General features: G+C 69.7%; 55 protein-coding genes (2 of these 55 running past the window's edge). 16 read left to right on the forward strand and 39 right to left on the reverse strand.

Annotated features, from left to right (window positions below; all coding sequences use genetic code 11):
* The 7 genes in view from rpe to RCP80_RS13770 are tightly spaced (at most 29 nt apart) and all read right to left on the reverse strand, a layout consistent with a single transcriptional unit that may run on beyond the window.
* Nucleotides 1-589 carry the 5' portion of a ribulose-phosphate 3-epimerase gene (gene rpe / locus RCP80_RS13740; RefSeq protein ID WP_308478198.1) on the reverse strand. The gene continues 101 nt to the left of window position 1, outside the view, so only the first 589 of its 690 coding nucleotides appear in the window; its start codon is at nucleotides 587-589; its stop codon lies off the left edge, out of view.
* A gap of 4 nt (nucleotides 590-593) precedes the next feature.
* Nucleotides 594-1,985, reverse strand: a complete 1,392-nt coding sequence (locus RCP80_RS13745; RefSeq protein WP_308478199.1) for an RsmB/NOP family class I SAM-dependent RNA methyltransferase — start codon at nucleotides 1,983-1,985, stop codon at nucleotides 594-596.
* Nucleotides 1,982-2,911 carry a methionyl-tRNA formyltransferase gene (gene fmt / locus RCP80_RS13750; RefSeq protein WP_308478200.1) on the reverse strand — a complete coding sequence of 310 codons (930 nt, stop codon included), beginning with the start codon at nucleotides 2,909-2,911 and terminating at the stop codon, nucleotides 1,982-1,984. Before fmt ends, RCP80_RS13745 begins: the two co-directional genes overlap by 4 nt.
* 13 nt (nucleotides 2,912-2,924) lie before the next feature.
* Complete coding sequence (locus RCP80_RS13755; RefSeq protein ID WP_308482838.1) at nucleotides 2,925-3,461, reverse strand: LemA family protein; 537 nt, start codon at nucleotides 3,459-3,461, stop codon at nucleotides 2,925-2,927.
* Nucleotides 3,455-5,263, reverse strand: a complete 1,809-nt coding sequence (locus tag RCP80_RS13760) for a DUF2207 domain-containing protein (RefSeq protein WP_308478201.1) — start codon at nucleotides 5,261-5,263, stop codon at nucleotides 3,455-3,457. Before RCP80_RS13760 ends, RCP80_RS13755 begins: the two co-directional genes overlap by 7 nt.
* 29 nt (nucleotides 5,264-5,292) lie before the next feature.
* Nucleotides 5,293-7,302, reverse strand: a complete 2,010-nt coding sequence (locus RCP80_RS13765; protein WP_373693344.1) for a primosomal protein N' — start codon at nucleotides 7,300-7,302, stop codon at nucleotides 5,293-5,295.
* Nucleotides 7,299-8,033, reverse strand: coding sequence for a lysoplasmalogenase (locus tag RCP80_RS13770; RefSeq protein ID WP_373693345.1), 735 nt, complete (start codon nucleotides 8,031-8,033; stop codon nucleotides 7,299-7,301). The genes RCP80_RS13765 and RCP80_RS13770 overlap by 4 nt, the downstream gene beginning before the upstream one ends.
* 39 nt (nucleotides 8,034-8,072) lie before the next feature.
* Here RCP80_RS13770 and RCP80_RS13775 point away from each other — a divergent pair, with 39 nt between their 5' ends.
* Together RCP80_RS13775 and RCP80_RS13780 are read left to right on the forward strand one after the other, a co-directional pair.
* Entirely contained in the window at nucleotides 8,073-9,008 is a 936-nt protein-coding gene (locus RCP80_RS13775) for an alpha/beta hydrolase (protein ID WP_308478202.1), read from the forward strand.
* A gap of 10 nt (nucleotides 9,009-9,018) precedes the next feature.
* Nucleotides 9,019-10,503, forward strand: a complete 1,485-nt coding sequence (locus tag RCP80_RS13780; protein ID WP_308478203.1) for a flavin-containing monooxygenase — start codon at nucleotides 9,019-9,021, stop codon at nucleotides 10,501-10,503.
* Here the strand turns inward: RCP80_RS13780 and metK are convergent.
* The 12 genes from metK to pyrR form a co-directional block, all read right to left on the reverse strand.
* Nucleotides 10,500-11,711: a methionine adenosyltransferase gene (gene metK, locus RCP80_RS13785; RefSeq protein WP_308478204.1), complete on the reverse strand. Its 1,212-nt coding sequence runs from the start codon at nucleotides 11,709-11,711 to the stop codon at nucleotides 10,500-10,502. The genes RCP80_RS13780 and metK overlap by 4 nt on opposite strands.
* A gap of 127 nt (nucleotides 11,712-11,838) precedes the next feature.
* Nucleotides 11,839-13,074, reverse strand: coding sequence for a bifunctional phosphopantothenoylcysteine decarboxylase/phosphopantothenate--cysteine ligase CoaBC (gene coaBC, locus RCP80_RS13790; protein WP_308478205.1), 1,236 nt, complete (start codon nucleotides 13,072-13,074; stop codon nucleotides 11,839-11,841).
* Nucleotides 13,075-13,121: 47 nt separating this feature from the next.
* Nucleotides 13,122-13,436, reverse strand: coding sequence for a DNA-directed RNA polymerase subunit omega (gene rpoZ / locus RCP80_RS13795; RefSeq protein ID WP_308478206.1), 315 nt, complete (start codon nucleotides 13,434-13,436; stop codon nucleotides 13,122-13,124).
* 72 nt (nucleotides 13,437-13,508) lie between these two features.
* Nucleotides 13,509-14,123: a guanylate kinase gene (gene gmk / locus RCP80_RS13800; RefSeq protein WP_308478207.1), complete on the reverse strand. Its 615-nt coding sequence runs from the start codon at nucleotides 14,121-14,123 to the stop codon at nucleotides 13,509-13,511.
* Nucleotides 14,124-14,131: 8 nt separating this feature from the next.
* Nucleotides 14,132-14,449, reverse strand: coding sequence for an integration host factor, actinobacterial type (gene mihF, locus RCP80_RS13805; RefSeq protein WP_308478208.1), 318 nt, complete (start codon nucleotides 14,447-14,449; stop codon nucleotides 14,132-14,134).
* Nucleotides 14,450-14,886: 437 nt separating this feature from the next.
* Nucleotides 14,887-15,699: an orotidine-5'-phosphate decarboxylase gene (pyrF, locus tag RCP80_RS13810; protein WP_308478209.1), complete on the reverse strand. Its 813-nt coding sequence runs from the start codon at nucleotides 15,697-15,699 to the stop codon at nucleotides 14,887-14,889.
* A gap of 2 nt (nucleotides 15,700-15,701) precedes the next feature.
* On the reverse strand, nucleotides 15,702-19,040 hold the full coding sequence (carB, locus tag RCP80_RS13815) for a carbamoyl-phosphate synthase large subunit (protein WP_308478210.1): 3,339 nt from the start codon (nucleotides 19,038-19,040) through the stop codon (nucleotides 15,702-15,704).
* Between the two features lie 79 nt (nucleotides 19,041-19,119).
* Complete coding sequence (gene carA / locus RCP80_RS13820; protein WP_308482841.1) at nucleotides 19,120-20,253, reverse strand: glutamine-hydrolyzing carbamoyl-phosphate synthase small subunit; 1,134 nt, start codon at nucleotides 20,251-20,253, stop codon at nucleotides 19,120-19,122.
* Nucleotides 20,254-20,261: 8 nt separating this feature from the next.
* Complete coding sequence (locus RCP80_RS13825) at nucleotides 20,262-20,792, reverse strand: PH-like domain-containing protein (RefSeq protein ID WP_308478211.1); 531 nt, start codon at nucleotides 20,790-20,792, stop codon at nucleotides 20,262-20,264.
* The gene (locus RCP80_RS13830) at nucleotides 20,789-22,099 is read right to left on the reverse strand and encodes a dihydroorotase (protein ID WP_308478213.1); all 1,311 of its coding nucleotides are present in this window, start codon (nucleotides 22,097-22,099) and stop codon (nucleotides 20,789-20,791) included. Before RCP80_RS13830 ends, RCP80_RS13825 begins: the two co-directional genes overlap by 4 nt.
* A gap of 1 nt (nucleotide 22,100) precedes the next feature.
* Nucleotides 22,101-23,075: an aspartate carbamoyltransferase catalytic subunit gene (locus tag RCP80_RS13835; RefSeq protein WP_308478214.1), complete on the reverse strand. Its 975-nt coding sequence runs from the start codon at nucleotides 23,073-23,075 to the stop codon at nucleotides 22,101-22,103.
* Nucleotides 23,072-23,656 carry a bifunctional pyr operon transcriptional regulator/uracil phosphoribosyltransferase PyrR gene (pyrR, locus tag RCP80_RS13840; RefSeq protein ID WP_308478215.1) on the reverse strand — a complete coding sequence of 195 codons (585 nt, stop codon included), beginning with the start codon at nucleotides 23,654-23,656 and terminating at the stop codon, nucleotides 23,072-23,074. Before pyrR ends, RCP80_RS13835 begins: the two co-directional genes overlap by 4 nt.
* A 120-nt stretch (nucleotides 23,657-23,776) precedes the next feature.
* Here pyrR and RCP80_RS13845 point away from each other — a divergent pair, with 120 nt between their 5' ends.
* Entirely contained in the window at nucleotides 23,777-24,397 is a 621-nt protein-coding gene (locus RCP80_RS13845) for a class I SAM-dependent methyltransferase (RefSeq protein ID WP_308478216.1), read from the forward strand.
* 6 nt (nucleotides 24,398-24,403) lie between these two features.
* Entirely contained in the window at nucleotides 24,404-25,609 is a 1,206-nt protein-coding gene (locus tag RCP80_RS13850) for a serine hydrolase domain-containing protein (protein ID WP_308478217.1), read from the forward strand.
* 8 nt (nucleotides 25,610-25,617) lie between these two features.
* On the opposite strand, the gene RCP80_RS13855 is transcribed toward RCP80_RS13850, so the two are convergent.
* The 5 genes from RCP80_RS13855 to RCP80_RS13875 all read right to left on the reverse strand — a co-directional run bounded on the left by RCP80_RS13855 (nucleotide 25,618) and on the right by RCP80_RS13875 (nucleotide 29,246).
* On the reverse strand, nucleotides 25,618-26,763 hold the full coding sequence (locus RCP80_RS13855; protein WP_308478218.1) for an acyl-CoA dehydrogenase family protein: 1,146 nt from the start codon (nucleotides 26,761-26,763) through the stop codon (nucleotides 25,618-25,620).
* Between the two features lie 50 nt (nucleotides 26,764-26,813).
* Complete coding sequence (locus RCP80_RS13860) at nucleotides 26,814-27,020, reverse strand: Rv1893 family protein (protein WP_308478219.1); 207 nt, start codon at nucleotides 27,018-27,020, stop codon at nucleotides 26,814-26,816.
* Between the two features lie 70 nt (nucleotides 27,021-27,090).
* Nucleotides 27,091-27,588 carry a transcription antitermination factor NusB gene (nusB, locus tag RCP80_RS13865; protein ID WP_308478221.1) on the reverse strand — a complete coding sequence of 166 codons (498 nt, stop codon included), beginning with the start codon at nucleotides 27,586-27,588 and terminating at the stop codon, nucleotides 27,091-27,093.
* Nucleotides 27,581-28,144, reverse strand: a complete 564-nt coding sequence (efp, locus tag RCP80_RS13870) for an elongation factor P (protein WP_308478222.1) — start codon at nucleotides 28,142-28,144, stop codon at nucleotides 27,581-27,583. Before efp ends, nusB begins: the two co-directional genes overlap by 8 nt.
* 13 nt (nucleotides 28,145-28,157) lie before the next feature.
* Nucleotides 28,158-29,246 (reverse strand): M24 family metallopeptidase, encoded by a 1,089-nt coding sequence (locus RCP80_RS13875; RefSeq protein WP_308478223.1) that lies wholly within the window; start codon nucleotides 29,244-29,246, stop codon nucleotides 28,158-28,160.
* A 33-nt stretch (nucleotides 29,247-29,279) separates the two neighbouring features.
* On the opposite strand from RCP80_RS13875, the gene RCP80_RS13880 reads away from it, so the two are divergent.
* Nucleotides 29,280-29,885, forward strand: a complete 606-nt coding sequence (locus RCP80_RS13880) for a B-4DMT family transporter (protein WP_308478224.1) — start codon at nucleotides 29,280-29,282, stop codon at nucleotides 29,883-29,885.
* Nucleotides 29,886-29,898: 13 nt separating this feature from the next.
* Here RCP80_RS13880 and aroB read toward each other — a convergent pair whose 3' ends face one another.
* The 9 genes from aroB to RCP80_RS13925 form a co-directional block, all read right to left on the reverse strand.
* Nucleotides 29,899-30,990 carry a 3-dehydroquinate synthase gene (gene aroB, locus RCP80_RS13885; RefSeq protein ID WP_308478225.1) on the reverse strand — a complete coding sequence of 364 codons (1,092 nt, stop codon included), beginning with the start codon at nucleotides 30,988-30,990 and terminating at the stop codon, nucleotides 29,899-29,901.
* The gene (locus tag RCP80_RS13890; RefSeq protein ID WP_308478226.1) at nucleotides 30,987-31,727 is read right to left on the reverse strand and encodes a shikimate kinase; all 741 of its coding nucleotides are present in this window, start codon (nucleotides 31,725-31,727) and stop codon (nucleotides 30,987-30,989) included. The genes aroB and RCP80_RS13890 overlap by 4 nt, the downstream gene beginning before the upstream one ends.
* A gap of 11 nt (nucleotides 31,728-31,738) precedes the next feature.
* The gene (gene aroC / locus RCP80_RS13895; protein WP_308478227.1) at nucleotides 31,739-32,947 is read right to left on the reverse strand and encodes a chorismate synthase; all 1,209 of its coding nucleotides are present in this window, start codon (nucleotides 32,945-32,947) and stop codon (nucleotides 31,739-31,741) included.
* A 42-nt stretch (nucleotides 32,948-32,989) separates the two neighbouring features.
* Nucleotides 32,990-33,412, reverse strand: coding sequence for a prepilin peptidase (locus RCP80_RS13900; RefSeq protein ID WP_308478228.1), 423 nt, complete (start codon nucleotides 33,410-33,412; stop codon nucleotides 32,990-32,992).
* Between the two features lie 69 nt (nucleotides 33,413-33,481).
* Nucleotides 33,482-34,294, reverse strand: coding sequence for a shikimate dehydrogenase (locus RCP80_RS13905; protein ID WP_308478229.1), 813 nt, complete (start codon nucleotides 34,292-34,294; stop codon nucleotides 33,482-33,484).
* A gap of 15 nt (nucleotides 34,295-34,309) precedes the next feature.
* A complete protein-coding gene (locus RCP80_RS13910; RefSeq protein ID WP_308478230.1) occupies nucleotides 34,310-35,554 on the reverse strand; it encodes an endolytic transglycosylase MltG in 1,245 nt (414 codons plus the stop codon).
* Entirely contained in the window at nucleotides 35,547-36,062 is a 516-nt protein-coding gene (ruvX, locus tag RCP80_RS13915; RefSeq protein ID WP_308478231.1) for a Holliday junction resolvase RuvX, read from the reverse strand. The genes RCP80_RS13910 and ruvX overlap by 8 nt, the downstream gene beginning before the upstream one ends.
* 4 nt (nucleotides 36,063-36,066) lie before the next feature.
* The gene (gene alaS / locus RCP80_RS13920; RefSeq protein ID WP_308478232.1) at nucleotides 36,067-38,769 is read right to left on the reverse strand and encodes an alanine--tRNA ligase; all 2,703 of its coding nucleotides are present in this window, start codon (nucleotides 38,767-38,769) and stop codon (nucleotides 36,067-36,069) included.
* Nucleotides 38,770-38,859: 90 nt separating this feature from the next.
* Nucleotides 38,860-39,261, reverse strand: coding sequence for a secondary thiamine-phosphate synthase enzyme YjbQ (locus tag RCP80_RS13925; RefSeq protein ID WP_308478233.1), 402 nt, complete (start codon nucleotides 39,259-39,261; stop codon nucleotides 38,860-38,862).
* Nucleotides 39,262-39,354: 93 nt separating this feature from the next.
* Here RCP80_RS13925 and RCP80_RS13930 point away from each other — a divergent pair, with 93 nt between their 5' ends.
* Nucleotides 39,355-39,645, forward strand: coding sequence for a GlsB/YeaQ/YmgE family stress response membrane protein (locus RCP80_RS13930; RefSeq protein ID WP_308478234.1), 291 nt, complete (start codon nucleotides 39,355-39,357; stop codon nucleotides 39,643-39,645).
* Here RCP80_RS13930 and RCP80_RS13935 read toward each other — a convergent pair.
* Nucleotides 39,642-41,003, reverse strand: coding sequence for a replication-associated recombination protein A (locus tag RCP80_RS13935; protein WP_308478235.1), 1,362 nt, complete (start codon nucleotides 41,001-41,003; stop codon nucleotides 39,642-39,644). The two genes, RCP80_RS13930 and RCP80_RS13935, sit on opposite strands and share 4 nt — an antisense overlap.
* Before the next feature lie 118 nt (nucleotides 41,004-41,121).
* On the opposite strand from RCP80_RS13935, the gene RCP80_RS13940 reads away from it, so the two are divergent.
* Nucleotides 41,122-41,709 (forward strand): hypothetical protein, encoded by a 588-nt coding sequence (locus RCP80_RS13940; protein WP_308478236.1) that lies wholly within the window; start codon nucleotides 41,122-41,124, stop codon nucleotides 41,707-41,709.
* A 15-nt stretch (nucleotides 41,710-41,724) separates the two neighbouring features.
* Here the strand turns inward: RCP80_RS13940 and RCP80_RS13945 are convergent, their stop codons facing one another.
* From RCP80_RS13945 to RCP80_RS13965, 5 genes are read right to left on the reverse strand one after another with little or no spacing between them, the layout of a single operon-like run.
* Nucleotides 41,725-42,564, reverse strand: a complete 840-nt coding sequence (locus RCP80_RS13945; protein WP_308478237.1) for a DUF3097 domain-containing protein — start codon at nucleotides 42,562-42,564, stop codon at nucleotides 41,725-41,727.
* Between the two features lie 60 nt (nucleotides 42,565-42,624).
* The gene (locus RCP80_RS13950) at nucleotides 42,625-43,689 is read right to left on the reverse strand and encodes a zinc-binding metallopeptidase family protein (RefSeq protein WP_308478238.1); all 1,065 of its coding nucleotides are present in this window, start codon (nucleotides 43,687-43,689) and stop codon (nucleotides 42,625-42,627) included.
* Complete coding sequence (locus tag RCP80_RS13955) at nucleotides 43,682-44,578, reverse strand: transglutaminase family protein (RefSeq protein WP_308478239.1); 897 nt, start codon at nucleotides 44,576-44,578, stop codon at nucleotides 43,682-43,684. Before RCP80_RS13955 ends, RCP80_RS13950 begins: the two co-directional genes overlap by 8 nt.
* Entirely contained in the window at nucleotides 44,575-47,196 is a 2,622-nt protein-coding gene (locus RCP80_RS13960) for a circularly permuted type 2 ATP-grasp protein (protein ID WP_373693346.1), read from the reverse strand. The genes RCP80_RS13955 and RCP80_RS13960 overlap by 4 nt, the downstream gene beginning before the upstream one ends.
* A 26-nt stretch (nucleotides 47,197-47,222) precedes the next feature.
* Nucleotides 47,223-47,687: a winged helix-turn-helix transcriptional regulator gene (locus RCP80_RS13965; protein ID WP_308478241.1), complete on the reverse strand. Its 465-nt coding sequence runs from the start codon at nucleotides 47,685-47,687 to the stop codon at nucleotides 47,223-47,225.
* A 94-nt stretch (nucleotides 47,688-47,781) separates the two neighbouring features.
* Between RCP80_RS13965 and RCP80_RS13970 the strand changes: the two genes are divergently transcribed.
* From RCP80_RS13970 to RCP80_RS14010, 9 genes are all read left to right on the forward strand, one after another.
* Nucleotides 47,782-48,966 (forward strand): thiolase family protein, encoded by a 1,185-nt coding sequence (locus tag RCP80_RS13970; protein ID WP_308478242.1) that lies wholly within the window; start codon nucleotides 47,782-47,784, stop codon nucleotides 48,964-48,966.
* 130 nt (nucleotides 48,967-49,096) lie between these two features.
* Nucleotides 49,097-50,281, forward strand: coding sequence for a thiolase family protein (locus RCP80_RS13975; RefSeq protein WP_308478243.1), 1,185 nt, complete (start codon nucleotides 49,097-49,099; stop codon nucleotides 50,279-50,281).
* Between the two features lie 102 nt (nucleotides 50,282-50,383).
* A complete protein-coding gene (locus RCP80_RS13980; RefSeq protein WP_308478244.1) occupies nucleotides 50,384-51,145 on the forward strand; it encodes an SDR family NAD(P)-dependent oxidoreductase in 762 nt (253 codons plus the stop codon).
* Between the two features lie 37 nt (nucleotides 51,146-51,182).
* A complete protein-coding gene (locus tag RCP80_RS13985) occupies nucleotides 51,183-52,316 on the forward strand; it encodes an acyl-CoA dehydrogenase family protein (protein ID WP_308478245.1) in 1,134 nt (377 codons plus the stop codon).
* Complete coding sequence (locus RCP80_RS13990) at nucleotides 52,313-54,121, forward strand: enoyl-CoA hydratase (RefSeq protein ID WP_308478246.1); 1,809 nt, start codon at nucleotides 52,313-52,315, stop codon at nucleotides 54,119-54,121. Before RCP80_RS13985 ends, RCP80_RS13990 begins: the two co-directional genes overlap by 4 nt.
* A gap of 21 nt (nucleotides 54,122-54,142) precedes the next feature.
* Nucleotides 54,143-54,952 carry an enoyl-CoA hydratase/isomerase family protein gene (locus RCP80_RS13995; RefSeq protein WP_308478247.1) on the forward strand — a complete coding sequence of 270 codons (810 nt, stop codon included), beginning with the start codon at nucleotides 54,143-54,145 and terminating at the stop codon, nucleotides 54,950-54,952.
* Nucleotides 54,953-54,954: 2 nt separating this feature from the next.
* A complete protein-coding gene (locus RCP80_RS14000; protein ID WP_308478248.1) occupies nucleotides 54,955-55,716 on the forward strand; it encodes an SDR family NAD(P)-dependent oxidoreductase in 762 nt (253 codons plus the stop codon).
* A 72-nt stretch (nucleotides 55,717-55,788) separates the two neighbouring features.
* Nucleotides 55,789-56,376, forward strand: coding sequence for a TetR/AcrR family transcriptional regulator (locus RCP80_RS14005; protein WP_308478249.1), 588 nt, complete (start codon nucleotides 55,789-55,791; stop codon nucleotides 56,374-56,376).
* 168 nt (nucleotides 56,377-56,544) lie between these two features.
* Nucleotides 56,545-57,671, forward strand: partial view of a class I adenylate-forming enzyme family protein gene (locus tag RCP80_RS14010; RefSeq protein ID WP_308482842.1) — the 5' portion only. Its footprint extends 385 nt past the window's final position; only the first 1,127 of its 1,512 coding nucleotides appear in the window; its start codon is at nucleotides 56,545-56,547; its stop codon lies beyond the right edge, outside the window.

Below are 57,671 nucleotides of genomic sequence, written 5' to 3' on the forward strand. Positions count from 1 at the left end.
AACAGTCGACGCCGGCCTCGGCCGCCTGTTCGATGGTGTCGGCGTTGATCCCGCCGTCGATCTCGATCAGGATCCGCAGTTCACCGGAGTCGACCAACCGGCGCGCGGTGCCCACCTTCGCCAGCACCTCGGGGATGAACTTCTGCCCGCCGAAGCCCGGTTCGACCGACATGATCAGCAGCGTGTCGAACTCGCGCAGCAACTCCAGATAGGGCTCGAGCGGCGTGCCCGGCTTGATCGCGAACCCGGCCTTGGCGCCGGCGGCGCGGATGTCCCGGGCCACCGCAACGGGGTTGGCGGTGGCCTCGGCGTGGAACGTGACGTTGTAGGCGCCGGCCTCGGCGTACGGCGGGGCCCAGCGCTCGGGTTCGGTGATCATCAGGTGACAATCCATCGGGATCTCGGTCACCCTCAACAGGCTCTCCACGATCGGCAAACCGAGCGTGAGATTCGGGACGAAGTGGTTGTCCATCACGTCGACGTGCAGCCATTCGGCGCCCTCGACGGCGGCGGCCTCCTCGGCCAGCCGGGCGAAATCTGCGGCCAGAATCGACGGCGCGATCATCGGGGTCACGGGCAAATCGGACATGCGATCACCCTACTGTGAGCGCCGCGGCGAACATCGCATCCGTACCGTGCCGATGCGGCCACAGCTGCACGTAGGGACCCGCACCCAGCCGATCGGCGGGGCTGAACAGGTCCCGGGCGTCGAGCACCGTGACCGGGTGCCGTCGCACCGCGTCGGCCACCACCCCCGCGGTCTCGACCAGATGCGGGGAGCAGGTCGCATACAGCACCACGCCGCCGGGGCGGGTCACCGCGATCGCCGAGGCGAGCAGTTCCCGTTGCAGCTTGGCCAGCGCCGGCACGTCGGCCGGTGACCGCCGCCACCGCGCCTCGGGCCGGCGCCGCAGCGCCCCCAACCCGGTGCACGGCGCATCGACGAGCACCCGGTCGAACTTGGCGGCCCCACCCGTCAGCAACCGGGCGGCGTCGCGGCCGTCGACCTCGAGCACCTCGACGTCGAGTCCGCGGGCGTTCTCCCGCACCATCTCGGCGCGCCGCGCGGCGGGTTCCACCGCGGTGACCCGGGCCCCGGTGGCGGCGCCGATCGCCGCGACCAGCGCGGTCTTGCCGCCTGGACCCGCGCACAGGTCCAACCAGCGGCCGCCGTCGTCGCCCGAGACCGGCGCCCGGGTCAAGGCCTGGGCCACCAGTTGGCTGCCCTCGTCCTGGACCAGGGCGGTGCCGGCCTGAACGGCCGCCAATCCGCCCGGGTCGCCGCCCGGCAGGTACACCGCGTACGGCGAATAGCGGCCGACGGTTCCGTCGACCTGGTCGGCCAGCTCCGCGGCGCTCAGCACCCCGGGGCGGGCCGCCAGATGCACCAGCGGGCGATCGTCGTCGGCGGCCAGCAGCGCCGTCAACTCGCCCGCGTCGGCGCCCAGCGCGTCGGCGAAGCTCTGGGCCACCCACCGCGGATGCGCATGCGTGAACGCGGCGTGGCCGATGGGGTCGGCCTGCCGGTCCGGGGCCAGCTCCGCCACCCAGGACTGCTCACCGCGCGCGGCGATCTTGCGCAACACCGCGTTGACGAAACCGCCTCGGGCCGCATCGAATTCGACCTTCGCCTGGTCCACCGTGGTGGCGACGGCGGCATGCTGTTCGACGCGCGTACGCAGCAGTTGGTAGGCGCCGAGGCGCAGCAGATCCAGCAGCACCGGATCGATCCGTTCGACGGGCCGGTCGGCCACGTGGGCGATGATCGCGTCGAGCAGACCGCGCGCGCGGCAGGTGCCGTAGGTCAGCTCGCTGGCGAAGGCCGCGTCGCGACCGGTGATGTCGCGTTCGCGCAGCAGCGCCGGCAACGCCAGGTTGGCATACGCGTCGCGCTCCGAGACCGCGCGCAGCACGTCGAACGCCGCGCGCCGCGCGGGATCGAGTTCGCGGCGGGGCTGCCGACGCGGGTCGCGCCGCTGGCTCACAGCGCCCGCGCTTCCGCGTCGAGGCGGGCACCGCGCGCCCAGTCGGCGGCCACCATCGGCTTCTTGCCCGGCGGTTGGATCTCACCGAGACGCACCGCCTCGGTGCCGGTGCCGATCCACACGTCGCGGCGACCCGCCTCGATCCCGCCGGCCGGCAGCGGCGGGGCCGCGGCGTCGATCTCGACGGGCCCGAGTTTGAGGCGCACGTCGCCGACCACGGTCCAGGCCCCCGGGGCCGGGGTGAAGGCCCGGATCCGCCGCTCCACGATGTGGGCGGGCAACTCCCAGTTGACCCGGGCCTGCTCGACGGTGACCTTGGGCGCCAGCGAAATGCCGTCGCCCGGCTGCGGGATAGGTTGCAGCGCGTCGTCGGCGATGCCGTCCAGGGTCGCGGCCAGCAGTCCGGCCCCCGATTCGGCCAGCCGCGCCAGCAACGTGCCCGCGGTGTCAGAGGCCTCGATGGTCTCGGTGACGGTGCCGTAGATCGGGCCGCTGTCGAGGTCCGGCTCGATCAGGAACGTGGTGGCGCCGGTGACCGCGTCGCCGGCGGCGATCGCCGCCTGCACCGGGGCCGCACCCCGCCAGGCCGGCAGCAGCGAGAAGTGCAGATTGATCCAGCCGCGTGGGGGCACCGCGAGCAGCGGCGGCTTGAGCAGTGCGCCATAGGCGACGACGGCGCAGCAGTCCGGGGCGATCGCGGTCAGTTCGGCGACGAACTCCGGATCGTTCGGTCGCTGCGGTCGCAATACCGAAATACCCTCTTCGAGAGCCAGTTTCGCGACCGGGGACGGTGCCGGCCGACCGCGACGACCGGCGGCGGCGTCGGGGCGGGTCACGACCGCGACCACCTCATGCCGCGCGGAGTCGATCAGTCGGCGCAAGGCCGGCAGGGCCGGTTCTGGGGTGCCAGCGAAGACAAGACGCACCGCGACAGTCTAGTCACCGCGGTGCCTGGTAGTACTCCCGCTCCGTGACCCCCGTCGGACCGGCGACGAACATCCACGGGATGGTGCCGATCGCGGTGTTCAGGGCGGCCACCGCGTCGTTGTAGTACTGCCGGGCAAAGGCGAGTTTGTCCTCGGTGTCGGCGAGGTGCTGTTGCAGGTTCAAGAAATTGTTCGACGAGTTCAGCTCCGGGTAGGTCTGGCCCAACGCCAACACCTGCCCCACGGCATGGTCGAACTCGCGCTCGGCGGCGCTGCGCCGAGCGACCGACTTGCCGTCGGTCGCGGCGGTCAGTGCGGTGCGGGCGGTGCTGACATCGGCGAGCACCGCCTGTTCATGCGCCGCGTACGACGCCACGATGCTGACCAGACCGGGGATCAGCGCGGCGCGGCGGGTCAACTGCACGTCGATGCCGCCGAGCGCCTCGTCGACGCGGATGTCGGCCGCTCGAATCTTGTTGTAGCCCACCACGATGACCCCCAGCACCGCCACCGCGATCAGCAGCACGACCACCAACAGGAACGTCACCAGGAACCTCCGCCTCCCCCGCCCCCGCCACCGCCGCCGCCACCCCCGCCACCCCCGCCGCCGCTCGAGGACGACGACGACTGCGAGGCGGTGTAGGCACCGATCGATGAGGACAACGCGGATTCGAAACTGTCGAAATCGGGTGCGCCGGAACCCGAGGTGAAGGACACCCCGGCCCCGGTGGACTGATACCAGTCCGGCTGTGGGGCGTCGGTGCCCATCGCGTCCCGATACTTCTTGGCCCACAGTGCGGCGGCGCCGGCGGCCACCGCGAACGGCAGGTAGGCGGTGTAGAGATCCTTGCGCGCCGCGAAGTCGAACCGGGACTCGGCAGCGTCGGTCGCCAGGATGCGGTGGAATCCCCCTGCACGCGACCACAATTCGCGACCGGCCTCGGTGCGTCGGGTGCCGACACCGGGCCGCCAGGCCGGCGCGGAGCACAGCGCGAACGCGGCGCAGGGCAATACCCACAGCGTGACCGGGAACAGCAGCCGCATCGCGGCCAGCACCAGAGCTGCCCACCCGAGCGCGTTGGCCACCCGCACCCACCATTCGGAGCGGCGCTTGACCAGCAGGCCCTCGGTCAAAGCCCAGTCCCGCGCGGCGGTGGCGACATCGGATTTCGCGGTCGAGAGCTTCTTGCCCGCCGACACCGAGCCGTTGGCCCGGAAGCGACCGTCGGCACGCTGCAGCTTGAGCGCGGTCGCCACCGATCTGCTGACCGGGTCCAGGGCCGCCCAGGACGCCGCGCGGCCGGTGTTCTCCAGCACCCACTCGTCCTTGCCGGACTGCCGGATGGTGATCAGCCCCAGTGCCGCGAGATGGAACAGCGTGGCGGTCAGGGCGTTCGAGCTCACCGACTCGGTGCGGATGTACTCGCTCTGCACCGGTCCGAGCCCGTCCGGGGGCGCGTACTGCAACGGGAAACCCGGTGGCGTCTCGACCGTGCGGCGATACATCCAGGTGCCGAGCACGCCCGCGACGACCGTCAGCGCCGCGATCAGCAGCACCCCCGACAGCGTGCGGCCCAACACCGGATCCCACTGCTGGGACCAGGGCACCTCGAGCTGCGGCGGGGGCGCGATGTCCGTCCCGATGCGCACGGTGACCGGCGTGTGCGGGGCGAGGTTGTCCGCGCTGAGGTGCACAACAGAGTCGGTGACGCGCAGCTCGGTGCACGGCCCGCCGGTGCCGTGGCCCACCGTGCACTGCGCGCCCGTCACCGCCGCGGGTAGGTGCACCGTGATGTCGGCTCGTTCGATCACGTTGTTCCACGCGGGCGCGACGACGTTCCAGAAGAAGACCGCGGGCGCCGTCGGGTCGCCGGTCTGGCGGGCGAAGGTCTTGTTGGCGCCGGTCTCACCCGGATCCAGCACGCCGGCAATGCGGTAGCGGATCTCGAAGACATGTTCGCCGTAGCTCAGATACCGGTCGGGGTCGCCGATCTTGGCGACCAGGAACCGGTCACCGTCGTCGTATTGCTCGGCGTAGGGGATCGGCTGCCCGTCCATCAGGATCGAGTCGATGCTCGGGTGCTGCCGCAGGCCCGGGTTGTTCGGGTTGGCCACATCCCAATACCGGAAGATGCCGTGTCGATTGCCCGGGAACACGCCCGTGATCCATTCGGTGGCCTCGAGGTTGCCGTCGGCGTCGACCCGGAACTCGGCGCGGTAGTCGGCGATGGTGACCGGGTCCGACCCGGCGTCGCCGCCCGAGCCGCCGTTGAAGAGTACTGGCCACAACACACCAAAGGCGATGATCAGCAACGGAATCAGCCACCTGACCCAGCGGCCGAATCCGCCCATGTGTCCCCGCCCTCTCGCCCGGTGGACCCTCAGCCTATGTGCAGCGGGTCGATCTGCACGCGAACCGGATCGTGGTCGCGTCGCGCGCTGAGCACACCGGTGGCCCGCCGCAGCGCCGACGCCAGCGCCAAACCGTGGCCCCGGCCCACCCGGGCCAGCATCCGGATCACCTCGGCGTCGGCGGCCACGCCCGCCGGCCGCCGGGCCCCCGTCGGCAGTTCCACCGGGCCCAGCACCGCCACCCCGGGGGGCAGTTCGGCCGCCGCCAGCAGCGCGGCCACCCCGTCGTGGGTGCCGTCCAGCGCCGCGATGTGCACGCTCGGCGGCAGCCCCACCTCGGTGCGCGAGTCCAGTTCGGACTCGGCGGCGCCCACCGGGTCCCAGCGCACCAGCGACTGCACGGTCGGAATGGCCGCGTCGGCGACCACCGCCACGATGCCCCCCTCCGAGTGCGGCCGGACCATGGCGGACGCGGCCAGCCAGCGCCGCAGGGTGTCCTCGGCGGCGCGCAGATCCTGGCGCCCCAGCAGCGCCCAGGCGTCCAGCAACAGCGCCGCGCCGTAGCCGTTCGGGGCGATCGGTTCGGCGCCCGGGGTCGCGACCACGACGGCCGGACCCGGACCCACCGTGCTCGCCATCGACTCCCCCGACGATGTCACGACCGCGGTGCCCGGAAAGGCGCGCCCCAGTTCCTCGGCGGTGCGGCGCGCCCCGATGACCACCGCCCGCACCGCGTCCGAACCGCAGCGCGTGCACCGCAGCGCCGGATCCGACCGTCCGCACCACCGACACTGGGCCGCGCCGGCGCGGTCCGGCAGCGCCAGCGGTCCCGTGCAGTGCCGGCACCGCGCCACGGTTCGGCATTTCCCACACGCCAGCGACGGAACGTAGCCGCGGCGCGGCACCTGCACCAGCACCGGCAGCTCGGCCTGCAGCGCCGTGCGGGCCGCGCGCAGCGCCACCGAGGGCAGCCGGGCGGTGTGCGCGGCGGGGTCTCGTTCCAGCGTGAAGCCGTCGTCGTCGAGGGCGATCACCCGCGGTGCGCAGGTGCGCAGCACCTGCCGGGTGGCCACCAGGTCATGGGCCCAGCCGCTGCGCACCAGCGCGTGCGCCTCGGCGGTGCGCGCGAACCCGCCGATGACCGCCGCGCAGCGCAGTTGATGCGCGCGCAGCATCGCCACCTCGCGGGCGTGCGGGTACGGCGTGCGCGGCTCGACCAGGGTGTCGTCGCCGTCGTCCCAGACCAGCACCAGGCCCAGGTCGGCCACCGGCGCGAAAACCGCGCTGCGGGTGCCGATCACCACGGTTGCCGTCCCGCGCAGCACCGACAGCCAGCGGCGGTACCGGGCCGACGGTCCCAGCCCGGCCGACAGCGCGACCACCGGTGTGGTGTTCCCGGTGGCCCCCAGCCTGGTGACGGTGCTGGCGTAGAGGGCGTCGACGGCACGCTGATCGGGTACCACCGCGAGCACGCCGCGACCGCCGCTGACCGCGGCGGCCACCATGTCGGCCAGCCGGTCGGCCCAGGACTCCCCCGGCAGCGCCTGCCAGACCGCGCGCACCGCGCGCGCCTCGGCCAGCGCGGCCAGGAACCGGTCGCCGCCCCGGTAGCGACCCCAACTCTGCGGATCCGCTGGGGCGATCTCCAACGCCGTTGGCGGCTTGGGGGTTTCGCGTTCGACCTTGGCGTGCCGGGGAGGGATGGCGAGCCGCAGCACGTCGGCGCGGGTGCCGGCGTAGCGCGCGGCCACCGCGTCGGCCAGCCGTCGCACCTCCGGTGTCAGCACCCGCTCCGGGGACACCACGCGATCCAGCCAGCCGAGTTGACCGACGTGGTCGGTGTCCGAGCGCCGCTCCAGGACGAAGGCGTCGATGAGGCGACCGTGGAAGCGCACCCGGACCCGGACCCCGGGCTGCGCGTCATCGGACTGCTCGGCGCTCACCAGATAGTCGAATTCGCGGTCCAGATGCGGGACGGTGAGCATCGGCAGCACCCGCGCGATGGGCTCGTGCTCGGCCGCCGTGCGGGTCGCGGTCACTGCGGCAGCGGCGCGGACCGGGCATCCGCCGGGCAGCGGCCGAAGAAGAAGCCCGCTGTGATCAGCACCTGCGACAGCCCGTAGGCCCACCAGATCGCCACCGCGAGAAGCTGATCGTGCCGAATGAACTCGCTGATCCCGATCATCGAATCCGACACCGCGAAGCTCACCGCGCCCAGCGCGGTCCACGGGGTGGACAGGCGCGCCAGCAGGGCCGCGCACACCATCGCCCCGAGCACCGCGATGTACACCGTGACCGGCACGGTCAACCCGTCGGCGACCAGCTGCGGCCAGAACCAGACCAGCAGCGCCGCGCAGGCGGCCACCACCACGGCGGCGGCGGCCGCACGCCGCGGCGACGCCTCGACCAGCGGGAGCAGGGCGCCCAGGAAGCACAGGTGCGCGATCAGGAAAGCGCCGAGGCCGCCGACGAACGACGGTTCCCACCACGGCATCGCCAACAGCAGGTCGCCGAGCGCGGAGAACACCAGCGCCCCGAGCAGCCAGCGGCGTTCCCGCAGCACCGGATGACAGGCCGCGGCCGCGGCCAGCAGCAGCGCCATCGCCGCCTTGACGACGGGTTGACCGGCGAACTGGCCGGTCAGGTCGGCGCCGGCGGGCAGGCGCAGGGCCGTGACGAGCAGGAAAACTCCGTAGCCGGCGCCCACGATCGCGCCCGCCAACCACAGCCGGGTTTGGAGCACCGGTGTTGCCCAGGATGCGGATACCACTCTGCGACGGTAGCCGACCGGTATCGATAGGTTGATCCGATGGTGAGCATCGACCCGATCCTGCAACAGATCCTCGAGGCCGTGCCGTTCCGGCTCTCCCCGGACGACGGGCCGGCGGCCGCCCGCAAGGCGCTCCGCGATCTGCCGCGGCCCCCGCTGCACCCCGAGGTGCGCGCCGAGGACCGCGCGGTGGACAGCCCGGCCGGGCCGATCCCGATCCGGATCTACTGGCCGCCCGGACATTCCGGGCCGGCGCCGGTGGTGCTGTTCGTCCATGGCGGTGGCTTCGCGGCCGGCGACCTCGAGACGCACGACGGCACCGCCCGCCAGCACGCGGTCGGCGCCGACGCCGTCGTCGTCGCGGTCGACTACCGGCTGGCGCCCGAGCACCCGTACCCGGCAGCTGTCGACGACGTGTGGGTCGTGCTGCGCTGGATCGCGGCCCACGCCGCCGAGTTCGGTGGCGATCCGCGCCGCCTGGCGGTCGCCGGCGACTCCGCGGGCGGCAACCTGGCCGCGGTGCTGGCACAGTTGGCCCGCGACGCCGGCGCCCCGCAATTGCGGTTCCAGCTGCTGTGGTACCCCGCGATCACTTGGGACACCTCGCTGGCGTCCTATACCGAGAACGCCGCGGCCCCGATCCTGGATCTGGCCGCGATCACCGCGTTCAGCGACTGGTACGCCCCGGATCTGGCCCGCACGGATCCGGCGGGGCTGCCCGCCACGCTGGCGCCCAGCCGGGCCGAGAGCCTGGCCGGGTTACCGCCGGCGCACATCGCGGTGGCCGGCCACGACCCGCTGCGCGACGACGGGGTGGTCTACGGCGAGTTGCTGTCGCAGGCCGGCGTGGCCGTTACCGTCGACCACGCCGAATCGCTGATCCACGGCTATCTGGGCTACGCCGGGTTCGCCCCGGCCGCGACCGAGGCACTCGATCGCGGATTGGCCGCCCTGAGGTCGGCGCTGCACGCCTAGAGTCGGGGCCATGGGTCAGCACCGTCCCGACCACCACACGTTGATCATCGGCGCCGGGTTCTCCGGGATCGGCGCCGCGATCCGGCTGGATCAGGCCGGCCTGGGCGACTACCTGATCGTCGAGGCCGGCCCCGAGGTCGGCGGGACCTGGCACTGGAACACCTACCCGGGCATCGGCGTGGACATCCCGTCGTTCTCCTATCAGTTCTCCTTCGAGCAGAGCCCGGACTGGACGCGCACCTACGCGCCGGGCGCCGAACTCAAGAGTTACGCCGAGCGGTGCGTGGCCAAGTACGGCATCGGCGACCGCATCCGGTTCCACACCACGGTCACCGGCGCGGCCTTCGACGAGGCCCGCGACCAGTGGCGGGTGAGCACCGAGGGCGGCGAGGTCACCGCGCGCTACCTGATCAACGCCGCCGGTGTGCTCAACGAACCCAAGCTGCCCGACATCGACGGGGTGGCCGGCTTCGTCGGTCCCACCCTGCACACCGCGCGGTGGGATCACGACGTCGACCTGGCCGGCAAGCGGGTCGGAATCATCGGCACCGGCGCCTCGGCGGTTCAGGTGATTCCCGAGATAGCGCCGATTGTCAAGGCGCTCAAGGTGTTCCAGCGCACCCCGATCTGGTGTTTCCCCAAGGCGGACGTCGCGCTGCCCAGGGCGGCGCGGCTGGCGATGCGGGTGCCCGGCGGCAAGTTGATGGGCCGTCTGCTCAGCCAGGCCTTCGTCGAGGTGACCTTCCCGCTGTCGGCGCAGTACTACACGCTGCTGCCGTTCGGCAGGCGAGCCGAGGCCGCCGCCCGCGCCTATCTGCGCACCCAGGTGCACGATCCGGTGTTGCGCGACAAGCTCACCCCCCGGTACGCGGTGGGCTGCAAGCGACCCGGTTTCCACAACAGCTATCTGTCGACGTTCAACCGCGACAACGTGGAGCTGGTGACCGAGCCGCTCGAGAAGATCACCGAGGCGGGGATCGTCACCAGCGACGGCGCCGGCCACGACCTCGAGGTGCTGATCCTGGCGACCGGGTTCAAGGTGATGGACGTCGACTCGGCCTCGTTCGCGCTGACCGGCACCGGGGGCGTCACGCTCGCGCAATTCTGGAGCGCGAACCGGATGCAGGCCTATGAGGGTGTCAGCGTCCCGGGCTTCCCCAACTTCTTCTGCGTCTGCGGGCCCTCCGGCTACGTCGGATCCTCGTTCTTCGCGCTCATCGAGGCCCAGACCCGACACATCGTGCGCTGCCTGCGGCGCGCGCGGGACGACGGCGCCACCCGCGTCGAGGTGCGCACCGCCGCCAATGCCCGCTACTTCGCCGAGATGATGCGCAAACGGCACCGGCAGATCTTCTGGCAGGACAGCTGCGCGCAGGCCAACAGCTACTACTTCGACCGCAACGGCGACGTGCCGCTGCGGCCGGCGACGACGTTGGAGGCCGATCTGCGTAGTCGCCGATTCGACCTCGACGACTACGCCTTCACCGCCGGCTAAACGCTGGCCTTGAGCTCCTCGACCTTGCTCAGCTGCTCCCACGGCAGATCGACATCCGTGCGACCGAAGTGGCCGTAGGCCGCGGTCTGCGCGTAGATCGGACGCAGCAGGTCCAGATCGCGGATCAGGGCGCCGGGCCGCAGGTCGAACACGCTGGTGATGGCCTTCTCGATGCGTTCGGGGTCGACGGTCTCGGTGCCGAACGTCTCGACGAACAGCCCGACCGGGGCCGCCTTGCCGATCGCGTAGGCCACCTGCACCTCGACGCGCTCGGCCAGCCCCGCGGCCACCACGTTCTTGGCCACCCAGCGCATCGCATAGGCCGCCGAACGGTCCACCTTGGAGGGATCCTTGCCGGAGAACGCGCCGCCGCCGTGGCGGGCCCAGCCGCCGTAGGTGTCGACGATGATCTTGCGGCCGGTCAGGCCGGCGTCCCCCATCGGGCCGCCGAGCACGAACTTGCCGGTCGGGTTGACCAGCAGCCGGAAGTCGGAGGTGTCCAGGGTCTCGTGGTTGAGATCGGCCAACACGGTGTTGACGACCTTCTCCCGGATGTCGGGGGTCAGCGTCGCATCCAGATCGATGCCGGCGGCGTGCTGGGTGGACAACACCACGGTGTCCAGCCGCACCGGGGTGGTGCCGTCGTAGGCGACGGTGACCTGGGTCTTGCCGTCGGGCCGCAGGTAATCGAGCACACCGTTCTTGCGGACCTCGGTCAGGCGCCGGGACAGCCGGTGCGCCAGCGCGATCGGCAACGGCATCAGTTCGGGGGTGTCCTTGATGGCGTAGCCGAACATCAGGCCCTGGTCGCCGGCGCCCTGGGCGTCCAGCGGATCGCCGGCACCCTCGACGCGCGCCTCGTGGGCGGTGTCGACGCCCTGGGCGATGTCCGGGGACTGCGCCCCGATCCCGACGTTCACTCCACAGGAGGCGCCGTCGAAACCCTTGTCGGAGGAGTCGTAACCGATCTCGAGGATGCGGTCCCGCACGATCTGGGTGATGTCGGCGAACGCCTCTTTGGCCGTGGTGGTGACCTCGCCGACGACGTGTACCTGACCGGTTGTCACCAGTGTCTCCACCGCGACGCGCGACTTCGGGTCCTGGGCGAGCAACGCGTCGAGCACCGAGTCGCTGATGGCGTCACAGATCTTGTCGGGGTGTCCTTCGGTTACCGACTCACTGGTGAACAGCCGACTCTTAGTGGTCACGTTTTCATCCTTCCGGGCCTGCGCCCCTGTTGTCCCGCGGTCAGTTAGTTCATCGAACCTTATCGCGCCCGCGACGCAACACTTCCGTGCACGCTGAGCGGGATCGACAACGTCGTCCCGGGTGGCGCTACCGGTCCCCGACCAACGCCGCGATCGAGTCCACGATACGACTCGCCATCAACGTCTTCGACCCATGCTCCAACGCCAACTCGGTGCCGTCGGCGGCCAGCAACCAGCCGTCATTGCTGTCCACCTCGAACGCGCGACCATCGCCGACCGCGTTGACCACCAACAGGTCGCAGCCCTTGCGCTGCAGTTTCGCGCGGGCGTGGAACAACACGTCGCCGTCGTCGTCGCCGGTTTCGGCAGCAAACCCGACGATCGCGCGCATGTTCGGCAGTTGGCCGTCGGCGCGGGCCCGCACGGCCGCGGCCAGCACGTCGTCGTTGCGGATCAGATCGATCGAGCTGGGCTCCGAGGCGCCCTTCTTGATCTTGGCGGTCGACACCGTGGCGGGCCGGAAATCGGCGACCGCGGCCGCCATCACCAGCACGTTGGCGTCGGGCGAGTGTTTGGAGACCGCGTCGCGCAGTTGGGCGGCCGAGCCGATGTGGACCACGTCCACGCCGGCGGGATCGGCCAGGCCGGCGGTGTTGCCGGCGATCAGGGTGACCTCGGCGCCGCGCTGCGCGGCCACCCGCGCCACCGCGTACCCCTGCTTGCCGGAGGACCGGTTCCCGATGAATCGGACCGGGTCGATGGGCTCCCGGGTGCCGCCCGCGGTCACCAGGATGCGAGTACCGGCCAGATCGTGGGGCAGCGCGTCGCCGCGCGCGAGCAACAGCTCCGCGAAGGCGGTGATCTCCTCGGGTTCGGGCAGCCGACCGGGGCCGGTGTCGGTGCCCGTGAGACGCCCGGAGGCCGGCTCCAGCACCACGGCGCCGCGCCGGCGCAGCACCGCGACATTCTCGACGGTGGCCGGGTGCTGCCACATCTCGGTGTGCATCGCCGGCGCGAACAAGACCGGACAGCGCACGGTCAGCAGCGTCGCGGTCAGCAGGTCATCGGCCCGCCCGGCGACGGCGCGCGCGAGCAGGTCGGCGGTGGCCGGCGCGACCACGATCAGGTCGGCGTGCTGGCCGATCCGCACGTGCGGGACCTCGGGCACGTTCTCGAAGACGCCGGTGTGGACCGGCTGGCCCGACAGCGCCTCGAAGGTCGCGGCGCCGACGAACTGCAACGCGGATTCGGTCGGAACTACCCGCACCTGGTGGCCGGCCTCGGACAGTTGCCGGACCACCGAACAGGCCTTATAAGCCGCAATGCCGCCGGATACCCCGACGACGATCTGTTTGGCAGCCATCAGGGTCGCTCTCCCTCGGGGAAGCCCATCGCCGCGCTTCCGGCTCGCTACTCGCCTTCGGTGTGCTCGAGCAGGTCGCCGTGGATCTCGCGCATCGCGATCGACAGCGGCTTCTCCTGCAGGCCGGGCTCGACCAGCGGGCCAACGTACTCGAGGATGCCGTCGCCGAGCTGGTTGTAGTAGTCGTTGATCTGCCGGGCGCGCTTGGCGGCGTAGATCACCAGCGCGTACTTGCTCGACACGCGCTCCAGCAACTCATCGATGGGCGGGTTGGTGATGCCCAGCGGCGTGTCGTAGGCGCCGATTCCCGCGCGGTCGACCGTATGGCTGGCGGTCAGAGTGTCGGCGTTGGTCTTGGTCACTGAAGAAATCTCCTGGCGTTGCTGAAAGCAAATTCTTGGCAAAAATTTGTTCTCGAAATGTGTCTCGCGGGGTCAAGCGGAGCTCGACTGGCCGTTGTCGTAACCGTCCGGCGCGGGTGCCACCAGCAAGGATACCAATTCAGAGCAGGCAGTTTCCAATTCGCTGTTCACCACCACCACATCGAAGTCGTGCTGAGCGGCGATTTCGGTGCGCGCGGTGTCCAATCGCCGCTGCCGCACCTCGGCCGATTCGGTGCCCCGGCCCACCAGTCTGGCCTCCAGGACCGCCCAGCTCGGCGGGGCCAGGAACACCGTCGTGGCCGTCGGAAGCTTGGCCTTGACGGCGCGGGCACCGGCCAGGTCGACCTCGATCAGGACCGGCCGGCCGGCCTGCACGGCGGCCCGAATCGGTTCCGCCGGGGTGCCGGAGCGGTGCAATCCGCCGTGGATCTCGGCCCATTCGAGCAGCTCACCGCGGTCGACCAAGTCCTGGAACGCGGCGGGTGTGACGAAGTGGTAGTCCACCCCGTCGACCTCGCCGGGGCGCGCGTCCCGGGTGGTCGCCGAGACGCTGAAGTACAGGCCCGGGATCCGGTCCTGCAGGCAGCGGACCACCGTCGACTTGCCGACTGCGGAGGGGCCGGACAGCACGACCACGCGGCCGTCCGGTCCCCCGCTAGCGCCCACGACCGCCGTTAGGCGGGGTCAAACTTTTCCAGCAGCGCCTTGCGCTGCCGGTCGCCGAGGCCGCGCAGCCGGCGGGTCGGCGCGATCTCCAGCTCGGTCATGATTTCCTGCGCCTTGACCTTGCCCACCTTGGGCAGGGCTTCGAGCAGGGCGGAAACCTTCATCTTGCCGAGGACCTCGTCGGACTCCGCGTCCTTGAGGACCTGCCTGAGGTTGGTGCCGCCGCGCTTGAGCCGATCCTTGAGCTCAGCTCGGATTCGACGTGCGGCGGCAGCCTTCTCCAACGCTGCCGCGCGCTGTTCGTCGGTCAACTGGGGAAGGGCCACGATTCCTCCGTCTCATTGGTCAAACTAAGTCATCTAACTGATTCGGCCGGGTACTCCAGGCCAGCGACGACGACCGTACCCAGGCTCCGTGACGAAATCTAACCCCACCCCCCCGTTTTGGCGTCAAAGCCGCAGCGTAATGAGACCTCCGCGGTGATTCGTGGCGTTACATCCGGGACCGCCGCGGGCACGCGCACGCGTCCGTCGGCCCGGGCCGCCCGACCGCCGCCGGGGCGCCCGAGCCATGCCGTATCTGCAGGTCAGATCCCATTTTTCAGCGAATCTCGCGGCCCGGCCGACGGCCCGGCGGGCTCGGCACCGCGGCGGTGCGGCCACCCAGCACCGGCGCATTCCAGGTCGGAAAAAAGTTCACCCGCGTGTCACGGGCGTGTCGAGCCGACGGGCGTCGTCGCTGGCAGTCCGCGTGCGCCCCGAGTTCAGGCCAGATGGGCGACGGCATCGCGCAGCCGCTCGGCGGCCGCGCGGATCGCGGCCACGTCCGGCCCGGCGCGCAGCACCTCCCGCGACACCGCGGGCAGCAATTGTCCGGACCGCGCGCCACCGAGCCCGGCCAGATCGGCGGGGCGGCCACCCTGCGCGCCGACACCCGGGACCAGCACCGGGCCGGCCAGCGCACTGACGTCGGGCACCTCGGTCAGGGTGGCCCCCACCACCACACCCACCAGGCCCGGCGCTCGCGCGTTGACCTCGGCCGCGGCGTCGACCATGCCCTGGGCCAGGGTTCGGCCGTCAGGGCGCCGCACAGCCTGCACGCTGGCACCCTCAGGGTTCGACGTGGCGGCCAGAACGAACACGCCGCGGTCGTGGCCCTCGGCGGTGTCCAGCAGCGGCTGCAGCGAGCCGAAGCCCAGATACGGCGAGGCCGTCACCGCGTCGCTGGCCAGCGGGCCGTCGGCCAGCCAGGCCGCGGCGTAGGCGGCCATCGTGGTGCCGATGTCGCCGCGTTTGGCGTCGGCCAGCACCAGCACCCCGGCCGCGCGCAGATCGGCGATGGTGCGCTCGAGCACGGCGTAGCCGGCCGCGCCGTAGGACTCGAAGAACGCCACTTGCGGTTTGACCACGGCGAAGCCGGCGTAGGCCTCGACGCAGATGGCGCTGAAGGCCGCCAGCCCGTCGGGGTTCGACGGCAGCCCCCAGGCCGCCAGCAGCTCCGGATGGGGGTCGATGCCCAGGCACAGCGGGCCGCGGGCGGCGACCGCCTGGGTCAGCCGGGCCCCGAAACCCGCCATGCTCAGTGGTCCAGGGCGGCGTGCAGTTCCTGCAGGGAACGCACGCCGATGTCACCGCGGATAACCGCCTCGATGCCCTGCACCGCAGCCGAGGCGCCCTGCACGGTGGTCACGCACGGGATGTTCATCTGCACTGCGGCCGACCGGATCTCGTAACCGTCGACACGGGGTCCGGAGTTGCCGTAGGGCGTGTTGATCACCAGGTCCACCTCGCCGGCCCGGATCGCGTCGACCGCCGAGCGGGCCGGCCGGTCGGGGTTGGGATCCTCGAAGATCTTGCGCACCTCGTCACATGGAATCCCGTTGCGGCGCAGCATTTCTGCGGTGCCCTCGGTGGCCAGCACCCGAAAACCGAGGTCCGCCAACCGCTTCACCGGGAACACCAGCGAGCGCTTGTCGCGGTTGGCCACCGAGACGAAGATCGTGCCCTGCACCGGCAGCGAGCCGTAGGCCGCGGTCTGGCTCTTGGCGAAGGCCTTCCCGAAATCGGAGTCGATCCCCATCACCTCGCCGGTGGACTTCATCTCCGGGCCCAGCAGCGAGTCGACCCCGGAGCCGTCGGCCTGCCGGAAGCGGTGGAACGGGAGCACGGCCTCCTTGACCGCGATCGGGGCGTTCGGCGCCGGGCTGGCGCCGTCCCCGTCGGCGGCCAGCATGCCCTCGGCGCGCAGTTCGGCGATGGTGGCACCCAGCATCACCCGGGCGCACGCCTTGGCCAGCGGCACCGCGGTCGCCTTGGAGACGAACGGCACCGTCCGGCTGGCCCGCGGGTTGGCCTCCAGCACGTAGAGCACGTCCTCCTTGAGTGCGTACTGCACGTTGAGCAGCCCCACCACCCCGATGCCCTTGGCGATGGCCTCGGTGGCTTGCCGCACCGCGGCGATATCGGTGCGACCCAGCGTGACCGGGGGCAGCGCGCAGGCCGAGTCGCCGGAGTGGATGCCGGCCTCCTCGATGTGCTCCATCACGCCGCCGATGTAGACGTCGGTGCCGTCGCACAGCGCGTCGACGTCGATCTCGATGGCGTCCTCCAGGAACCGGTCGACCAGCACCGGATGCTCGGGCGAGAGTTCCGTGGCCCGCGTGATGTAGCCCTCCAGGGTCTCCTCGTCGTACACGATCTCCATGCCGCGGCCGCCGAGCACGTAGGACGGCCGGACCAGCACCGGATAGCCGATGTCGGCGGCGATGGTGCGGGCCTGCTCGAACGTGGTGGCCATGCCGAACTGCGGCGCGGGCAGCCCGGCCGCGGCCAGCACGTCGCCGAATCTGCCGCGGTCCTCGGCCAGGTCGATCGCCTCGGGTTTGGTCCCGACGATCGGAACGCCGGCCTGTTCGAGCCGCTCCGCGAGCCCCAGCGGGGTTTGCCCGCCGAGCTGCACGATCACCCCGACCACGCCGGGGCCGCCGGCGCCCGATTCCTGCTCGGCGTGGTAGACCTCCAGGACGTCCTCGAAGGTCAGCGGCTCGAAGTAGAGCCGGTCGGCGGTGTCGTAGTCGGTGGACACCGTCTCGGGGTTGCAGTTCACCATGACGGTCTCGAAGCCGGCCTGGCTCAGCGTGGTGGCCGCGTGCACACAGCTGTAATCGAATTCGATGCCCTGCCCGATCCGGTTCGGACCCGATCCCAGGATCAGGACCTTGGGCTTCTCGGTCTGCGGGGCCACCTCGTTCTCGGCCGCGGGATCCAGCTCGTAACTGCTGTAGTGATAGGGCGTCTTGGCCTCGAACTCCGCGGCGCAGGTGTCCACGGTCTTGAAGATCGGATGCACGCCCAACCGCTGGCGCAGCACCCGGACCCCGACCTCACCGGCCAGTTCGGGGCGCAGCGAGGCGATCTGATGGTCCGACAGGCCCTGGTGTTTGGCGAGTCGCAGCAGGTCGGCGTCCAGCACCGGCGCCGCCAGCAGCTGCTCCCGCAGCTCGACGAGCCCCGCGATCTGATCGACGAACCACGGGTCCACCCCGGAGGCCTGCGCGACCTGTTCGACCGTCGCGCCCTTGCGCAGCGCCAACTCGATGTCGTAGAGCCGGCCGTCGGTGGGCGTGCGCAGCCCGGTCAGCAGTTCCTCGACGGTCACGTCGGGATCCGGCCCCGTCCAGAACCCGGCGCGCTTGGTTTCCAGCGAGCGCATCACCTTGCCGAGGGCCTCGATGAAGTTGCGGCCCAACGACATCGCCTCGCCCACCGACTTCATCGTGGTGGTCAGCGTCGCGTCGGCGCCCGGGAACTTCTCGAACGCGAACCGCGGCGCCTTGACCACGACGTAGTCCAGCGTCGGTTCGAAGCAGGCCGGGGTTTCCTTGGTGATGTCGTTGACGATCTCGTCGAGGTTGTAGCCGATCGCCAGCTTGGCCGCGATCTTGGCGATCGGGAAGCCGGTGGCCTTCGACGCCAGCGCGGAGGACCGCGACACGCGGGGATTCATCTCGATGACGATCAGCCGGCCGTCGGCCGGATCGACCGCGAACTGGATGTTGCAGCCGCCGGTGTCGACGCCGACCTCGCGCAGGATCGCGATGGCGAGGTCGCGCATCTTCTGGTACTCGCGGTCGGTCAGCGTCATCGCGGGTGCGACGGTGACCGAGTCGCCGGTGTGCACGCCCATCGGGTCCAGGTTCTCGATCGAGCACACCACCACGACGTTGTCGCGGCCGTCGCGCATCAGTTCGAGTTCGTATTCCTTCCAGCCGTAGATGGATTCCTCGATGAGCACGTTGGCGCTCGGCGAGGCGGCCAGGCCGTCGCCGGCCATCCGCTCGACATCCTCGAGGCTGGCCGCCATGCCCGAACCGAGTCCGCCCATCGTGAAGCTGGGACGCACGACCACGGGCAGGCCCAGATCGGCCACCGCGTCCCGCACCTCGGCCATGGTGTAGCAGACCCGGGACTTCGCCGACTCACCGCCGACCTTGGCCACGATGTCCTTGAACTTCTGCCGGTCCTCGCCGCGCTGAATGGCCTCGAAGTCGGCGCCGATCAATTCGACGTCGTACTTTTGGAGCACACCGTTCTCATGGAGCGCCACCGCGGTGTTCAGCGCGGTCTGGCCGCCGAGCGTCGCGAGCAGCGCGTCGATCTTGTTGCCCCGCTCGGCCTGCTGGGCGATGACCTTCTCCACGAAGGCCGCCGTGATCGGTTCGACGTAGGTGTGGTCGGCGTACTCCGGGTCGGTCATGATCGTCGCCGGATTGGAGTTGACGAGGCTGACCTGCAACCCCTCGCTGCGCAACACGCGGCAGGCCTGGGTGCCCGAATAGTCGAACTCGCAGGCCTGGCCGATCACGATCGGACCGGAGCCGATCACCAGGACGTGGTTGAGGTCAGTGCGACGCGGCATTAGCGGGTCTCTTCCATTCCAGCGCGAGCGTGCGCAAAATCAGGCAAATAGTCGGTGTGTCGGCCGGGGACATGCACGCTCACGTGTCTGTTTCCCCCGCCATCAGGTCGATGAACTGGTCGAACAGGTTCTCCGCGTCGTGCGGGCCCGCGGCGGCCTCGGGGTGGTACTGCACCGAGAAGGCCCGGCCGCTGGCCAGCCGGATGCCCTCCACCACACCGTCGTTGGCGCAGGTGTGGCTGACGACCGCGGGACCGAAAGGAGTGTCGAACTCCTCGCCGGCCTCACCCTCGAGCGCGAAGCCGTGGTTCTGCGCGGTGATCGCGACCCGGCCGGTGAGATGGTCGATGACCGGGACGTTGATCCCCCGGTGACCGAACACCATCTTGTAGGTCGAGCGGCCCAACGCGCGACCCAGGATCTGGTTGCCGAAGCAGATGCCGAACACCGGGATCCCGGCCGCCAGCGCCTGCCGGGTCACCTCCACCACGTGCTCGGCGGCCGCGGGATCCCCCGGCCCGTTGGACAGGAACAAACCGTTGGGGTTGAGGTCGGCGATCTCCTCGAACGTGCTCGACGACGGCAGCACCTGGGTGCGCACGCCGCGCCCGGCGAAGATCCGCGGGGTGTTGGTCTTGATGCCGAGGTCCAGCGCGGCCACCGTGAACCGGGGCGTGCCCTCGGGTTCCACCACGTAACGCGCGTCGGTGCTGACCTCGTGCGACAGATCGGCGCCGAGCATCGACAGTTGACCGTTGACCCGGTGCACCAACTCCTCGAGCGGGGCGGCGGCCGCGGCGCCGGAAAAGATCCCGGCCTTCATCGAACCGCGGGTGCGCAGGTGGCGGACCAGGGCGCGGGTGTCGATCCCGGCGATGCCGACGACATCCTGGCGGACCAACTCGTCGTCCAGGGTTCCGCCGGCCCGCCAGCTCGACGCCCGCGGCGACGGATCGCGCACGGCGTAGCCGGCCACCCAGATGCGGTCGCCGCGGCTCTCGCTGTCCTCCGAGTTCCAGCCGGTGTTGCCGATCTGCGGCGCCGTGGCGACCACGATCTGGCGGTGATAGCTCGGGTCGGTCAGCGTCTCCTGATAGCCGGACATCCCGGTGGAGAACACCGCCTCGCCCAGGGTCTGCCCCACGGCACCGAAGGCGGTGCCGGTGAAGACCCGGCCGTCCTCGAGTACCAGCAGTGCTTTGGTGTGGGCCAGTGTGTCGGTCACAGGACCTCCGTTCCGTTAGATGATGCGTCAGTCCCGTCGGACACCCAGCGGCGGTATTCCCGCCGGTCGTCGGCCCGGAAACCGGTGTCGATCTCGGTTCCCGAGGGCAGCCGCCAGCGGATCGCCAGGATGCCGTCATGCGTCATGACCTTGCCGGCGATCCCGCGCTCGGTCCGGATCGCGACGATCGCGTCGTCGGGAATCCAGATCGGGTTGGCGCCGCTGCGTTGCAGCATCACGCCCTCGGGGTAGCGGGTCAGCACCGCCTTGCTGCGATAACCCCAGTCTCCCACGGCGATCCGGTCCTGCCAGCTCGGCGCCAGGGTGCTGCCCACGTAGAGGCCGTTGATGCCGCCGATGAGCGCCGGGCCCACGGTGTCGGGCAGCCCGGGCAGCTGGCCGATCAGCGCCAGCTGACGTTCGGCGCGGCGCCGCCAGCCCCGGAGCACCAGGTGGATGAGGAACGCGATGAGCAGCGCGCACACCGCGGCGAACACCAGCGAGCCCATCAGGGTCGGCGTGTTCATGGGCCGACCTGCCCGTCGCGGGCGGTGAGCTTGCCGCGCAGCAGGGTGGCGGTCACCGCGGCCGGCAGGGTCATGGCCTCGAACGGGGTGTTGGCGGAGCGGCTGGCCAGCGCGCCGCCGGCGACGGTCCAGCGGCGGTCCGGATCCACCACGGTCAGGTTGGCCGGCTCGCCGACCTCCAGCGGGCGGCCGTGGTCGGGCAGCCCGGCGATGCGGGCCGGGTTCTCGCTCATCACCCGGGCCACGCCGCGCCAGTCCAGCAGTCCCGGGTGCACCATGGTCTCGACCACCACCGACAGCGCGGTCTGCAGACCCAGCATGCCCGGCCGGGCCTGGGAGAACTCGCAGCACTTCTCGTGTTCGGCGTGCGGCGCGTGATCGGTGGCCACACAGTCGATCACGCCGTCGGCCAGGGCGCGCCGCAATGCGATCGCATCGGAGGCCTCGCGCAGCGGCGGGTTGACCCGGTTGATGCCGTCGTAGCTGGCCAGCCTGCTGTCATCGAGCATCAAATGATGCGGGGTCACCTCGGCGGTAATCGAAATACCTTGCGCCTTGGCCCATTTCAGGATCTCCACGGTGCCCTCGGTGGAGGCGTGGCAGATGTGCACGCGGGCACCGGCATCGCGGGCCAGGATGGCGTCGCGGGCCACGATCGACTCCTCGGCCGCCCGCGGCCAGCCGGTCAACCCGAGCCGGGCCGCGGTGGGGCCCTCGTGGGCGACCGCGCCGACGGTGAGCCGGGGCTCCTCGGCGTGCTGGGCGATCAGCACGCCCAGCCCTGTGGCGTATTCCAGCGCGCGGCGCATCACCAGCGGGTCGTGCACGCACTTGCCGTCGTCGGAGAAGATCCGGACCTGACCGGCGCCGGCGGTCATCATGGCCATCTCGGTCAGCTGGGTGCCCTCGAGTCCCACCGTGACCGCGCCGACCGGATGCACGTCGACCAGGCCGACCTGCTGACCGCGGTGCCAGACGTGGTCGGTGACCACCGGCGAGTCGGCGACCGGGGAGGTGTTGGCCATCGCGAAGACGGCCGTGTAGCCGCCGAGGGCCGCCGCGGCCGAGCCGGAATCGATGGTCTCGGTGTCCTCGCGGCCGGGTTCGCGCAGATGGGTGTGCAGGTCGACGAAGCCGGGCAGCAGGATCTGTCCGGTCGCATCGATGACGGTCCGGCCCTCGGCGCCCCCGTCGGCACCGGCCGCGGCGCCCGACTCGGTGATCTCGACGATCTGCCCGTCGTCGACGAGCACGTCGACGACCTCGCCCTCGCCGTAGCACCGAACCCCGACAATCAGCACGCTCACGTTAAACGCCTCCCGCTTCCACGGCGACCTCCGAGGACCGATCCGTCCCGACCAACAGATGGAACAACACCGCCATCCGGACGTGCACACCGTTGGAAACCTGTTGCAGCACTGCCGATTGTGACGAATCGGCGACCGAGGACGCGATCTCCATCCCGCGCAGCATCGGGCCCGGATGCAAGACCACCGCGTGGTCGGGCAGCAGGGCCTGGCGACGGTCGTTGAGCCCGTAGAGCACCGAGTACTCGCGCGCCGACGGGAAGAAGCCACCGGTCATGCGCTCGGCCTGGACCCGCAACATCAGGATCGCATCGGCGGCGGGCAGCTCCGCGTCGAGGTCGTGGGTCACCGTGACGGGCCAGTCATGCACGCCGACCGGCAGCAGCGTCGGCGGCGCCACCACCACCACTTCGGCGCCCAGGGTCGCCAGCAGCGTCACGTTGGAGCGCGCCACCCGGCTGTGCAGGATGTCGCCGACGAGCACCACCCGCTTGTCCGCGACCGAGCCCAACCGCTGCCGGATGGTCAGGGCGTCCAACAGCGCCTGGGTCGGATGTTCATGGGTGCCGTCGCCGGCGTTGATCACGGCCGGGCCGGACTCGCCCGCGTCGGTGGGAGCGGTCCAGTCGGCGAGTTGCTGCGCGGCCCCGGAGGCCGGGTGCCGGATGATCAGGGCGTCGGCGCCGGCGGCGCGCAACGTCAGCGCGGTATCGCGCAGCGACTCCCCCTTGCCCACCGAGGATCCCGAGGAGCTGACGTTGATGACGTCGGCGCTCATCCACTTGCCGGCCACCTCGAAGGACACCCGGGTGCGGGTGGAGTTCTCGTAGAACATCGTGATCACCGTGCGTCCGCGCAGCGTCGGCAGCTTCTTGACCTCGCGTCCGAGCAGCGCCTGCCGGAACCGGTCGGCGTCGTCGAGGATCGCGGTGGCATCCTCGCGGCTCAGATCGGATGCGGTCAGCAAATGTTTCACCGAGCGGGACCTCCATACGGGGCGATCATGACGCCGTCGTGCCCGTCATGTTCGTCGAGCCGGACCTTCACGTTCTCGCTGCGCGAGGTGGGCACGTTCTTGCCGACATAGTCGGCGCGGATCGGAAGCTCCCGGTGGCCCCGGTCGACGAGCACCGCCAACTGCACGATCCGGGGCCGGCCGATGTCGCGCAGGGCGTCCAGCGCCGAGCGCACCGAGCGGCCGGAATACAGCACGTCGTCGACGAGGATCACCAGCGCGCCGTCGATGCCGCCGGACGGGATCGTGGTGTCCTCGAGCGGACGCGGCGGCTTGGTGTTGAGGTCGTCGCGGTACAGCGTGATGTCCAGGGCGCCGTGCGGGACGTCGATCCCGGAGAATTCGGCGATGTTGCGGGCCAGCCGGCGGGCCAGGGCCACGCCCCGGGTCGGGATGCCCAGCAGCACCACGCGGGGCGCATCGGCACCGTCGAGGGCGGTCTTCTCAATGATCTGATGAGCGATACGGGAGATGGTGCGGCTGACGTCCGCTGCGGACATCAGCTCCCGGTCGGTGTCGTCAGTGGCGTTTTTGGCGCCCACGGATGAACCTGACCTCCTTCTCCGCCTCTCTGGACGGGTCGTTAAAGGATGTCGAACTGCCGCGCAGCTTAGCAGTCGAAGCGCGGGAGCACCCCATCGCCGACGGCCTACCCTGGTGGGGTGACCGACCCCGAACCCCACGACTTCGAAGTGCTGTACCGCAACACTGCGAAGGTCCCCTGGGACACCAAGGCACCCAAGGAGACCGTCGTCGAATGGCAGCAGTCCGGCCTGGTGCGCGGCGACGTGCTCGACATCGGCTGCGGCCTCGGCGATAACGCCATCTACCTGGCACAGCAGGGGCATCGGGTGACCGCACTCGACGTCGCCCCGACGGCGCTGATCACCGCCGAGCGTAGGGCCATCGACGCGCACGTGGACGTGCGGTTCGCGGTGTCGGACGCCACCGAGTTGGCCGGGTACACCGAGGCCTTCGACACCGTCGTCGACAGTGGCATGTATCACTGCCTCGACGACGCCGACAAGGCGCGTTACGCCGCGGCGGTGCACCGCGCCACCCGGCCCGGCGCGCGGTTGTTGCTGTCGGCCTTCTCCGACGCCAACGCGCGAGACCGGGAGTGGCCGCGCCCCCAGGTTTCCGAGGCGACGCTGCGGGCCACCCTCGGCGACGCGGGCTGGGAGATCACCACCCTGGAATCGCGCACGGTCAGCCTCGAGGACCTCGAGGACGACGAAGCGGTGTTCTGGTACGTGGTCGCCGAACGCGGGTCAGTACGCTGACTTCCGATGAACCTCGACGGTAACGCCGCCTCCATTCGCGAGGCGTGTGATGCGGGCCTGCTCTCCGGTGCGGTCACCCTGGTGTGGCAGCGCGGCCGGGTCCTTCAGGTCAACGAGATCGGGCACCGCGATATCGAGGCGGGCCTACCGATGCAGCGCGACACCATCTTCCGCATCGCGTCGATGACCAAACCGGTCACCGTCGCCGCGGCCATGTCGCTGCTCGACGAGGGCCGCCTGGCGCTGACCGATCCCGTCACCCGGTGGCTGCCCGAATTCGAGGCGATGCGGGTGTTGGGCGATCCGCGCGGCGCGCTGGAGCAGACCGTGCCGGCGCAGCGGCCCATCACGATCGACGATCTGATGACGCACCGCAGCGGGTTGGCCTATCAGTTCTCCATCCCCGGGCCGTTGGCGCGCGCATATGCGCGGCTGCCGATGCGGCAGGACCAGGACCGCTGGCTGGCCGAACTGGCCGAACTGCCCCTGGTGCATCAGCCGGGTGCGCAGTTGACCTACAGCCATGCCACCGACGTGCTGGGCATCGTGCTGTCCCGGCTCGAGGCCAAACCGCTGCACCAGATCTTGACCGAGCGGATCTTCGAGCCGCTGGGCATGACCGACACCGGCTTCTTCCTGACGCCCGAGGCGCGTCGCCGCGCGGCCACGATGTACCGTTTGGACGCGCAGAATACGTTGCAGCACAACGTGATGGGTCCCGCTCCCATCGCGGCCCCGCCGTTCTGCCAAGGCGGTGCGGGGCTGTGGTCCACGGTCGACGACTACCTGCGATTCGCCCGGATGTTGCTGGCCGGCGGGACGCTGGATGACACCCGGGTGCTGTCCGAGGAATCGGTCCGGTTGATGCGCACGGATCGACTCACCGAGGCGCAGAAGCGGATTCCGTTCCTGGGCATGCCGTACTGGGTGGGGCGCGGATTCGGGCTGAACCTGTCGGTGGTGACCGATCCGGTGCAGTCCGCCCCGCTGTTCGGCCCGGGCGGAGTGGGCTCGTTCACCTGGCCCGGCGCCTACGGAACGTGGTGGCAGGCCGACCCGAGCGCGGATCTGATCCTCATCTATCTGATCCAGAACGCCCCCGACCTGTCCCCCGACACCGCCGCGGCGATCGCCGGAAACACCTCGCTGGCCTCGTTGCGCACCGCGCAACCCCGCTTCGTGCGCCGCACCTATGCGGCGCTGGACGCATAGGTCGACGGTCAGATCATCGCGATCGGCGAAATCTCCGCGCCGACCTCACAGGCGCCGGCGAGTTCGCGGCTGACGTCGTAGTCGAACACGACGTGGCCGCAGATGACGTCGACGTCGCGCTTGGCGCGCTGCATGGGGTTGGCCAGGAACTGGGCGCTGGCCCCGGCGCCGGCCAGCAGGTCGGCGATCACTGAACGGGATTCGTGCACGATGTGCGCGGCCGCGGCGCGGGCCGACGCCCGGTGTGCCCGCGGCACCGCGGCCCCGCCCGCCATCGCGTCCTGGATTCCGGCGACGGTGTGGTCCAGCAGGGCACGCAGCGCCGCCAGTCGCACCCGGGCATCCCCGAGCCGGATCTGGGCGGCGGGCTGGTCCTTTTGTGCCACACCGGAATACGCCAGCACCCGCTCGGACAGTCGGCGTGCGAACAGATCGGCCACCGACTCGGCGGCACCGAGGGCGGGCATCGCGGCCACCAGCGCCAGCGCCGGCACCAACGGCCATCGGTAGGTGGCGGCGTCGTGCAGGGCCGCACCGGGTGCGGTACCGCCGTAGATGTCGATGACCTTGGCCAACCGGTGCTCGGGGACGACGACGTCGGTGACGACGACGTCGTTGGACCCGGTGGCCCGCATGCCCGCGGTGTGCCAGACGTCGAGGACCTCGACGTCGGACATCGGCAGCAGCGCCAGCGCCGGGTAGATCTCGCTGTCGGCCCCGCACAGCGCGCCGACCATGATCCAGTCCGCGTCCATCACGCCGGTGGCCCACGACCACCGCCCGGTCAATCGCACCCCGCCGTCGACGGGCACGCCGCGCCCGGTCGGCGCCAACGGCGCCGGGCACAGCACCGGCCCGGCGGCGAACACCTCGTCCTGAGCGCGCTCCTCGAACAATGCCAGCATCCAGTTGTGCAGGATGTAGAAGCCCAATGTCCATGCGCTGGAAGGACATCCGTGCGCCATCATACGGATCGGGTCGAGGATCGCCGGAAAATCGGCCTGCCGGCCGCCGTAGCGGGCCGGCAGCAGCAGATTTGCCAGGCCGCTGGCGCGAAAGTCGGCGACGGTGTCCGCGGGCAGCCGGCGCAACTCCTCGGCCTCGACCGCGCGGTCGGCCAATGCGGTCACGAACGCGGCATCGATCGATGTCATGCGCCGAAACGCTACCATACCTTTAGGTATGGAAAATCGGCACGATGCCGTCAGTCGCGTCCGGTGACGATCTCCTTGACCTTCTCGAAGGAGTGGCCGGCGATGTCGAGCGAGTCCTCGACGATGTTGCTCACGCCCTCGGTGACGTTGCCCTTGAGGACCTCGACGGCGTTGTCGACGATGTCCCCGGACATCTCGACCGCATACGTCGCGATGTCGCGGGCCGAATCGATTGCGTCCTTGGGATTGAAAGCCATCGCTGCTCGACCTTTCGTAGGGTGCTGCGCCCCAGCCAACCAGACCCGGCCGGTGGATGCGAGGTCCAACTCAGGGTTGTTCGTCGGTGCTCCCGGCGGCGCGGACCGCCTCGGCGGCCGCGCGGATCTGCGGGGTCACCAGCATCACCTGGCCCAGGATCCCGTTGACGAAGCCCGGTGAGTCATCGGTGGACAACTCCTTGGCCAACTCCACGGCCTCGTCGACGGCGACCGGTTCGGGCACGTCGTCAGCGTGCAGCAACTCCCAGACCGCGACCCGCAGGATCGCGCGGTCCACGGCGGGTAGCCGCATCAACGTCCAGCCCTGCAGGTGCGAACTGATCAGGTCGTCGATGTGGGCGCTGTGTTCGGTCACCCCGCGGACAACCGTCTCGGTGTAGGGCGCGACCGGGTCGATCTCGGGCTTCTGAGCGGCCAGCGCGGTGCGCGCGTCGGCACATTCGGTCGGGGTCAGCCCGCGCGCCTCGGCCTCGAACAGCAGGTCGACGGCACGCTTGCGGGCGTGGTGTCGCCCCCGGGTGGTCTTGTGGTGCCGGCCGTCAGCCATTCACGCGGCCCAGGTAACTTCCGTCGCGGGTGTCCACCTTCAGGCGGTCACCGGAGTTGATGAACAGCGGCACCTGGATCTCGGCGCCGGTCTCGACGGTGGCGGGCTTGGTGCCCGCGCTGGAGCGATCGCCCTGCAGCCCCGGCTCGGTGTGGGTGACCTCGAGCTCGACCGACACCGGCATCTCCAGGTACAGCGGTGCGCCGTCGTGGAAGGCGATCTGCACCGGCATGCTCTCCAACAGGAAGTTCGCGGCGTCGCCGACCATCGCGTCCGGCAGCTGATGCTGCTCGAAGTCCTCGGAGTCCATGAACACGAAGTCGCTGCCGTCGCGGTACAGGTAGGTGGCATCGCGGCGGTCGACGGTGGCGGTCTCCACCTTGACCCCGGCGTTGTAGGTCTTGTCGACGGTCTTGCCGGACACCACGTTCTTGAGCTTGGTCCGCACGAACGCCGGGCCCTTGCCGGGCTTGACGTGCTGGAATTCGATGATCTGCCAGAGTTGGCCGTCGATCTTGAGAACGAGGCCGTTCTTGAAGTCGGCAGTCGATGCCACTGTGGTGCTCCTTTTAGAGAGTCTGCAGTTCCTTGGGGAACCGGGTAAGCAGTTCGGGGCGGTTGCCCACGACGAGTGTGTCCTCGATGCGGACTCCGCCGCGGTCGGGCAAGTAGACGCCGGGTTCCACGGTAACCGCAGAGCCAGCAAGCAGTGTACCGGCGGCCTTGGCGTTGATTCCCGGCGCTTCGTGGATCTGCAATCCGACGCCGTGCCCGAGCCCGTGGCTGAACGATTCGCCGTACCCCGCCGCGGCGATCACCTCGCGGGCCGCGCCGTCGACGGCGGCCAGCGCCACCCCCGGGGCCAGGGCTTCCCGACCGGCCCGCTGCGCGGTCGCCACCAGGTCGTAGATCTCGGTCTGCCAGGCCGCGGGCGCGCCCAACACGAACGTCCGGGTCATGTCGGAGTGGTAGCCGCCGACCAACGCGCCGAAGTCGATCTTGACGAAGTCCCCGGTGCACAGTTGCGCCTCGGTCGGGCGATGGTGCGGAATCGCCGAGTTGGCGCCGGTGGCCACGATGGTCTCGAACGAGGCGCCGTCGGCACCGTGCTCGAGCATCAGCGCCTCGAGGTCATTGCGCACCTGCTTCTCGGTGCGGCCCGGCCGGATGCCGCCGCGTTCGATGAGGGCCGCCAGCGCCGCGTCGGCGGCCTCGCAGGCCAGCCGCAGCAACGCCACCTCGCCGGCGTCCTTGACCTCCCGCAGCGCCTCGACGGCGCCGGAGGCCCGGACCAGGGCGGTGTTCGGGTGATCGGACAGCGTGGCGGTGAGCGCGTGATGGGCATCGACGGTCAGGACATGCCCCTCGAAGCCCAGGCTCCGGACCCCCGCGGCGGCCGCACGCGTGGTCAGCGCGGCCCCGCAGGCCCGCTCGATGACGATCTCGATGTCGGGCGCCTGGGCCGCGGCCTGGGTCCGGTACCTGCCGTCGGTGGCCAGCACCGCCGGGCGCGCGTCGGCGAAAATCAGCAACGCCGCGTTGGATCCGGTGAATCCGGACAGATATCGGATGTTGTTCAGGTCGCTGACCAGCATGGCGTCCCACGACGCGGTCTGTAACCGGGCACACAACTTGTCACGACGCTGGGAATGTGTCACGCCCGGTGACGGTACTCGCTAGGCTGTCACCTCATGAGCAAGTGGTTGTTGCGCGGACTGGTGTTCGCGGGCCTGATGATCGTTGTCCGCCTCGTCCAGGGGACGCTGATCAATCAGTTCGAAACCCAGGCGTTGTTGATCAGCGTGGTGCTGCTGGCGATCTTCGCGGTCTGCGCCCTGCTGTGGGGCTGGCTCGACGGCCGGGCCGACGCGCGCACCAATCCCGACCCCGACCGCCGCAACGACCTCGCGATGACCTGGCTGCTCGCCGGGCTGGTCGCCGGGGTGGTCTCCGGCGTCGTGTGCTGGCTGATCTCCGTGGTGTACCCCGCGTTGTACGTCGGCGGGTTGATCAACGAGCTGACCACGTTCGCGGCGTTCACCGCGCTGCTGGTGTTCCTGCCGGCGATCACCGCGGTCGCCGTCGGCCGGTGGCTGGTCGACCGCAACGCGCCGCCGGTGGTCCGGCAGCGCGACGCCGGGTGGGACGACGAGCGCGCCGACACCGACGTGTTCGCCGCCGTCCGCGACGACGAGCGCACCGCGGAGACCGCGGGCGCCGAGGACTACCCGGAGCAGCAGAGCTCTGCGGTGGCCGTGGCTGAGCGGGACCCGAACGAGGACCGCCCCGCGCAGTAATCGCGCGCGGGTCCTACCCGCTCGCGGCGACCTCGGAATAGGCCGCGACCAGCAGCGTCGGATCCGGACCTTCCAGCCGGCCCGGCTTGGCCAGGCCGTCGAGAACGACGAACCGCAGCACCCCGGCCCGGTTCTTCTTGTCGCCGGCCATGTATTCGAGCAGTTGCGGCAGCGCGTCGGCGTCGTAGCTGACCGGCAGCCCCAGCGCGGTCAGAATGCTGCGATGCCGATCGGCGGTGTGGTCATCGAGGCGGCCGGCGAGTCGACCCAGTTCGGCGGCGAACACCAAACCCACCGACACCGCGGCGCCGTGGCGCCACCGGTAGCGCTCCCGGCGTTCGATGGCGTGCGCCAGAGTGTGTCCGTAGTTGAGGATCTCCCGCAGCGCGGACTCCCGCTCGTCGGCGGCCACCACCTCGGCCTTCACCGCGATCGAGCGCCGGATCAGCTCGGGCAGGACCGACCCGGCGGGGTCGAGCGCGGCCTCCGGATCGGCTTCGATGAGATCCAGGATCGTCGGGTCGGCGATGAAACCGGCCTTGACGATCTCGGCCATGCCGGCGACCAGTTCGTTGCGCGGCAACGTCTGCAGGGTCGCCAGGTCCACCAGCACGGCCCGCGGCTGGTGGAACGCCCCGACGAGATTCTTGCCCGCGTCGGTGTTGATTCCGGTCTTGCCGCCGACGGCGGCGTCGACCATGCCGAGCAGGGTGGTCGGGATGTGAACGATCGAGACGCCGCGCAGCCAGGTGGCCGCCACGAAGCCGGCCACATCGGTGGCCGCGCCGCCGCCGAGGCTGACCACCGCATCCTTGCGGTCGATCCCGATGCGGCCCAGCACCTCCCAGACGAAGCCGACCACCGGCAGCTCCTTGCCGTCCTCGGCGTCCGGGATCTCGATCCGATGGGCGTCGATACCCTTGTCGGACAGATACTTTCGAATCGCCTCGGCGGTCTCGGTCAGCACCGGCTGATGCAGGATGGCCACCCGGTGGGTGCCGGCCAACTGCTCACCGAGTTCGGTGAGCAGACCGGTGCCGATGATGACCGGATAGGGCGGGTCGACCGCGACGTCGATCTGCACTGGTGCGGTGCTCTCACTCATTTACGAACCTCGCTGCGGCGGGCCGCCAGGGCGGCCGGGGTCGCCGGGGTAGGTGGACTGGGACTGGGGGGCGAATCTGGGCCCGGGGCGGCCGGCTTGGGCGGGGTCGCCGCGCCGGGCTCCGAGCCCGGTTGCGGGCTCGACGACAGCCGCCACGACGACCGCCGGCGGCGGCGCGGCTTGGCGGCCTTGGCGACCTTGGCGTCCTGGGGGTCTCGGGGGTTCGGTTCCGGATGCTCGAGGCGGTCGGCCAGCTGGCGAACCACCGCGCCGGGGTTGCGCCGATTGGTGTTGACCCGCATGGTCGCCACCCGGCGATACAGCGGCACCCGCTCGGTCATCAACGTGCGGAACTTCTCGGCCGGATCGCCGCCGGCCAGCAGCGGCCGGACGGTGCCGCTGTTGGTGCGCCGAACACCTTCGGCCGCACTGATTTCCAGGTACACCACGGTGTGACCGGCCAACGCGTCACGCACGCCGGGACTGGTGACCGCACCGCCGCCGAGCGACAGGATGCCGTCGTGCTCGACCAGTGCGGTCTTGATCACCTCTTCTTCGATGCGGCGGAACTCGGCCTCCCCGTCGGTGGCGAAGATGTCGGCGATGGGGCGTCCGGCAACCTCGACGATCTTCGCGTCGGAGTCCAGGAACGCCGATCCGGTGGCCTTGGCGAGCCGACGCCCGATCGTCGACTTCCCCGATCCCGGCATTCCGACCAGTACCGCCTTGGGAGCCATCGCCTGCACGCCTATCCCGAGACGGCTGTCGGCGCGGTGTTCGGTTGTTGGGCGGCCACCGTCTGCAGGTAGGCCTCGATATTGCGGCGGGTCTCGGGCAGCGAATCCCCACCGAACTTCGTCAGCACCGCGCGGGCCAGTACCAACGCCACCATGGTCTCGGCCACCACGCCGGCCGCCGGCACCGCGCAGACATCCGAGCGCTGATGGATGGCCACGGCCTCCTCGCCGGTGGTCATGTCCACGGTGGCCAGCGCGCGCGGCACGGTGGAGATGGGCTTCATCGCCGCCCGCACCCGCACCGGCTGACCGTTGGTCATGCCGCCCTCCAGGCCGCCGGCCCGGTTGGTCGAGCGCATGATCCCGTCGGGGCCGGGGTACATCTCGTCGTGGGCCTGGCTGCCGCGGCGGCGCGCGGTGGTGAAGCCGTCGCCGATCTCCACGCCCTTGATCGCCTGGATGCCCATCACCGCGGCGGCGAGTTGGCTGTCGAGCCGGCTGTCACCGCTGACGAACGAGCCCAGTCCGATCGGCAACCCGACGGCCACCACCTCGACGACGCCACCGAGGGTGTCGCCATCCTTCTTGGCGGCCTCGATCTCGGCGATCATCGACGCCTCGGCGGCCGCGTCGAACGCGCGCACCGGGCTCTCGTCGATCCGGTCGAGGTCACCGGCCTGCGGCGGCGGACCCTCGTAGGGCTGCGAGTCCCCGATCGAGATGACATGGGACAGCACCTCTACACCCAAGGCCTGCCGCAGGAACTCCCGCGCGATGGTCCCGGCGGCCACCCGGGCCGCGGTTTCGCGGGCGCTGGCGCGCTCCAGCACCGGGCGGGCGTCGTCGAAGCCGTACTTGAGCATGCCGGCGTAGTCGGCGTGGCCGGGCCGCGGTCGGGTCAGCGGCGCGTTGCGAGCCACCTCGAGTTCGGCCTCGTCCACCGGGTCGGGAGCCATCACGGTCTCCCACTTCGGCCATTCGGTGTTGCCGATCTCGATGGCGATCGGGCCGCCGAGGGTGCGGCCGTGCCGCACCCCCGCCAGCACCGTCACCTGATCCTGTTCGAACTTCATCCGGGCGCCGCGGCCGTAGCCGAGGCGGCGCCGGGACAGCTGGGCGCCGATATCGGCGGACGTCACGCGCACGCCGGCGACCATATTCTCCACCACGGCCACCAACGCGCGGCCGTGGGATTCGCCAGCAGTGGTCCATCGCAACACGCGTCCCATCTTCCCATGTGGGCGGCCGCTGACGTAATCGCCTCAGGTCAGCGCGAGTGCCACGGCGACGGCCGCCGCGCTGGCCGCGCACATCGCGGGGCCGTGCGGCACCGCCCGACGCCCGGTGGCGACCGCCCACAGCAGGGTCAGCAGCGGGGCGCCGAGGGCCGCCGAGGTCCACGCCGCGGCCCCGAAGGCCCCGGTCAGCGCGCCCAACCCCAACGCCAGCTTCACATCGCCGGCGCCCAGGCCCGCCGGTGACAGCAGGTGAATGAGCAGATAGGCCGCCGCCAGCAGCAGCGCACCGGCGACCGCGGCGGCCCCGGACCCCGACGCGGTGGCGACCGCGATGACCGCGGCGGCGCCGGGCAGGGTCAGCGCATTGGGCAGGCGCTGCGCGGTGAGGTCCCAGGCGGTCAACGCCAGCAGCCACGCCCCCGTCGCGATCGTCAGCAGCCATGGCACGCCCGCACCGTAGCGGGCGGGCCGGGCGGGCCGGGCGCACCACCGGCGAGCACCTGTGGATGGCCGCTGTCAGGCCAGCGCGGCGGCCATCTCGGCGCGGGGCGCGGGGCGCCCGGTGAACTGCTCGACCTGCGCGTAGGCCTGGTGCAGCAGCATCTGCAGACCGCTGACCACGGTGCCGCCGGCAGCCGCGATGGCCGCAGCCAGCGGCGTCGGCCACGGGTCGTAGAGGGCGTCGAGGAACACCGGCACGCCCGCGAGTGCCGCCGCGTGGTCGGCGGCCACCTCGGCGGGCAGCGTGCTGACGGCCACCGCCGCACCGGCCGCCGCGGCCGCCAACGCGGCGGCGGTCAGCGGGCAGTGCCGCGCCGGCAGGTCCAGGCGCGCGGCCAGGGCCAGCAGGTCGGCGGCCCGTTCGGCGTTGCGCGCGGCCACCACGATCTCCCCCACCTCCAGGCGCGCCAGGCCCGCGACCACGGCCGGGGCGGTGCCGCCGGAGCCCAGCACGATCGCGCTGCCGCCGGGCGCGCTCAGCACCGGTTCGAGGGCCCCGATGACGCCGTCGACGTCGGTGTTGTCGGCGCGCCAGCGGGACCCGCCGTCGACCCGCACCAACGTGTTGGCCGAGCCGACCAACGCGGCCCGTTCGGTGCGAATGTCGGCGAACTCCAGCGCCGCGAACTTGCCGGGCATCGTCACCGACACCCCGACCCATTCCGGGCCGAATCCGCCCACCAGGGCCGGCAATTCGGCCGCGGTGCACTCGATGCGCTCATAGCTCCAGTCGGTGAGCCCGAGCGCGCGATAGGCCGCCAGGTGCAACTGCGGTGAACGGGAATGCGCGATCGGTGACCCCAGCACCGCGGCCCGGCGGGCGGTCACGAGGCGGCCCGCGCGCTACCGGGCACTGTCGAGGACACCGTTGCGACGGGCGATCTCGATGCTGGCCAGGTGCTGCTGATAGTCCTTGGTGAACAGGGTGGTGCCCGACATGTCGATGGTCACGAAGTACAACCAGTCGCCGTCGGCGGGATGCACCGCGGCCTCGATGGCCGGCTGCCCCGGCGCGGCGATCGGCGTCGCCGGCAGGCCTTCGGACGCGTAAGTGTTCCACGGGGTGACCGCGGCGCGGTCGGCGTCGGTGGTGGCGATCTCCTGGCGGTCCAGCGAGTAGTTCACGGTCGAGTCGAATTCCAGCTTCTGCGGTTCGGCCAGCCGGTTGTAGATGACGCGCGCGACCTTCGGGAAGTCCTCGGGCGTGGACTCCTTCTGCACCAACGACCCGACCACAAGGACGTCGTAGGGCGACATGTTCATGGCCGCACCCGTCTCGAGCAGTCCGTCGCGGGTGTAGTGGGTGGTGCTGGTGTCGATCAGATCGGCGAGGATCTCGGTCGCCGACGCCGACGGGTCGACGTTCCAGGTGCCCGCCGCGATCAGCCCCTCGATGCGCCGGTGATCGTCACCCATGGCGTCGACGCGCTCGGCGGCCCAGTCCGGGATCTGCAAATCGGCGCGCGCGGCGGTGCTGGCCGCGGCCTGCAACTCCGCGGCCGGTACACACTCCTGCTCGCCGTTGAGTTCCACACAACTGGCATTCGAGATCAGCGTGAAGATCCCGGCGGTCACGGCGTGGGTCTTGACGTCGGTGGTGTCGTCGAGTTGGCGCCCCTCCGGGATGGTCATCTTGCCGACCCGGTTGGCCGGATCGGCCAGCTTGTCCACCGCCAGGGCCGCGGGGATCTCGGTCCGCACTCGGTAGAAGCCGGGCTGGATGGCGGCGATCGCGGCGCTGCTCGAGGCCGCCTCCACGAAGCCCGCGGCGGTGGCCACCACGTTGGCGTCGACCAGGGTCTGGGCCACCGCGGTGGTCGAGTCGCCCTCGTGCACCTGGATCACGACGTCGTCGACGCCGTCACCGGCGAAGTCGTTCGGCGTGCCCGTCATACCGTGCCACAGCTTGGAACCCAGGAAGGCCACCGCGACGACCACCACCGTCAGCACCACCAGCGCGGCGCCGGTGACGAGTCGACGCCGCCGGCGGTCGCGTTCGGCGCGCACGCGCGCCGCCCGGGACAGCCGCCGTCGTGGTGGACCCACCGCAATCGGTTGGGCGCGTTCGGGTTCTACGTCCTCAGTCATGCGACCTCTCGGGGGGAAAACTGTCCAGTACTGTACGGCGCTGATCGAGCCATCCCTGCAGGATCGCCACGGCGGCGGCCTGATCGACGATGTTGCGCTGCCCCTTGGCGCGCACCCCGGCCTCGCGCAGCGAGCGCTGCGCGGTCACCGTGGTCAATCGTTCATCCGCCATCCGAACGGGCACCTCGGGCAGGCGCCGGGCGAGCGCATCGGCCACCGCTATGGCGTCGTCGGCCGACGTGCCGATCCGGTCGGCCAGCGTCCGGGGCAGCCCGACCACCACCTCGACCGCCTCATATTCGGCGGCCAGTGCGCACAGCCGCCGCAGATGCCGGGCCGACTTCCGGGAATCGCGCGCCACCGTTTCGACCGGAGTGGCCAGGATCGCGTCGGGGTCGCTGACCGCCACCCCGATCCGCACGGTGCCGACGTCGATCCCGAGGCGACGGCCCCGGCCTGGGTCGTCGGTTCCAGGCCGGTCCGGCTGCCGGTCGAGGTCGGGAGCCACGCACCTAGGTCCGAGCGAGTTCGGCGCGAAGGGCCGCCAGGGCGGCGTCGATGCCCGCGGGATTCTTTCCGGAGCCCTGCGCCAGATCGACCTTGCCGCCGCCGCGCCCGTCCACGGCCGAGGCCAGGGTCTGCACCAGATCGTTGGCGCGCAGCCCCAAGTCGACGGCGGCGGGGTTGGCGGCCACCACATACGGCACGGCCGCGTTCTCGCCCTCGGCGATCAGGGCCACCACGGCCGGATCCGTGCCCAGCGAGCCGCGAATGTCACCGACCAGCGATCGCAGGTCGGCGGCCGTCATGCCGGCGGACATCCGTTGCGCCACGAGCCGCACCTTACCCACCACCTCGGCGCCGGCGGCCGCATTGGCGGCGGCCGCGCGCGCGGTCGCCAGCCGCGTCCGTTCGATCTCCCGTTCGGCGACCTTGAGCCGGTCCACGAGTTGGGAGACGCGGGCCGGGACCTCGTCCGAGGGCACCTTCAACGACGACGCCAGGCCGGCGAGCAGGGCGCGTTCCTTGGCGAGGTGCTTGAACGAGTCCAGCCCGACGTAGGCCTCCACCCTGCGCACCCCGGAACCCACCGAGGATTCGCCGAGGATGGTCACCGGCCCGATCTGCGCCGAGTTGCGCACGTGGGTACCGCCGCACAGCTCCAGCGAGAACGGGCCACCGATCTCGACCACCCGGACCTCGTCCGGATAGGCCTCACCGAACAGCGCCATGGCGCCCATGCTCTTGGCCTTCTCGAGTTCGGTGTGGAAGGTGTGCACCTGGTAGTCGGCCTCGACGGCCTGGTTGGTGACGAGTTCGATCTCGCTGCGCTGCTCCTCGGTCAGGGCGCCCTGCCAGTTGAAGTCGAAGCGCAGATAGCCCGGCCGGTTCAGCGAGCCGGCCTGAACGGCGTTGGGGCCCAATACTTCCCGCAGCGCGGCGTGCACCATGTGGGTGCCGGAGTGCCCCTGGGTGGCACCGTGGCGCCAGCCCGGATCCACCGCGACGGTGACGGTGTCGCCTTCGACGAACTCCCCCGACTCGACGTTCACGCTGTGCACGAACAGGGTGCGGGCGATCTTCTGGACGTCGGTGACCGCGGCACGGGCGGTTCCGCCGTGCCCGGAGATGGTGCCGACGTCGGCGATCTGACCGCCGGACTCGGCGTACAGCGGGGTGCGATCGACCACGATCTCCACGCGGTGCCCGACCGCGGACTCGCCGTGTTCGCGCGGCTGGTGCGCGGCCACGGGAACCCGTTTGCCGTCCACGAAGATGCCGAGAATTCGTGCCTCGGAGGTCAGTTCGTCGAATCCGGTGAACTCGGTGGGGCCGGCATCGACCAGCTCCCGGTAGGCACTGAGGTCGGCGTGCGCATGCTTGCGCGCGGCCGCGTCGGCCTTGGCGCGGCGACGCTGCTCCGACATCAGCTCCCGGAAGCCGAGTTCGTCGACCGTCAGGCCCGCCTCGGCGGCCATCTCCAACGTCAGGTCGATCGGGAAGCCGTAGGTGTCGTGCAACGTGAAGGCGTCGGTACCGCTCAGTGTCGATTTCCCGGCCTTGCGGGTCGATTCCGCGGCATCGTCGAACAACCGCGATCCGGCCACCAGGGTCCGGTTGAACGCGGTCTCCTCGGCCACCGCGATCCGCTTGATGCGGTCGAAGTCGGCTGCCAGCTCCGGGTAGGACGGCGCCATCGCATCGCGCACGGTGACCATCAACTCGGCCATGATCGGGTCGTCGACACCGAGCAGTTTGGCGGCCCGGATGATGCGCCGCAGCAACCGCCGCAGCACGTAGCCGCGGCCCTCGTTGCCCGGGGTGACGCCGTCGCCGATGATGATCGCCGCGGTGCGGCTGTGATCGGCGATGATCCGGTAGCGCACGTCGTCGGCGTGGTTGCCCTGCCCATAGCCGCGCGGGGCCCGGGCCGCGACCACATCGATGGCCGGGCGCACCAGATCGGTTTCGTAGACGTTGTCCACACCCTGCAGCAGGCAGGCCACCCGCTCCACGCCCATGCCGGTGTCGATGTTCTTGCGCGGCAGCGGACCGAGGATCTCGTAGTCGTCCTTGCTGGTGCCCTCGCCGCGTTCGTTCTGCATGAAGACGAGATTCCAGATCTCGATGTAGCGGTCCTCGTTGGCCTCCGGGCCGCCCTCGATGCCGTAAGCGGGCCCCCGGTCGTAGTAGATCTCCGAGGACGGGCCGCACGGGCCGGGAATGCCCATCGACCAGTAGTTGTCGGCCATACCGCGGCGCTGGATCCGCTCGGCGGGCAGCCCGGCGATCTGCCGCCACAACTGGGCGGCCTCGTCGTCGTCGTAATAGACTGTCGCCCAGAGCTTTTCCGGATCGAGTCCGTAGCCCCCCGCGTCGACCGAATTGGTCAGCAGCGCCCAGGCCAACTCGATGGCGCCCTGCTTGAAATAGTCGCCGAACGAGAAGTTCCCGGCCATCTGGAAGAAGGTGTTGTGCCGGGTGGTGACGCCGACCTCGTCGATGTCGGGGGTACGAATGCACTTCTGGACACTGGCGGCCCGGTCATACGGCGGGGTGCGTTGGCCCAGGAAGAACGGGACGAATTGCACCATCCCGGCGTTGACGAACAGCAGATTGGGATCGTCGAGCAGGACCGAGGCGCTCGGCACCTCGGTGTGGCCCGCCTTCACGAAATGATCGAGGAACCGCTTCCTGATCTCGTGTGTCTGCACGTCGTTACTTCCCTGTTCGGCATGTGGTGTCCGCGCCCCCCGCGTGTCCGGTCACCTGAGTGGACCGTCCCACACTACCGGTCGGGCGGATCAGCCAGCCACGAAGCTCAACCGCACCGATCGCAGCGGATTGTCCCTGTTCAGATCGACCAGTACGACACTCTGCCAGGTGCCCAACAGCGGCCGGCCACCCTGCACCGGGATGGTGACCGACGGCGACACCAAACCGGGCAACACGTGGTCGGCCCCGTGGCCGGGCGATCCGTGCGCATGGCGGTAGCGGTCGTCGCGCGGCAGCAACCGCTCCAGGGCGTCCACCAGATCGTCGTCGGAACCCGCACCCGTCTCGATGATCGCCACGCCGGCCGTGGCATGCGGGACGAAGACGTTGCACAGCCCGTCACCGCGCCCGGCGCAGAAGCCGCGCACCTCGTCGGTGAGATCGGCGGTGCGACGGCGGGTGGTGTCGACTTCGAGTACATCGGTGTCCATTCCTTCAGGGTAGGCAGGGTTTGTCCGGCCCGGTGGCGGGGTATTTCACCTCCCACCAGCTCGTCCCACCCACTCACCGAACGAGGTAAGAAAATGACCGTCACCGGAGTCATCACGGCAATCCTGATCGGCGCAGTCATCGGTGTGCTGGCCCGGCTGATACTGCCCGGCAAGCAGGCGATCGGAATGGTGCTGACCGTCGTGGTCGGTATTGTCTCGGCGCTCATCGGCACCTGGCTGGCCCAGGCCATGGGTATCTCGACCAACACCGGCGGGGTCGACTGGCTCGAACTGCTGGTCCAGCTGGTCGTCGCGGTCATCGGCGTCGCCCTGGTCGCGGCGGTGATGGGGCGGCGGCAACGCTCGGGCCTGGCGCGGCGCTAGCGCCTCACCAGCCGGCGAATGATCGCCCGCAACCGCTCCACCCGGGCGCCGAGCTCACGCTCGGCGCCTCGGGGTGTGGGGCGATAGTAATCGGTGCCCACCAGCTCGTCTGGTGGATACTGCTGGGCCGCAACACCATCCGGCGCATCGTGGGAGTACTGGTAGCCCTGCGCGTTGCCCAGCGCCGCGGCCCCGGAGTAGTGGCCATCACGCAGATGCGGGGGCACCATCCCGGCCTTGCCGGCCTTGATGTCGCTCATCGCGGCGCCGAGCGCCGTGGTGACCGCGTTGGACTTGGGCGCGGTCGCCAGGTGCACGGTGGCGTGCGCCAACGTCAACTGCGCCTCGGGCATCCCGATCAGCTGGACGGTCTGGGCGGCCGCGACCGCCAGCGGCAGCGCGGTCGGGTCGGCCATCCCGATGTCCTCGCTGGCCAGGATCATCAGGCGGCGGGCGAGGAAGCGGGGGTCCTCCCCCGCGGTCAGCATCCGGGCCAGGTAGTGCAGTGCCGCGTCGACGTCGGAGCCGCGGACGGATTTGATGAAGGCGCTGACCACGTCGTAGTGCTGATCGCCGTCGCGGTCGTAGCGGACCGCGGCGCGGTCCAGGGACTGTTCCACCGTTTCCACCCCGACCGCGGCACCCGTCGACTCGACGGTCTCGGCTGCGACCTCCAGTGCGGTCAGGGCGCGGCGGGCGTCCCCGGCGGCCAACTGGACCAGCAGTTCCACCGCGTCGTCGTCGACCGCGACCTTGCCGGCCAGACCGCGCTCATCGTCGATGGCGCGGCGGATCACCGTTTCGATGCCCGCGGGGTCGAGCGGCTGCAACTGCAGGATCAGCGAGCGCGACAGCAGCGGCGCCACCACCGAGAACGACGGATTCTCGGTGGTCGCCGCGACCAGCAGCACGATCCGGTTCTCGACCGCGGCCAACAGCGCGTCCTGCTGGGTCTTGGAGAACCGGTGCACCTCGTCGATGAACAGCACGGTCTGTTCGCCGTAGGCGGCGGCCCGCCGGGCCACGTCGATGACGGCGCGCACCTCCTTGACCCCGGCCGACAGCGCCGAGAGCGCCTCGAATCGGCGGCCGGTGGCGCCGGAGATGAGCGAGGCCAGCGTGGTCTTGCCGGTGCCCGGGGGGCCGTAGAGGATCACCGAGGCCGCCCCGGACCCGTCGACGAGCCGGCGCAGCGGCGAACCGGGCTTCAGCAGGTGATCCTGGCCGACCACCTCATCCAGGGTCGCCGGGCGCATCCGGACGGGCAGCGGCGCCGACGGTCCGCCCGCGGGGATGCCCGCGCCGGAGGCGGGCTCGCCCGGGGGGTCGGGTCGCACATCGAACAAACCGTCGGACACGTCTTAAGTGCTACCACGATCAAGCGACATATCCGAGGCCGATTTGGCGCTGACCCGTGACCGGGCCCGACAGAAGGTGATAAACCTTGTTCACACAATTCGCCCGGAGGAGCACGCTATGAGGTTGCGACAGCGGATCGGCCTGACCGGCGCGGTCGCCGTGCTGGCCGCGATGGGGACCGCCGCGCCGGCGACGTCCGCACCGCCGGTGCCACCGCCCGACGGCCAGTATGCCTACAGCCAGCCCGGGAAGGTCGACGCGGTCTGGAGCATGCAGTCGATCTGCGCCCAGGCCAGTGGCACCCGGGCCCAGCCCGACTACTCCGATCCGCACATCCAGACCCTGGGGTGCGTGCTCAACGTGACGGGTACGACCGACCGCCCGGCCAATCCCGAGGAACGGCTACTCAACCTCGCGGGCCGGGCGCGGCTGTCCAACGGCCTGTGGGCCTTCGAGTTCAACCCGCCCAACGGGCAGGTGTGCCCCGACGGGAGCACGGCTCGGCTGCAGCAGAAGTTCGAGTTCAGCGAGGTCACCCTGACCGGGACGCGGACCACGCTGTGGGGCGACGAGTGCGGCCGCCCGCCGGGGATGACCAAGGAGCCGTTCAGCCTGACGTTGATCGAGATCCTCGATCCGCCCGTCGTGGAGCGGTTCCCGATGGACTGCAACTATCTGGCGGGCCGGCCCAGCATCTGCTCATAGCGCCGGCGGCGGCGCTCAGGCCGGTGCCGTCACGAAGTCGATGAGTTCCTCCACGCGCCCGATCAGGGCCGGGTCGAGGTCGTTCCAATCGCGGACCCGCGACCGGATGCGCTGCCAGGCGCGGGCGATGTCGGCCTGGCTCTGATGCGGCCAGCCCAGGGCGGCGCAGATGCCGCGCTTCCACTCCACGCTGCGGGGAATGGTCGGCCATTCGCGCAGACCGACCCGGGCCGGCTTCACGGCCTGCCAGATGTCGACATAGGGGTGACCGACCACCAGCGTGTGCGCCGCGCCGGGCCCGCGGGCCACCGCGTCGGCGATGCGTTCTTCCTTGGACCCGGACACCAGGTGGTCGACCAGCACCCCGAGTCGGCGCCCGGGACCGGGCGCGAAGTCGGCCACGATCGCGGCGAGATCGTCGACGCCGCCCAGGTATTCGACCACCACACCCTCGACGCGCAGGTCGTCGCCCCACACCTGTTCGACGAGTTCGGCGTCGTGGCGGCCCTCCACGTAGATCCGGCTGCCCAACGCCACCTTGGCGCGCGCGCCGCGCACCGCGACCGATCCGGACGCGGTGCGCGCCGGTGCCGTTGGACCCGTCTTGCGCGGCGGCGTCAGGATCACCGGGGCCCCGTCGATCAGGTAGCCCGGGCCGACGGGGAAGCCACGGACCCGCCCGTGCCGGTCCTCGAGGTCCATCCGCCCGTATTCGACCCGGACCACCGCGCCGACGTACCCGGTGCCGGCGTCCTCGACCACCAACCCCACCTCCACCGGGCGTTCGGTGGCGCGCACCCGGGTGCGTCGATGCGGATCGCTGGCCAACACGTCTTTTCCGTAGCGGTCACTCACACCGAGCGATCCTAGGGAGGGCAACCGCGTTTGTGCGGTTACGCCACTCCCGCGCGCTCCTCAGCCGCCGGCGGCCGCCAGCTTGGCCGGATTCGAGGTCACCTCGTCGATGACCTGGTGGATGAACCGCATCTTCTCCAGCACCACGGTCGGCAGCACGAAGGGGTACAGGTCGTCGTGGCCCATCGACCGGTTCACCATGTTCAGCGCCCACGTCAGCGGCAACCACATCCGGATGATCGAGTCGAAAGCGCTGGGCCCCAACGCCCGCCGATCGAACGTGGCCCCGGCCGGGACGAAGCCGAAGGCCGCCGCGGTGTCCAGGGTGTCGCGGATGTGCAGATAGTGGGCGAACGTCTCGGCCCAGTCCTCGGCGGCGTGCATGGTGGCATACGACGAGACGTAGCTCTCCCGCCACCCCGCCGGGGCGCCGTTCTCGTAGTGCCGGTCCAGCGCGTCCTGATAGTCGGCGTCCGGGTCGCCGAACAAGTCGCGAAAGCGGGTCAGATACTGCGGGTCGGTCTCGATCAGTCGGTAGTAGTAGTAATGCCCGATCTCGTGCCGGAAATGGCCCAACAGCGTCCGGTAGGGCTCATCCATCGAGACCCGCAGTTGCTCGCGGTGCACATCGTCGCCCTCGGCGAGATCCAGTGTGATCACCCCGTTCTCGTGGCCGGTGAACACCTTGCCGTGGGTACTGGACAGCAGGTCGAAGGCCAGGCCGTACTGCGGGTCGGTGAATCGGTCGACGATGGGCAGCTTCAACTCGGCGAGTTCGACGATCAACCGCCGTTTGGCCGCCTCGGCCGCCGCGAACGACTTCAACGCGGGGTCGCCGTCGCTGGGCCGGGTGCGGGTCAACCGGCAGGACGCACACAGCTCACCCTGCTCCGGATCCCCCGGGGTCAGCTTCACCAGCCAATTGCATTCCGCCAGATGCATATTGGCGCACAGCCGGTATTCGCTGGAGTCCACCGCCCCGTCGTGCTCACTGTCGGGACCCGAGGTGATGACCAGCAGCACCGAATCCTGCAGCGAGAACCCCACGGCGCTGCCGCAGGCCAGGCACAGCGAGTTCTCGAAGGCCAGGTGCTGACCGCAATTCGGGCACAGGAAATCACGCATGTCGTACTCCTTCGTCACACGGTACGACGTCGACCGCCACGTCGATCTCGCTCTGCTCGGAATCGGTGTAAATAATGCCGCGCAACGGCGGGACGTCGGCATAGTCGCGGCCCCGGCCCACCAGGATGTAGCGCTCGTCGACGAGTTGGGCGTTGGTCGGGTCCAGGCCCAGCCACTGATCCTGCGGCGTCCACACCGCCGCCCAGGCGTGCGTTGCGTCGACACCCACCATGCGTTCCCTTCCCGGCGGTGGATCGGTGGCCAAGTAACCCGAGACGTAGCTGGCCGCCAGCCCGTTGGCCCGCAGACATGCGATCGCCAGCCGCGCGAAGTCCTGACATACCCCTTCCCGGGCCGCCAAAACCTCCGCGACCCTGGTCGACACCGTGGTGGACCCGGAGCGGTAGGTGAAGTCGGCGTGGATGCGCCCGTTGAGATCGCTGAGCGCCTCGATCAGCGGGCGCCCCGGGGTGAAACTCGGTGCGGCGTAATCACGGACGGCGGCGGTGATCTCCGGGGGCTGCAGATCGAGCGTGAATTCGACGGCCGGCACGCCGTCGGACCCGACGGGCCGGGCGATCTCCCACGGCGCCAGCGCCGATCCCGCGCGGTACAGGTCGGCGGGCCGCGGATCGACCTCGACCACCGAGGTGCCGGTGACCCGCAGCCGTCGGTGCCGATCGGTGATGTGAAAGTAGGTGCTGACATTGCCGTATCCATCGCGGCTCACCGAGCGGTCCGACGGTTCGGGATCGATGTCCAGATCATGGCTGAGGCAGCGCTGCCACGGGGTGTCGCGCGGGGTCAGGAAGCCGCGGCCGTACGAACTCGTGACGACCTCGGCGTAGCGGTACACCGTCTCGTGGGTGATGCGGTAGCGCCGGGTCATGGCATCCGCCGGCGTTGGTCGGGGCCCCACAGGGGCTGCATCCCACCCGGCAGCGAGAGCTGGGTGGCGGTGAGCACCGCGGTGAGCTCATCGAGGCCGGCCCGCACCTCATCGAGCAGGCCGCGCAGCCCGACGCGAACGCCGTGCGCGTCGGATTGCTCGAGCTGTTCGGGGTCGGTGCGGCGCAGCCGGGTGTTGATGTCGTCGACCAGGCGTTCGGGACGCGTGGACCCGGAGGCGCCGGGCAGTACCCGCAGCTGGGTCCGCAGACAGTCGAGCTGATACACCAGCGAGCGCGGATTGTTCGCGTCGAACAGCAGCAGTTCGGCCACCGCGGCGACGCTGACCTTGCCGAGGTTGCGGCGCCGGTAGATGACTGCGGATTCGCAGGCCACCAGCGTTGATTCGGTGATGGTCTGGGCCGCCTCCCGGCTGCGGGTGGTGGTCAGCGTGGCGCGCAGCAGCCCGGCCACGAGCTGCGCGCGCTCGATCCGTTTTCCGATGTCCATCGTGGTCCAGCCGACATCCCGGACCATCGACTCGGCCGCGACCCCCGACAGCGCGAGCATGCCGCTCAGAGTCCGCGCGTGCGCGGTGGCCATCCGGGTGTCGGCCAGGCTCGGGATCTCCGGCGGGTCGCTGGACAACCGCAGCACCGCGCGGTCCACCGAGGCCAGGATCATCCAGGTGTCATGGGACAGCTGATCGCGCACGGCGCGGGCGGCGAACCCGAGGCGCTCGACGGACTGCGCCAGCGAGCCGGGCCGGTCCCGGTCTGCGGTGAGCGACCACAGCGTGGTGGGTGCGGTGGCGATCAGCTCCGCCTGGTCGCCACCGTCCGGCTCGGCTCCGGTGAGCTCGCCCAGCGCCGTCAGCAATACCGGCACACACGCGCTGGCCGCGCTGTGTTGGCGGTGCCGATACTCGTGATAGCGCTCCCGGGTCACGGTGAGCAGGCGGGCCATCAGCTCGGCGCGTTCGGCATAGCGGCCCGTCCAGAACAGATCCGACAGTGCCCGCGGCGAACTGACCGCGCCGGCACCGACCGCTCCGATCGGGACCGAGAGGTCCGCCGTCGGGCCGGCGATCGCCGGTTCGGTGCCCGACCGGGACGACGGCAGCACCCAGATGTCTTTGGCGGCATGGTTTTCGGGTCGATAGCCGACGGCGCCGGGCGCCGCCACGTAGCCGAGGCCGCCGATCATCGGGGCGTAGCCGTTGCGCTGCGAGACCGTGAACAGGCGCATGCCCACGCTCGCCGACACCAGTGCGTTGGCGTCGCCGAGGGTCGGTGCGGACGAGAACTCGGGCGGCTCCTGCCCGATCCATTGCCACGGGGTCGCGGCGATGCGGGCCGCCAACCGCTCGCGCTGGGCGCCCGACAGCCCCGCACCGACGATGTCCGGACCGCCCAGCGCCGACCGGATCACCAGGGCGTCCAGGTTGGCCAGCAGGTGGCTGCGCTCGGTGTCGATGCCACCCCAGTAGGTGGGCACCGTCGGCAATTCCGGTGTCTCACCGAGCAATCGGTGGGCGAGTTCGGGCAGGAAGCGCAGCATCGCCGGGCTCTCCAGGATCCCGCTGCCCAGCGTGTTGACCACGGTCACCGCGCCGCGGCGCTGCGCCTCGACGAGCCCCACCACCCCGAGGCGCGAGTCCGGGCGCAGATCCAGCGGATCGGAGTACGCGGCGTCGACCCGGCGCAGCACCACGTCGACGCGTTTGAGGGTGCCCAGCGAGCGCATCCACAGGGCGCCGTCGCGGACCACCAGATCGGCGCTCTCGACCAGCGGAAAGCCCAGTGTGGAGGCGAGATAGGCCTGATCGAAGGCGGTCTCGGAGTGAATGCCGGGCGTGAGCACCACGACGAGGGGGTCCTCGGCGGCCTCGGGCGCGGCCTCGATCAGCGACAGCCGCAGCGTCTGGGCGAACTGCGAGGTGGCCCGCGGGGCCAGCTGTTCGTAGAGTTCGGGGATCGCATGCGCCACCACGCGGCGGTCGGCCATGGCATAGCCCGCTCCCGAGGGCGCCTGGGCCCAGTCGGCGTTGACCACGAACCCGTCGCCCCCCCGCCTGCTGATATCGCAGCCGTGCAGGAACAGTTGGTGCCGGCCGGGCACCGCGAGGCCCCGCGCCGCGCGGAGGTAGCCGGGGTGGGCGAAGAGCAACGGCGCCGGCAGGACACCGCTGGACAGCGACTCCTGCGGCCCGTACAGATCGGTCAGCACCGCGTCGAGCAACCGGGACCGCTGCACCAGGCCGGACTCGATCCGGTCCCAGTCCGACGGGGTGATCAGCAGCGGAATCGGATCGAGCTGCCAGGGCACCGGAACCCCGGACAGGGTGTAGGTGATGCCGTCGTTGTCGACCAGCGTGCGCACCTCGTCGCGCAGTCGGCCGAGACCCCCACGACCGCGCCGACCGAGTGCCGCGGCGGTTTCGGACCAGGCCGGCCGGATGTTGCCGGCGGCGTCGACGAACTCGTCGTACCCGATCCCGGTGGCGCCTTCGGGTTCGAACAGCGCCGCCTGGGCCCGGGCGGCGCGGTACCCGTTCAGGACCGACACCGTCACCTCCCCATCAGTTGGCACACCGGCTGCGCCACGACCATTCTCCACCGGTGCCCGTGGCGGCGCAGCGCCAGTCAGCGCTGCCGCACGACCAGCTCGGCGCCCGGCACGTGATGCCCCTTTTCACAACGCATTTGCGCCGTTGCCTCGGCCCCGCAGCCGTCGTGGGTCAACCGCAGCGGGGAATCGTCGGGCAGATGCCGGCGCCCCCATTCGAACAGTGCCCACACCACGGGCATGAAGTCGAGGCCGGACTGGGTCGGCACATATTCGTCCCGGCTGCGCTGGCCCGGCTCCCGATAGGGCTGGCGCCGCAGCAGGCCCGCGTCGACAAGGTCGCTCAGCCGTGCCGAGGCGGCGGCCTTGGTGATACCGACGCGGCGCCAGAAGTCGTCGAATCGGGTGGTGCCGTAGTACGCCTCGCGCATGATCAGCATCGCCGACTTGGTCCCCACCAGTGTCATCGCCTTCTCGATCGGACACCGGCCCACCGCGGACCAGGCGTCCCGCTCGGCGAGTGCCCCTTGCAGCATTCCCACGGAATCAACCTCACCTCTGAGTTGTTATGACTATACCCAGGTTCTAACCTGGGTAGATATCAGAATACTCAGCACACGGCCGGAGGAGACACAGATGAGCGGCTACGCAGGACGAGACGCGGTGATCGTGGGCGCGGTACGCACCCCCATCGGTAAGGGCAAGGCCACCGGCGCACTGCACGACGTGCTGCCCGCGGACCTGCTCGCGCACAGCCTTCGCGAGGTGGTCGAGCGCACCGGCGTGGACCCCGCACTCGTCGACGATGTGATCGCCGGAGCGGTTACCCAGGTCGGCGATCAGGCGGTCAACATCGCCCGCAACGCCGTGCTCGGCGCCGGCTTCCCGGAATCCGTTCCCGGCACCACCGTGGATCGGCAGTGCGGAAGCTCACAACAGGCCCTGAGCTTTGCCGCCCACGGCGTGCTGGCCGGCGCCTACGACATCGTCATCGCCGCCGGCGTGGAATCGATGTCGCGGGTACCGATGGGCACCTCGGTGTTGCCGGGCAGCGATCCGTTCGGCCTGGGCTTCGCGCAGCGCTACTCCGAAGGCCTTGTGCCCCAGGGCATCAGCGCCGAACTCATCGCGGCCAAATGGAACTTGTCCCGCGCCCAGCTCGACGAATTCTCCGCCACGAGCCACGAAAAGGCGGCCCGCGCCACCACGGATGGGCGCTTCGAGAACGAACTGACCCCCATCGCCGGGCTGAGCACCGACGAACTCGTCCGGCCCGATATCTCGCTGCAGACCTTGGCCGGACTCAAATCCGCCTTCTACAACGAGGCGTACGCAACGCGGTTCCCCCAGATCAACTGGGAGATCACCGCGGGCAACTCGTCACCGCTGTCCGATGGCAGCGCGGCGGTCATGATCACCAGCGGCGACACCGCCCGGCGACTCGGACTGCGGCCACTGGCCCGCATCCACACCAGCACCGTGGTGGGCTCCGATCCGCTCTACATGTTGACCGGCATCATCCCGGCGACCGAGAAGGTCCTGACCCGTGCGGGATTGACGCTGGCCGACATCGACCTGTTCGAGGTGAACGAGGCGTTTGCGCCGGTGGTGCTCAGCTGGGCGCTGGAGACCGGCGCGGACCTGTCCAAGACGAACGTCAACGGCGGGGCCATCGCGCTGGGGCATCCACTCGGCGCCAGCGGGGCCCGCATCATGACCACGCTGGTCAACGCTTTGCAGCAGCGCGGTGGCCGGTACGGCTTGCAGACGATGTGCGAGGCCGGCGGGATGGCCAACGCCACCATCATCGAGCGGTTGTAGGTCTCTCGCATCGGCGGTGCCGCGAATCCGCGGGCCCGACAACAGCGCCCCGACCGCCCCTTCAATCTGAACCAGTTGGTAAGGTTTTGATTCGACAAGGAGCAGCGGGTCGCGGGGCTGGAGGATGGCAATGCGGGAAGCAGTGATTACGGGCGTGGGGATGACACGCTTTGGCAAACATCAAGACCGGAGCCTGGCCAGCCTTGCGGCGGAGGCGCTCGCCGAGGCACTCGCCGATGCCGACCTGCCGGACGGCGCACCGCCGATCGGGATGGCGTATTTCAGCAACGTCTTGGCCGGAGTCCTGGTGGGCCAGGAATCCAATCGTGGCCAACACGCGCTGCGCGACACCGCGCTACGCGGAGTCCCCCTGATCAATGTGGAGAACGCGTGCGCATCCGGCGCCACCGCGCTCAACCAGGCCTGGCTGTCGGTTGCCTCGGGACAGGTCGATGTCGCTGTGGCGGTCGGCGCGGAGAAGCTACACATCGCAGACAAGAGCAAGGCGCTCACCGCCCTGACGACCGCGCTGGATCAGGAACGGCTGGACGAAGTGAAGGCTGACCTGGGCAGCACCGGATCCGGATCCGTGTTCATGGATATCTATGCGCGCTTCGCGACCTGGTACATGGAGCGCACCGGAGCCACCCGCGAGGATTTCGCCCGAGTTGCCGTCAAGAATTCGCGGCATGGCGCCGCTAACCCCAAGGCGCAGTACGGCGGTCGGCTGACCCTTTCCGAGGTGCTCACCGGACGCCAGGTCAGCGGGCCCCTCACGGTGCCGATGTGCGCACCGATGAGCGATGGCGCGGCGGCGGTGGTGGTCACCAGTCGCGAGGTCGCGCAACGATGCGCGACGGCCCCGGTTCGAATTCTGGCCAGCATCGTCGGGTCCGGCCGGCCGGGGGTCTACGGCGAGCTGGTTCCGGACGTCGCTCGGCGTGCCTTCGACGCCGCCGGGATCGAGCCGGGCGACGTTGACGTCGTCGAATGCCACGATGCCGCCGCGCCGGCCGAGCTCATCGTCCTCGAGGAACTGGGCCTGTGCGCGCCCGGTGCAGCACTCGATCTGCTGCGCACCGGTCAGACGCGGATCGGCGGACGGCTGCCGGTGAATCCGAGCGGCGGACTGCAATCAAAAGGACACCCGCTGGGAGCCACCGGCCTGGCCCAACTCGTCGAGCTGACCGACCAACTCCGCGGTCGGGCCGGTGCGCGACAAGTCGCCGGCGCCCGACTCGCGCTGGCCGAGAATGCGGGCGGATACCTCGGCCCCGACGCGGCAGCGGCCACGGTGACGATCCTCGGCAGATAACCGGAAAGCCTCCGCCGCGCACGCCCGGCGCGATAAACTACGCACTTTATTCTAACTAACCGGTAAGCTTTAACCAGAGTTCGCTCAGGATGGGATGGGACAGTGGTCGGCCAACTCGCAGACAAGGTCGCGGTCGTGATGGGATCCGGCCGCGGCATCGGCGCAGCCATCGCACAACGCTTCTCGAACGAAGGCGCGACGGTCGTGATCGTCGATGTGTCCGACCGCGCCGCGAAGGCCTGCGCCGGCAGGATCGGCGCCTCGGCAATACCGATGCGCTGCGACGTTGCGAACGAGGACGACGTCGCGGCCACTCTCACCACCGCGGTCGCTCACACCGGCGGCCTCGACATCTTGGTCAACAACGCCGCGCTGGGCTCGGCGACGCCGATGGTTGAAACGACCCGCGCCGACTGGGACCGGGTGCTCGGAATCACGCTGAACGGCACATTTCACACCATGAAACACGCCGTCCCGCATCTGCGGCGCCGGGGCGGCGGAGCCATTCTCAACATCTCGTCGATCGCCGGTCGGCACGGCATGCCTTCGATGGCTGCCTACAGTGCGGCCAAAGCTGGAGTCGATGCGCTGACGCGCACCGCGGCCGTGGAATTGCGTGCCGACAACATCCGCGTCAACGCAATCGTACCCGGGATGATCCGGACGGCAGCCGCAGCCGCAGCCACCGGACCGCTGTCCACCGCGCTCGGCATGCCGGTCGAGGAATTCATCACCGATCGCCAGCAACGGTGGGGTGAGCCCGACGAAGTCGCCGCGGTGGCAACACATCTCGCCGGAGGCGATGCGTCATTCACCACCGGAATGTTCTATCTGCTCGACAACGCTTCGTCGTTGATGCCCTAACCCAGGCGCCCGTCCCTACCCAGGAGGAACTATCACGATGTCGACCACGGCCGACAACACTTTCGTCGAATCGGTACGAGCGTTCGCCCAGAAGGAGTGCGGCTCGCCAGAGCAGCGCAAGAAGCTGCGCGGCGACGGATCGCTCACCCACAACGCGGAACTGTACGCAAAGCTGGCCGATCTGGGCTGGATCGGCGCGTCGATACCGGTCGCGTACGGCGGAGGCGGCGGCAAGCCCAGCGATGCGTGTCGCCTCATCGAAGAAATGGCCTACGGCCAGGCACCCCTGTTCGGCCTCGGGGTGAGCCTGGTCAGCTCGACCATGGTCGAACGCTTCGGAACCGAAGCACAGAAGATCGACATCCTGGGTGGCGTGTGCCGGGGCGAGGTGCTCGCCACCGCCATCAGTGAACCAGGCGCGGGCTCGGATCCCGGTTCGATGATCTGCCGCGCCGAGCGGCGGGGCGACTCTTACGTGATCAACGGGCAGAAGACCTGGATCTCATGTGCGCACATCGCCACTCGAATCCTGGTGATGTCCCGGACCGACAACAGCGGCGACAAGCACGACGGCATCACGATGTTCGATGTGCCGGCCGATGCGGCCGGACTGACCATCCGGACCATCCCGACGCTTGGCGGCGACGAGGTCAACGACGTGTTCTTCGATGACGTCGTGGTGCCTGCCGACCGCGTGATCGGCACCGAAGGACGTGCCTGGCACCAAATCATGCGTGGTCTGAACACGGACCGGCTGATGTGCGGGGCGATGTTTCTCGGACAGGGCCGACGCACCTTCGAGGACTCCCTCGAATACCTGCGGCAGCGCGAGCAATTCGGACGACCCATCGGCAGCTTCCAAGCGTTGCGGCACCGGATCGCCGACCTGGCGACGGAACTCGAATGCTGTCGGCTTCTCGTCGATGACCTGGCGCGGAAGTTGGACGACGACCCGGACCGATGCGTGCCGCGGGAAGCCTCGATGGTGAAGTTGAAGGTCACCGAAACGGCGAAACGCCTTGCCGTCGAGGGTATGCAGTTCCTGGGCGGCGCGGGATACACCCTCGAACACGACATGGAGCGCCACTTGCGCGAAAGCATCATCGGCACGGTCTACGCCGGCACCAGCGAGGTTCAGCGCGAAATCATCGGAAGGTCGTACGGGCTGTGAGTACTGAATCGTCAGCTGCCCAGATTCGCTACGAGCAACCGCGCGCGGGCGTGGCCCGAATCGTGCTCGCCAGCCCCGATAAACGCAACGCTCAGGACCGTGCGATGTTGCATGAGCTCGACGACGCGTACCTTCGCGCCGTCGGAGATGAATCCATCCGGGTCATCATCCTCGCCGCCGACGGACCGGACTTCTCGGCCGGCCACGACCTGCGAGCCGACACCGCCTATGACATGACCGGCGTCACCCCGCGCACGCTCACGGGTGGCTTCACCGCGCCGGGTGCCGAGGGCTGGTACGCCACCGAGGCCGAGCTATTCCTCGGATTGTGTCTGCGCTGGCGCGACATTCCGCGGCCGACCATCGCCCAGGTGCACGGGCGGGTGATCGGCGGCGGACTGGAACTCATCTGGCCGTGCGACCTGATCATCGCCGCCGACGACACGGTCTTCCACGACCCGATCAGCGCCTTTGGTTGCGCGGTCGCCGAATACTTCGTGCACCCTTGGGAGCTGGGCCATCGGCGGGCCAAAGAGATGCTTTTCACCGGTGAGCCCATCGACGCGTTCGACGCCGAGGCACTTGGCATGGTCAACCGGGTCGTGGCCCGGCAGAAACTCGAAGCCGAGACGCTTGCGCTTGCCGAGCGGATCGCCAGCCGACCGAGCTTCGGCCTCCGGTTGGCCAAGCGTGCGGTCAACAACGCGCTCGACTTACAGGGACAACGGGCCGCGGTGGAATGGGCCTTCGATGCCCACCACCTCGCACATTCGCACAACCGCGAACGTTACGACAGCATCGTCGATCCCGCCGGCGCCGAGCTGATCCGCGCCGAAGCCCGCAGCCGACACACCCGGCCTCGGGCCGGTTATCTGACGAATCCGATGACAGCCACCGATTCCAACGAGGAGGACCCGATGCAGCGGCAGTACACGACGATCGTCGAGGGAGGCGACTACTTCGAAGGCGCCCGCTGGCGCGACGGACGCTGGTATGTGTCCGACGCATTGAAGGGTGTGGTCTGCGCTTTCGACGCAGCCGGGCGGCGCGAGGATCTCATGCAGGTCGACGCACTGTGCTCGGGCTTGGGCTGGTTGCCGGACGGCACGCTACTGGTGGTGTCCATGAAGGATCGAGCGTTGTTGGCGCGCAGCGTCGATGGATTCGTGCGCCGCCACGCGGACCTGTCCGAGCTGTCGCCCAATTGGATCAACGACATGTACGTCGATGCGATGGGTCGCGCCTGGGTGGGAACCATCGGGTTCGCGATTCACGAGGGCGAGACGCCGCGGCCCGGTGAGCTCTTCCGGGTCGACCCGGACGGGACCGTTGCCGTGGCTGCAAGTGACCTGTGGTGCCCCAACGGCGTCGTGGTCACCGCCGATGGCCGCACGTTGATCGTCGCCGAATCGTTCGCCGCTCGGCTCACGGCGTTCACCATCGATGCGGACGGAACGCTGGGCAATCGTCGTGTCTTCGCCCAGTTCGGTCCGCCCCCGGCATTGGCCGGACCCGCGGAGATGATCGCGGCGACCGAGCTCGCCCCCGACGGCATGACGATCGATTCGCAGGACCATGTCTGGGTCGCCGACGCGAACCATCAACGTTGTGTGCGCGTCTCCCCCTCCGGTCAGATCGTCGACGAAGTCGCCCATCCCGGAGGCGTCAACGTATACACCTGCGCCCTCGGTGGCCGAGACGGCCGACAATTGCTGCTCGCGGCGGCAGATGGATTCTTCGAAGCGATTCAGGGCGTCAGCGGGACCGCAGCATTGCTGTCCACGCCCGTCGACGTCCCCGCCTGAACACACTCGACAGGATTGATGATGACCAACAACGAAATCCCTTCCAACGGTGCTGATTCCGAAGTTCGATACGAAGTTCGAGATGGCGCGGCCTGGATCATTCTCAACCGGCCGGCCGCCCGAAACGCGTTGTCGCACGAGCTTCTCGGAGGTGTCGGCGCCGGCCTGACCAGAGCCGCTGGCGACCCCGCGGTCCGGGCCGTGGTGATAGGTGCGGCCGGTACGGCATTCTGCGCCGGCGCCGACCTCAAACGAGTCGGCGCGATGAACGACCACGACAACGTGGTGGGCTTCCTGAAAGCAGCTGCGGCGCTTTTCGAACAGGTCGCCGAGCACCCGCAGCCCGTCATCGCCGCGGTCCAGGGCATCGCGGTCGCAGGGGGTTTGGAACTCGTACTTGCCTGTGACCTCGTCATCGCCACCACGGACGCGGTGTTCAGCGACGGGCACGCCCGCTACGGGCTGTTCCCCGCAGCCGGCGGCGCCACCCGACTGCCCCGCAAGATCGGTCCCAACCGGGCCAAGCAGTTGCTGTTCACCGCCGAAAGCTGGACCGCGCAACGGATGTACGACGCCGGCCTGGTGAACGAGGTAGTGCCGAGCGACGAACTCGAGCACAGCGTGTCCGCGCTCGTAGTGCGAATCGCAAGGCACAGTCCACTGGGAATCACCGGGATGAAACGCCTCGTCGACGACGGCTCCGACCGGCCGTTGCCCGAGGCACTCGCCTTGGAACTCGCAGCGTGTACCGAGTACGCGCAGAGTGTCGACTTCGCCGAGGGGCTGAGCGCCTTCGGCGAGCGGCGCGAGCCGAAGTTCATCGGGGCGTAGCTATGAAAATCGAGAACAAGGTCGTGGCGGTGGTCGGCGGGGCGTCGGGGTTGGGCCGCGCCGTCTGCGACGAGTTCGCCGCCGCGGAAAGCCGGGTCGTTGTCGTCGACCGGGATGGCGACGCGGCGCGGCGGGTGGCGGCCGGTTTGTCCGGTGCGCTGGCGGTGCAGGCGGACATCACCTGCGCCACGTCGATGGAGCAGGCCGTGGAGACAATCCTGGAGGCCTTCGGGGCGTTGCACGTCGATGTCAACACCGCCGGGGTGGTGACGGCGGCCAAACTGGTATCGAGGGGCCGGCCCGCCGAGCTGAGCCCGTTCGCGCACACCGTGGGCATCAACCTGATTGGGACGTTCAACGCGATGCGCGTCAGTGCCGCCGCGATGCTCCGCAACGAACTCGACGATGGCGAGCGAGGTGTCATCGTGAACACGGCGTCCGGTGCGGCATTCGAGGGACAGAGTGGACAGGCCGCCTACAGCGCGAGCAAGGCGGGCATCGTCGGTCTCACGTTGCCTGTCGCACGGGACTTGGCGGGCACCGGAATTCGGGTCAATGCCATTGCCCCGGGATTGTTCGACACCCCGATGTCGGCCGGGCTGCCCGACCCCGTGCGTGACGGCCTGTTGGAATCCGTGCTGGAACCGAAGCGGCTCGGCCGGCCCAACGAGTTCGCCCGGCTGGTGCGCCACCTGGTGGAGAACGAATACCTCAACGGTGAATGTGTTCGCCTCGACGCGGCGACACGCCTGCTTCCCCGATGAACACCTCGGCCAGTACAGTTATCTTTACCAGCGAGAATGGAATGCGCCGTGGCGCAGCGGGAGGGAGTCCGAATGGCACGCCGACGCGTCACCTCCGTGCAGGAGTTGGTGGACGCCGCGGCGCGGGTGTTCGAACGGGTCGGCTATGTCGATGCGACCATCGCCGACATCGCCGCGGAAGCCGGGGTCAGCAAGCCCACCGTGTACCAGTACGTCGACTCCAAGCGCTGGCTACTGGAAACCATCGTCGAGCAGATCATCTATCCGCTCCGACACAACATCGAACAGATTCTGACCAGCGATGATGCGGCGCGAGACAAACTGGTCGAGTTCATCCGCGTGCACGTCGAATCAGCCATCACCTATCGGACGTACTACGCGGTCCTCACCGCGGACCAGCACCAACTCTCTCCACAGGCGTTGCGCAACTACCTGTCCTGGGCTCGCGACGTCAACCACGCCACCGAGAAGTTGCTCCACGAATGTGCTGAAGCCGGTGTCATCCGGGACGATCTGGACATCGGCACCTCGGCGCACCTGCTCAATGGGATGCTGCTGTCCATCGCCCGCTGGTTCCACAGCACCGGCCGTGTCACCGCCGAGGAACTCGTGGACCAGGTGGTGGGGATGCTCAGCGGCTACATCCTCGATCAGCCCTGATCCCGGTCCGATTCCCGGACAACCTAACCAGCAAGTAACTATTCATGTGCAGTCGAAGACCCCTGGTCGGGTACGGCTGCGCACTCGCACCACATCGAACTTCACCCGCGAGCAGAAGTCAGGAGACGTGCCGTGACCACCCCCGCTGAGGTACTGCGCCGCAATGCGATGACAGCAGGCGACAAAGCCGCTGTGCGATTCGAGGGCAGGACACAAACTCATCGCGAATTATACGAGCGCGCAAAGCGACTCACAAACGCACTTCGAGCGCACGGAATCACCAAAGGTGAGCGCGTTGCCGTCGCCGCGGACAACTGCTTCGAGACCATGGAGATTGTGGCCGGGCTGACCTTGGGCGGCTACGTCCGCTGTCCGCTGTACGCCCACGATGGCCCGGACCGACATCGTTACCTGATCGGTCTCACCGAGCCCGCCGCGATCATCGTGCAGGACAAGTACTTCGCTGCCCTGGCGCCGGTATTCGCTCAGTGTCCGTCCATGCGGGCTGTTGTGGTCCTGGGTTCCGAAGCCGCGTCGCCGGCTCTCGACTACGAGGCGATCCTGAGGCAGGCGACAGTCGACGAGCCGGACGCGGAGATCGCGCCCGACGACGCGCACCAGATCCGTTTCTCCGCGGGCACCACCGGACTACCCAAAGGCATCCTGCACACGCTAGGCGCGTGGATGGCCGCCGGCGACGAGGTGCTCGCCGATGTGTCACCGCCGCTGACCGCGGAGGATTGCTATCTCGCAGCAAGCCCGCTGACCCACGCTGCGAGCGTCCCCGTGTGGCCGATCCTGGCCGCCGGCGGAACCATCGTGGTGATGCCCGCATTCGACGCGGGCAGGTTCCTGCAACTGGTGGAGGACGAGCATGTCACCGTGACGCTCCTCGTCGCCACCATGGTGCAGATGATCACCACCCACCCGGAGGCCACGGCGCACGATCTGTCCAGTTTACGGGCCGTCTTCTACGGGGCGTCGCCGATACCCGAGACCACCCTGGTCGCCGCATTGCGGTTGTGGGGCAACGTGATGTACCAGAGCTACGGGCAAAGCGAGGCCATCCCGGTGGCGGCACTGCTGCCCGAGCATCACGTTGTCGACGGTTCACCCGAACAGCGCCGGCGCCTGCGTTCCGCCGGAAAGGCAACGCCGAATTCCGGGATCCGTATCGTCGACGAGGACGACAATATCTTGCCGCCGGGGAAGGTTGGCGAGATCGTGGTCAACTCCCCCGGCCGGATGAAGGAGATCTGGCGCGCACCGGAGGTCACCGCGCAGCGGCTGACCGA

This window comes from Mycolicibacterium sp. MU0053 (genome assembly GCF_963378095.1).
Lineage (GTDB): Bacteria > Actinomycetota > Actinomycetes > Mycobacteriales > Mycobacteriaceae > Mycobacterium > Mycobacterium burgundiense.

Coding starts and splice junctions, on each gene's coding strand:
- RCP80_RS13760 (WP_308478201.1), bottom strand. CDS start 5,263: ATGGGCGGATTCGGCCGCTGGGTCAGGTGGCTGATTCCGTTGCTGATC.
- RCP80_RS13775 (WP_308478202.1), top strand. CDS start 8,073: ATGGTGAGCATCGACCCGATCCTGCAACAGATCCTCGAGGCCGTGCCG.
- RCP80_RS13780 (WP_308478203.1), top strand. CDS start 9,019: ATGGGTCAGCACCGTCCCGACCACCACACGTTGATCATCGGCGCCGGG.
- coaBC (WP_308478205.1), bottom strand. CDS start 13,074: ATGGCTGCCAAACAGATCGTCGTCGGGGTATCCGGCGGCATTGCGGCT.
- pyrF (WP_308478209.1), bottom strand. CDS start 15,699: ATGGCGGGTTTCGGGGCCCGGCTGACCCAGGCGGTCGCCGCCCGCGGC.
- carB (WP_308478210.1), bottom strand. CDS start 19,040: ATGCCGCGTCGCACTGACCTCAACCACGTCCTGGTGATCGGCTCCGGT.
- RCP80_RS13825 (WP_308478211.1), bottom strand. CDS start 20,792: ATGAACACGCCGACCCTGATGGGCTCGCTGGTGTTCGCCGCGGTGTGC.
- RCP80_RS13850 (WP_308478217.1), top strand. CDS start 24,404: ATGAACCTCGACGGTAACGCCGCCTCCATTCGCGAGGCGTGTGATGCG.
- RCP80_RS13855 (WP_308478218.1), bottom strand. CDS start 26,763: ATGACATCGATCGATGCCGCGTTCGTGACCGCATTGGCCGACCGCGCG.
- RCP80_RS13860 (WP_308478219.1), bottom strand. CDS start 27,020: ATGGCTTTCAATCCCAAGGACGCAATCGATTCGGCCCGCGACATCGCG.
- nusB (WP_308478221.1), bottom strand. CDS start 27,588: ATGGCTGACGGCCGGCACCACAAGACCACCCGGGGGCGACACCACGCC.
- RCP80_RS13880 (WP_308478224.1), top strand. CDS start 29,280: ATGAGCAAGTGGTTGTTGCGCGGACTGGTGTTCGCGGGCCTGATGATC.
- aroB (WP_308478225.1), bottom strand. CDS start 30,990: ATGAGTGAGAGCACCGCACCAGTGCAGATCGACGTCGCGGTCGACCCG.
- RCP80_RS13890 (WP_308478226.1), bottom strand. CDS start 31,727: ATGGCTCCCAAGGCGGTACTGGTCGGAATGCCGGGATCGGGGAAGTCG.
- RCP80_RS13910 (WP_308478230.1), bottom strand. CDS start 35,554: ATGACTGAGGACGTAGAACCCGAACGCGCCCAACCGATTGCGGTGGGT.
- RCP80_RS13925 (WP_308478233.1), bottom strand. CDS start 39,261: ATGGACACCGATGTACTCGAAGTCGACACCACCCGCCGTCGCACCGCC.
- RCP80_RS13930 (WP_308478234.1), top strand. CDS start 39,355: ATGACCGTCACCGGAGTCATCACGGCAATCCTGATCGGCGCAGTCATC.
- RCP80_RS13940 (WP_308478236.1), top strand. CDS start 41,122: ATGAGGTTGCGACAGCGGATCGGCCTGACCGGCGCGGTCGCCGTGCTG.
- RCP80_RS13950 (WP_308478238.1), bottom strand. CDS start 43,689: ATGCGTGATTTCCTGTGCCCGAATTGCGGTCAGCACCTGGCCTTCGAG.
- RCP80_RS13955 (WP_308478239.1), bottom strand. CDS start 44,578: ATGACCCGGCGCTACCGCATCACCCACGAGACGGTGTACCGCTACGCC.
- RCP80_RS13970 (WP_308478242.1), top strand. CDS start 47,782: ATGAGCGGCTACGCAGGACGAGACGCGGTGATCGTGGGCGCGGTACGC.
- RCP80_RS13975 (WP_308478243.1), top strand. CDS start 49,097: ATGCGGGAAGCAGTGATTACGGGCGTGGGGATGACACGCTTTGGCAAA.
- RCP80_RS13985 (WP_308478245.1), top strand. CDS start 51,183: ATGTCGACCACGGCCGACAACACTTTCGTCGAATCGGTACGAGCGTTC.
- RCP80_RS13995 (WP_308478247.1), top strand. CDS start 54,143: ATGACCAACAACGAAATCCCTTCCAACGGTGCTGATTCCGAAGTTCGA.
- RCP80_RS14000 (WP_308478248.1), top strand. CDS start 54,955: ATGAAAATCGAGAACAAGGTCGTGGCGGTGGTCGGCGGGGCGTCGGGG.
- RCP80_RS14005 (WP_308478249.1), top strand. CDS start 55,789: ATGGCACGCCGACGCGTCACCTCCGTGCAGGAGTTGGTGGACGCCGCG.